Genomic DNA, 57,671 nt, shown 5'->3' on the forward strand with positions numbered 1-57,671 from the left:
GCAAGTACAGGGTAGGCGTGCAAGCAGCCATGGGGCTCTGGGTTATCGTCGGCGTAGTTTGCATTGCCACATACTTGCTTTATTGCGCTTTCGTGATACTTAGATTGGCCAACACTTCCGCCTTGGGCTTTTAGTTTATCCATTTCAAAGTGACGCATGTGAAATCCTCGTAATGGCAATGTTGTTATTATTTTTACTGCTTGGCTGTGCGCCGCAAAACTCAATACCAATACGCTGTAGCAAGTTTTTGCTTACCGTAGTGCGGTAATGCGCGCTGCTGCGTACATCGCTCATGGGAGCAAAGTCATCATTTATAGCACTAGCGGCATCTATAAATGTGCTTACTTGTAAGGGCTGAGCATTTAGCTTTTGCTCTATGTGCGCGGCGCGTTTGGGTATTGCAGCCATACCGCCCATGGCGCAGCGGGCATTGCTAATTACGCCTTGCGTTTGCTCTATAGCCAGCACTAAACACACAGTAGATATATCATCTTCAAAGCGTTTTGAAATTTTATGACACGCAAGCTTTAACGAGTCTGGGCGTTTAGGTACGGTAATTTTGCTAATGACTTCATCGCTTTTAATGACTGTTTTTTTGTAATCAACAAAGTAGTCGGCCACGTTTATTGTACGTGTGCCTGCTGCGCTTAATAAATCTAAAGTGGCATTAAGTGCAATGAGTAAAGGAGCTGGATCGCCAATAGGAGAGGCGTTTCCTATGCTGCCACCTAAGGTGCCACTGTTACGTACTTGGTTAGAGCCTAGGCGTTCAAACAGCTCTTTAGACTCAGGGTAGTAAGTGTAAAACGCTTCAACAAATTGGCTGTAAGGGAGTGCTGCACCAATATGTAGCTCGCCGCTGTTATCGCTTAAAGTGCACAGCTCACTGGTTTGGCTAAGCGATATAATAATATTGGGCAATAGCATGTTTTGGCTAAGCTCAATGGCAAAGTCGGTGCCACCAGCAACCAGGTGTGCCTGTGGGTAACGCGCTTTAAGCTCAACAAGTTGCGCTGCACTTTGCGGTAAATAAAACGTACGAGGGCCATTTTTTAAACAAGGAATGTCATCACCTATATTTAGTGATGCCTTAAATTGTGCCGCCATGGCAGAGTAAGGCTCATTTTTACGCTCGTAGCTATAAGCTTTTTCAACTGCAAGTAAAATAGGGCTGTAACCCGTACAACGACATAAATTACCCCCTAGCGCATGAATAGCGGCTTTTTTACCTGGGTAACTCGGGTTATTAATATAAAGCGCCAACATGCTCATTATTATGCCAGGGGTACAAAAACCACATTGCGAACCATGGCACTCAACCAATGCGCGTTGCACTGGGTGTAAATCGTTAAGTGTAGGGTAAAGCCCAGTTGTTACAGCCTCTACGGTTACTATGTGTTTTGCGTGTGCATTACCTAATAAAAGCAGGCAGCTATTCATGGTTTTATAGTGCCAAACTGGCTCACCGTTTGAATTTAGTTTTTCTTCGCCAACTAAAATTGTGCATGCGCCACAATCGCCTGTTGCACACCCTTCTTTGGTGCCCATTTTCCCTTTTTTGGTGCGAAGCCAGTCCAAAATGGTGAGATTCGGCGCGCATTCTTCTACTTCTATTGGCGTGTCATTTAATAAAAACGTAATCACACAGACCCCCTTAACTTTTATAAAGCCCTGATATGTAAAGGCTTGGCGTATATTTTTTCTTGTTGTTTTTAAGCAGGTAAGAAAAAAACTTTTTCATCTTGGTAAGTTAATTGCAGATACCATGCCATTGTTGACCGCTTGGTCAGCTAAGTTTCTAGGCTAGCTTATTTAACCAACAAGCACAAAGAAAGGTTTAAATAATGGACAATAAATACCGCCTTACTATGCAGGGAATGACAAAGCAGTACCCCGGATGTATAGCCAACGACGGCGTAACAATAAAAATAAAACATGGTGAGGTGCATGCCCTGCTTGGTGAAAACGGCGCGGGTAAAAGCACGTTAATGAAAATGCTTTACGGTGTAGTTAAACCTGACCAAGGGGACATGTTTTTTAATGGTCGTAAAATGGACATAAAAGAACCCGCCGATGCCCGCGAATTAGGCATAGGTATGGTGTTTCAGCATTTTTCGTTATTTGAAACCCTAACAGTTGCGCAAAATATCGCGTTAGCACTGGGCGATTTAGTAGGGCATAGCAGCACACTTGCTAGCAGAATTAGTAAAACATCGGCTAGGTACGGCATGCCGCTGGACCCGCATAGGTTAGTGTCTACGCTTTCAACAGGCGAGCGCCAACGAGTAGAAATAGTCAGGTGTTTATTATTAGATATTCAACTGCTTATTTTAGATGAACCCACCTCGGTACTCACTCCGCAAGAAGTAGACGCACTGTTTAAAACCCTGCATTCGCTTAAAAAAGAAGGCTGCTCGGTGCTGTTTATTAGCCATAAGTTGCATGAAGTTATTGCGCTGTGCGACAGCGCCACTATTTTGCGCGCCGGCAAGGTAAGTGGGCATTGCATTCCTAAAAACGAAACCAGCGAATCAATAGCTCGCTTAATGGTAGGCGACAGCACCCCGATAAGTAACCAAACACGCAGAGCGACTGGCACAGGTGATTTTTTAACAGTCGATAACTTATCAACCAGTGCGCAGGCGTTATTTGATATTGCGCTTAAAAACATTAACTTTGCCGTACAACAAGGCGAAATAGTCGGTATTGCAGGGGTTGCCGGTAATGGGCAAGAGGAGCTATTAAAAGCGCTTTCGGGAGAGGAGCCACAAAAAAATAGCAATGCAATAAAATTTAAAAATACCGCTGTTGATGCGTTATGCCCTCTAAAAAGGCGCAGGCTTGGGCTTGCATGCGTACCAGAGGACAGGCTAGGGCGCGGCGCAGTCCCTGATATGGACTTAGCGCACAATGCACTTCTTACCAGTTTTGATAGTGGTTTAGTTAAAAAAGGCTTTTTAGTAAGACAAAAAATTAGCCAACTCGCCGACAAAATCATTAAAAAATACAACGTAAAAACCCCCAGCAACCGTACTCACGCAGCAAGCCTTTCGGGCGGTAATTTGCAAAAGTTTATTATTGGCCGAGAGGTTGAGCAAAACCCACAATTGCTGGTTATGTCGCACCCTACTTGGGGTGTAGATATTGGCGCGCAAGTTGCCATTCACGAGGCAATTTTATCGCTGCGCGACGAAGGCTGTGCAGTACTGGTTATTTCAGAAGATTTAGACGAGCTCTATAAAATTTGTGACCGTATTGGTGCAATTTGTGATGGCAAACTCTCACCTATTTTAAATACCGACTGTGTACCACTTGTGCAATTAGGGCAGTGGATGGCGGGCGATTTTAATCACGACACTAAAAGCAACACAGCAAAAATAACACCGCAAGGAGCGCTGGCATGATAAAGCTTGAACCCCGCGTAGAGCGCTCAAACACATGGAGTTATCTTTCTCCTGTTTTAGCCATTTTACTCACTTTAATAACAGGTTATGTGGTGTTTGCCTTACTAGGGCACGATCCGCTTAATGCCTTATATACCTTACTCATAGCGCCTATTTCTGACTGGTACGGCGTTACCGAGCTATTAGTAATGACCATTCCAATTTTATTATGTGCCTATGGTTTAGCGCTGTGCTACAGAGCGTCGGTGTGGAATATAGGTGCTGAAGGGCAGCTACTGATTGGCGGCGTATGCGCCAGTGCCGTAGCTGTTAACTTTGTTGACTCTACAAGTTCCTTTGCATTAGGGCTTACATTACTTGCAGGTATTGCCGGTGGCATGATGTGGGCAGGCTTAGCCGCGTTTATGAAATTACGTTTAAACACCAACGAAATTTTAGTCACCATTATGCTCAATTACATTGCCGTTAATGTGTTGCTGTGGTCAGTACACGGGCCATTAAAAGACCCATACGGTTATAACTTTCCTGAAAGCGCCTTATTTGGCGATAGCACCTTACTACCAGTTTTATTTGAGGGTACTCGCCTTCATTTAGGGCTTGCATTTGCGTTATTAGCGCTGTGTGCCACATGGGTATTTATTAGTAAAACCTTTGTGGGTTTTCAAATTCAAGTACTTGGGCTTGATGCATCGGCCGCCAAAATGGCGGGCTATAAACGTGCGCTTTTAATTGCAGGGGTATTGGTAATAAGTGGCGGGTTAGCTGGGCTTGCAGGGGCTGGCGAAGTAGCTGGGCCTATTGGGCAATTAGTACCGCAAATATCACCCGGTTATGGTTACGCTGCAATTATTGTGGCTTTTTTAGGGCGCTTACATCCGCTTGGGATCACCTTAGCAGGGCTGTTAATGGGGCTTATTTATATGGGCGGCGAAATGGCGCAAATAGAAATTGGCCTACCCAATGCCATTACCGGCATTTTTCAGGGCTTAATGCTGTTTTATTTACTCTCGTGCGATGTGCTTATTGGTTATCGCATTAAATTGTTACTGCCATTTAAACAACAAAAAACGCAGCTAACACCCATCGCACTGGAATCTTAAACATGGATTTAGAGGTATTCACAAATATTTTATACGCCACTATTCGCACCGGCACGCCTTTATTGCTGGTGGCTCTAGGTGAAATGGTATGCGAGAAAAGCGGCACACTTAACCTTGGGCAAGAGGGCATGATGTTATTAGGCGCGGTGGCAGGGTTTATAACCATGTACCAATGCGACAACCTCTTTATAGGCTTTAGCGTGGCTGCGCTTGTGGGGGTGATGGCGTCGTTAGTATTTGCGTTTGTAGCACTTAATTTAAATGCTAGCCAAGTGGCTGCGGGGTTAGCGCTAACTATTTTTGGCACGGGCTTGTCGGCATTTTTAGGCGTTGATTACGAGGGTAAAACCATTAATGCCTTACCCACTTTAGCAATTGCAGGGTTTGAGCATATTCCGCTACTGGGCAAAGCATTGTTTTCGCAAGATGCCATTGTGTATTTAAGTTGGGCATTAATACTTGGCGCTTATTTATTTTTTAAATACCACAGGGCAGGGCTTGCGGTACGCGCTATTGGTGAAAACCCAGGCGTTGGTAATAACTTAGGCTTGCCTGTAATGCGTACTCGCTATTTAGCGGTGATGTTTGGCGGCGCAATGGCGGGTATTGCAGGGGCGTACCTATCGCTTGCTTACACGCCCCTTTGGACACAAAACATGACCTCGGGTCGTGGCTGGATAGCACTGGCTTTAGTGGTATTTGCAAGTTGGCGAATTGAGCGGGTAATGCTAGGCGCTTATTTATTTGGTTTTGCCAGCATTATGCACTTAGTGGCACAGGCGCTTGGCTTAGCGGTGGATTCTAATTTACTGGCCATGCTGCCTTATGGTGCAACGCTTATAGTACTGATTATGCTAAGTAAAAATAAACAAAAACTAAAAATGTACGAACCCATGTGGCTAGGTAAGCCTTGGCATAAGGGCCATTAAAAATTTTATACAAAGAGTAACAATAAGCCTTCAACAGGATATTAAAAATACAACACGGAGAATAACAATGAAAAAACTAATAACAGCGCTTGGCGTAGCACTTAGCTTAGGGTTAAGCGCGAGTGCAATGGCAAAAGACAGCGTAAAAGTAGGGTTTGTATATGTAAGCCCGATTGGCGAAGCTGGTTGGACTTACACCCACGATGTAAGCCGCCGCTACCTAGAGGATAAATTTGGCGAAAAAATAAAAACCACCTTTGTAGAGAGCGTGCCAGAGGGCGCCGATGCAGAGCGAGTTATTACACAACTAGCCAAAAGCGGGCACGATTTAATATTTACCACCTCGTTTGGCTACATGAACCCGACCATTAAAGTGGCTAAACGTTTTCCTAACGTAAAGTTTGAGCATGCAACAGGTTATAAACGCGCTAAAAATGTGGGCACTTATTTTGACCGTATTTACGAAGGGCGCTACCTAACCGGTGTTATTGCTGGGCACATGAGTAAATCTGACAGTATTGGCTATATTGCCGCGTTTCCTATTCCTGAGGTAATACGCGGTATTAACGCGTTTACTTTAGGCCTGCGCTCAGTAAAACCTAACGCAAAAGTAAAAGTAGTGTGGGTTAATAGCTGGTTTGACCCTGGTAAAGAGCGCGAAGCTGCCGACAGTTTAATCGACCAAGGTGTTGATATTATTACCCAGCACACCGACTCACCCGCCCCACTTCAAGCCGCAGAAGCCGCTGGAATATACGCCATTGGTTACCACTCAGATATGAGCGGCTATGGTAAAAAAGCGCACCTTACGGCACCTGTTCATCATTGGGATGAGTTTTACGCCGAGCGCGTGCAGCAAGTACTTGACGATAAATGGCAATCGCAAAATGTATGGAAAGGCATAGATGCCGGTATGACTCGCTTAGCGCCACTGAGTAAAGATATTCCTGCCAATGTTGTTGCCGAGGTAGAGGCGATTAAAACCAAAATTGCCAACGGTGAGTTTCATCCATTTAGTGGCCCAATTAACAATCAGCAAGGTGAGCTGGTAACTAAAGCGGGGCAAACAATTGATGATAAAACCTTACTTGGTATGGACTTTTATGTAGAGGGTGTTGAAGGGCAGCTTAAATAAGCGCCACTGTATTTAAATTAAAACCTGGGCAAGGCATTTATACCTTGCCCATATTAAAGCGCTAAAAGGATGTTGACTATGTCAAACCAAGAAGCAATCTCAGAAGACATAATTTACGCAGTAGATGATAAACCAGGGCTGACCGAATCTTTTTTTGCTGCCCTGCAACATGTACTGGCAAGTTTTGTAGGTATTATTACGCCCACGCTTATTATTGGTGGCGTGTTGGGGCTTGGTAGCGAAATACCGTATTTAATTAGTATGGCGTTGTTTGTATCGGGGGTTGGTACATTTATTCAGGCTCGCCGTGTGGGGCCAATTGGCTCAGGGCTTATATGCGTACAAGGCACCAGCTTTGCGTTTTTAGGCACTATTTTGGCAACCGGTTTTACCGTAAAAGCCACTGGAGGCGGAAACGATGAAATACTTGCCACCATTTTTGCTGTGTGTTTTTTAGCAGCCTTTGTAGAGATATTTATTAGCTTTTTTATAGAAAAGCTTGGCAAAGTAATTAAGCCTGTAGTGACCGGTGTGGTGATCACCACCATTGGGGTTTACCTTATTAAAGTAGGCATGACCGACATAGGCGGCGGGCAATGGTTATTAACTAATATGCCTGAAAAGTTTGCCTCGCCAAGCAACTTAATTGTGGGTTTTTCGGTGGTGGCGCTGGTGGTATTACTAAATGCTAGCAAAAATCAGTGGGTAAGGCTTACCGCTGTAGTAGTTGCCATGTTAGTAGGGTGGTTACTTGCACTTATTTTAGGTATAGCCAAATTTAAAATGGGCGAGTTTGATTTAATAGCCATGCCATTACCCTTTAAATATGGCTTTAACATTGATTTTGGCGCCATGTTTGCCTTTAGCTTTTTATACCTAATTACCGCCATTGAATCCACAGGCGATATAACCGCAAATTGTGCGGTGTCTAAATTACCGGTAAAAGGCGCAAGCTATTTAGCGCGTATACGCGGCGGTATTTTAGGCGATGGGGTTAACTCAATGATTGCTGCCGCATTTAATACGTTTCCTAATACTACTTTTAGCCAAAATAACGGCGTTATTCAGTTAACCGGTGTAGCAAGTAGATACATTGGCCTGTGGATTGGTGTAATTTTGATTATTTTAGGGTTATTTCCGGTGATTGGTGCCGTGCTACAAAATATTCCTAAACCAGTGCTAGGCGGTGCAACGCTCGTGATGTTTGGCACAGTGGCAGCCGCAGGGGTAAAAATTCTTGCAAGCGAAAAAATAAATCGTCGTAGCTTACTTATTATTGCGGTGAGCTTAGGTATGGGGCTAGGGGTTAGCTTTGTGCCCGAAATGTTTATAAATGCGCCTAAGCTGGTAACCGCTATTTTTGGCAGCGCTGTAACGGTATCGGGTTTAACCGCCATCGTTATGACGCTTGTTTTACCAGAAAATTATTCAGCAAGTACAGATCATCTTAACTAGACTAATAAAATTATAACAAAGGGATTAACAATGAAAATTACAACAATTAAAAAATTAGCCTTAGTCAGTGCTATCGCGGTGTGTTCAAGTAGTGTGTCGGCAAAAGAGCTGTGGTCAGATTTTAGTATAACCGCCATGACCGGCGCCGATTACCTCGAGCCGTTCTCGGGGGAGGAAGATGACAGAAGCGTAGTAACCATTGAGCATGCATCGGGGCATACATGGGGCGGTACCTTCTTTTTTATGGATAGATTAAGTAACCCCGATGAAGTATACGGAGAGCTAAACATAAACCCAACGCTTTACAAGCCACAAAACAGCTTTGTTAAAGAGGTGTTTTTAGGCCTACAAACAGAATATGGCTCGGGCGATACCGATCAAAATAACTACTTATTAGGTGGCGGCGTATCGTTAGATGTACCAGGGTTCCAATATTTTAATGTGGCTTATTACCGTCGTTTTCAGGACGATATTGGCATAGAGCGTGAAGATAACAACCAAATAACCGTAACGTGGGGCTATAACAAGGGTAACTTTAGATACGATGGCTTTTTAGATATTGTTGACAGTACCGACACTATGTTTGGTAAAAGCGAAGGCGGTTTTAACTTTACCTCACAACTTAAATACAACATTGCTCCTATGCTTGGCCTAGACACAGGTCGCCTTGATGTAGGCATAGAATACGTATATTGGAAAAATAAGTTTGGTGTAGACGGTCAAACAGAGCACAACCCAAACCTAATGGTTAAATGGCATTTTTAAAACTTTAAGCGTTACAGAATACAAAAAAGGCTGCTAGTTAATGCAGCCTTTTTTGTATTATTAAATGTACCTATAAAAGCACTTTTTATGATAGCTTTAGATGTGGTTTAAATATCTTTTAGTATTTATGGTATCACCTTAAAAGATAGCCATTTCCCAATTAACATAAAGGATTTTTAATGAATATTAGTGCTAATTTTATCTATATTATTTTAATTTTTTCATCTTTAATACCTGCCTTACTTTCTGTACGTTTAGCTGCTAAACAAAATCGTTCAAAGCTTGTTAGTGCATTTGTTACGTTTGCCTTAGGATTTACTTTTATTGGTGGTTGGATTTACCTTGCGGTAATGAATTTAGTAAACCCTAAAAACATAGAAGCACTAAAGTAGAGCAATATTTTTAATTTTAAATACCTCCCGCCACAAACCCAAAACGGACATTACAATGACAAAAGAAGAATTACTTAAAGTTGCGCAAGGCGATATTAATTTTACTTTTCAATCAATAGCTTATTCTCTAGCTTTAATTATACTATCGGCTTCGTTATTTGTTTTTGAACTAAGCAGCAAAGTACAAATGGGCATACTTTTATGCATTATCGCTTTATTTAGTTCGTTTATTTTTTATCAGTTAAATACGCGTTTAAATGCCGTATTAACGTTAATAGAGTTAGGTAATAAACAGAGCTAATGAGTCAAATTTACGAATAAGAATTTCTCGATTGCTTTGTTTATATCATTTATATTTACTTTTAACGCCAGATTAAAAGGAAGAATGATGAAACCCCTCATTTTAATTTTATGCTTGTTTATAAGCTGCTCAGTGTGGGCCGAAACCACTAAAAATATGCCCGTAGCAATAAACTGGTTACAGTTAATTGATGCGGGTGAATACACAAAAAGTTGGCAACAAGCCGATGCGCTATTTAAATCGCAATTAAGTAAAGCAAACTGGAAAAACGCCCTAAACACAGTGCGTGCGCCACTAGGTAAAGTGGCTACGCGAGAACAAATAAGTGCTAATGCTTACTCATCTTTACCTGGTGCCCCGCAAGGTAAATACCTTATTGTGCAATTTAAAACGCAATTTTCAGCAAGGCTTGCGGTTGAAACCCTTACATTAAGTAAAAGTAGTGGGCAATGGCGCGCGGTTGGCTATTTTATTAAATAACCAGCGTTCAATACCAATCCGTAATAATACATAATGATTTTCAGGGGCTAAACGTGTCGCTATCTGCGTTAAAAAATTCTCATTTAGAACAACTAAATAGCGAATTTTTTGCCTTGCTATCATCACGTTTACCTATCCTCAAAATAGATCACTTAATTATGCGGATTGGTATAAGTTAAAAAACTATTTTGCGTATTTATTAATATTAGAAAAAGCCATTAACACATCGCGGGCATAATTAAGCCGCGGGTGAGCAAGCGCCCCTTTACGCCACGCTAAGTACAAATTGTTTTCCGGCCCTTGCGGACCAAGTTTAATTAATCTACCCGATTGAATATCGTCATGACATATATAATCAGGCAGCACGGTATAGCCTACACCGGTTCTTACTATGCCGGCGAGCGCGCGTATGTCGGGGCAGCGGGCAATTATTTTTGACGTACAGCTTTGTTTAAATACAGTATCAAAATACTGGCGTATAAGCGGTAATTGACTGTCGTAACTTACCACCGGCAGCGTATTTAAAAGTGCTGGCGTAATGGTTTGCCCCCCTAAGCTTTGCGCTAATAAACGGTGCGCCACCAGTACTAACTCTTCGCTGTCGAGCACTTCAAAGTCGTAAATTTTGTTATCGGGCAGAGAGGCTGTAATGGCCATATCAGCAACGCCGGTGTCGAGCGCTGAATAAATTTGCTCACGATTACCAGGCAGCACGACCACATCAACATTGCCTGCTTGTAACAAATTTGCCAGCTGTGCAGAGGCAACATAACTAATATATTCGGCGGGTCCGGCTAGTGTAATCGTTCCGCTCACATCGTTTGAACGGGTGCGTACAGAGGCAACTTTTTGCTCTATAGCATCAAGGTGATTTGCCACTTGGCCTGCTAAATCGTGGGCGGCATTACTTGGTTCTACGCCTCGGTGACGCCGCTCAAATAACGATTTACCTACCACCGACTCCATTGTTTGTATATGCGCGGTTGCAGCTGGTTGCGACAGCCCCAAATTTTTAGCAGCCCGAGAGATGTTTTTACAACGATATACCTCAACAAAGGTGCGTAATTGTACAAAATAAGACATAAAACATTAGGTATCAGAAATCCGATGGGTAAAGCAAGATTAACTGAATTCTAGTTATTGTAAAGTGCGCGTACACTTGCGCTCGTTCAGTTAGACATTAAACATTCTCATATTTAATTTATAAAATAGGTAATTAATTACTTGAAAGTTAACTATTAATTCCCATTTTATAAAGCAATGAGCACCAGGGGCTGAGCCCCGTAACCAAGTAGAGTACAAATATGTTAAATTTTGCATTTAAAAACCGCACCGAGATTTTATTCGGCAAAGATCAAATTAATGAGATCGCAAGCCGCGTACCAAGCCAAGGCAAGGTCATGTTTTTATACGGTGGCGGTTCGATCAAAAAGAACGGCGTATATGACGATGTAGTAAATGCACTTGAAGGTGTGGACTTTGTGGAGTTTTCGGGAGTTGAGCCAAACCCAACTTACGAAACACTTTCAAAAGCTGTAGAAATTGTGAAAGAGCAAAACGTTAGCTTTATATTAGCTGTAGGCGGCGGTAGTGTTATCGACGGCGCTAAATACGTAGCGGCAGCAGCAAAATACGAAGGCGACGGCTGGGATATTTTAGTTAATGGCGCAGAAGTAAAAAGCGCACTACCTATTGGCGCGGTATTAACGCTTCCGGCTACTGGCTCAGAAAGCAACGGTAACTCGGTTGTTACCCGTAAAGAAACCCAGCAAAAACGTGCCTTTGGTACGCCAATTGTACAACCGCAATTTGCCGTACTTGATCCTACGTATACATTCTCACTGCCTACTCGCCAAATTTCTAACGGTGTAGTTGATGCGTTTGTACATGTTATTGAGCAATATTTAACGTACCCAGTTAATGCGCCACTGCAAGACCGTTTTGCAGAAGGTATTTTATCTACGCTAATTGAGCAAGGCCCTAAAGCCCTTGAAAACCCAGAAGATTACGATGTTCGTGCAAACGTAATGTGGTCGGCAACGATGGCACTAAATGGCTTAATTGGCCAAGGCGTACCGCAAGATTGGTCTACGCATATGATTGGTCACGAGCTAACAGCGCTTTATAGCCTAGATCACGCTGTAACACTTGCGATTGTATTACCGCCGCTTATGTTTGTTCAGCAAGAGCAAAAACGCGCTAAAATTATTCAGTTAGGTGAGCGTGTATTTGGCCTTGATATGCAAGACAAAAACGAGCTGATTGATGCAACCATTAAACATACTCAAGACTTTTTTGAGCAAATGGGCATTAAAACAAAACTTGGCGATTACGACCTAGGTGAAGACGCGGTTGAAGCCGTTGCCAACAACCTTGAGCGTAACGGCATGACAGCCCTTGGCGAACATGGCGATATTGACATAGCTAAAGCGAAGAAAATTTTAAGCCTAGCGCTTTAATTTAATTGTTTTTTGAATGGCGCTTTTTAGCGCCATTTTTTATGCTCAAAAAGCTAAAAGCTAAAAGCTAAATGGTGCAATTAACTAAGCTAGTTTATTATTTAACTCTACAACACAGCTAACAGGGACTTACCATGCGCGGCTTGTTATTATTTATTGGTTACTCATCTTATATTGGCAGTGTGGGCGATGGCCTGCTTGGCTTGTATGCACTATGGGTTTTAATAAGTAATAATTTAGTACTTTTGAGCTTATCACTTAATGATTTTTTAGCGCAGTATGTAGAGTTTATACCAATCCCCTTAATTAAGTGATCTATTTTGAGGATAGATAAACGTGTTGATAGCTAGGCAAAAAATTCGTTATTTAGTTATTCTAAATGAGAATTTTTTAACGCAGATAGCGACACGTTTAGCCCCTAAAAATGATTAAGTATTATTGCGGGTTGGTATTAGATATTGGGTGAAGCAGGTTGCTTTTTATGTCATGTCGCAAAGCTTTGCCAATTGGTTGTTTGGGCTAAGTAAAAACCGAGCAACAAAGAGTAAATTGCCCCTAGGCAGAACCCGAAGGGCAGCGCCTGTTTGGCATTGATGCTGCGTTATCGCCTACCTATGGGGAATAACCACATCACATAGGCTCTGCCTTGCCTAAATACCAAACAGGCAGCTGCAAATTTAACCTTGAAAGGTCAACAGACCCTAGTGCTGGTGGGCACTAAAAAAGGCGACTCAGCTAAAAATAAATAATGTGTAAAAACTACTCACTTTTAAAATAATTACCTTTTTAAATATCGCATATCACAATAACCCATCATTAATTTTATCAAAAATTTATTAACCCATTGTTTTAAAATGTACTTTTAATCCTCGCTTTTGGCTTTTGCTAATTACATCTGGCATATAAATTGATACACCAATGTATAAAATTTAAAAGGGAATGCACATGACTGCTGAATACTTTATGGTGCTGGGGCTGCTCGGAGTGGCTTTTTTTGCGGTTGCAGGAGCACTGCTAGGCTACGAAAAAAACATAAGTGGTTTTGGGGTAGTGGTGGTCGCAACTGTTACAGCTTTAGGTGGCGGCACGCTAAGAGACATACTTTTAGATAAACCTATATTTTGGATAGCTACGCCTGAGTATTTATACTCAACTTACGCCGCTATTATTGCCACCATATTTTTTGTGCGTTACTTACCTCATGTAAATAACTATTACTTTTTATTAGTCGATGCTATAGGTATGGCATTATTTAATATTATGGGGATAGAAAAAGCCTTAATAAGCGGTACAGGTATGGTAATAGCGATAACAATGGGGATCACCACAGGGATTTTTGGCGGCCTAATACGAGATGTAATTTGCCGCGAAGTACCCTCAGTTATGCGAAACGAGCCCTATGCTTCAGCCTGTTTAGTAGGCGGCCTAGTTTATGCTGCGCTGTTTACCATAGAAGTCGATTATATTTGGTGTATTTTAGGCTCACTTTTTACCACTGTATTTTTAAGATTAGGCTCGCTTAAATGGGGCTGGCACCTAACCATTTTCAGAAAAAAAGATTTTAAAGATCAAAGAGAGTAGCTCTTAGTTATTTATAGGCTGGGTTTGCATATGGTACTCATAGTTATCTTCCCCAGTGACCTTAAAGCCTAGTCGAGTATAAAGTGCTTTAGCAGGGTTGTTTTTAAGTACTGTTAGTTTGATAGGCTTTAACTTTGCAGTTTTAATTACTTGCTCAATAACGCCTCTGCCGTAGCCTTTATTTTGATGGTTGGGGTGTATTTGCAATTGCATTATTTCAATGTGGCTACCCCATATCTTGTACTTTAGCGTACCTATAGCTTCACCATTAAACTGTATAAGATGAGAGCAATCGTATTGCTCGTCAACCCTTTCATTATGCTGTTGCTCAGTTAAAAATAAGCCGGCCACCTCAAGGTGCTCTACCATAGTAAGTTTTCTAAGATTTAATTAATAACCTGAGCCTTGGCTAATAAATCTATCTCAAGCAGCTATTTTTAGCGCTAACTGCGTTGAATTTACTTGCAATAGGCTAGCTATTGACGCGCAAATACGCCTTGTTTTCATTTAAAATTTCTAGCTAGAGAAAACAGACCCAGTAACATTACTAACCAACTATATCTAAATCTCTTAACCAAAGCTCAGGTTAAACCTCTTTTCACGCGTGGCTTTTGTAAACGTAAAAACCAAAATGTCCTTCCTTGTATTAAAAAATTTAACTTTAGTTGAATCACTTTTTGTAAAAATTGGGTCTTTATTAGCCATTACAGATTTAATGGGCACACAATGAACATAACACACACAAATAACGCACTCACCTTTTTACTTACACTCAGCTTTGCATTACTTGGTGTATCGTTTGCTTTAGGTGCAAACCCAAACACACTCTCAGCTACCTTTAGTTTTTATGAACTTGATACCTTACTCAGTAACAATACATTAGGTTTGCTCACAGGCACCGCGATGATTGCGTTGGCAGCAGCAACCTTAGCTGCGCATTTAAAATTAATAAAGCCGATGCCTGCACTTATACTCGCGTTAGTTGTTAGCATAGTGCCTTTACTTACCTTATTTGCCAGTAACCGCTGGATGGCACAGTTAGGCGGCTTTCCAGTTATTGGCAGTGGGCAAGGCATAATTAAATACTTTGCTATCATCCCTTTGTATTTATTTTTGTTTTATAAAAATAAACTAACAGACAAACAACACGTACTTTTAAACTTTATTCCGGTTGCTATGGTTTTACTGTGGATTGGCGGCATGAAATTTTATGAGTTTGAAGCCAAAGCTATTGTAGGCCTAGTAGAAACCTCACCGTTTATGTCGTGGTTATACACGGTATTTAGCGTACAAGGCGCATCAAATATCATTGGTGGGTTTGATGTATTATTTGCAGTACTACTTGGTGCAGGCATTTTACTTAAAAATAAAAAGCTCATTATCGTTAGTGGCTTAGCGTGTTTAAGTGTATTTTTAATGACCCAAACATTTTTAATTACCGCAAACGGCGCGTTTAGCTCAAGCACGTTATTAGAGCGTTTAGGGCAATTTGTAATTAAAGATTTATGGTATGTAGGTAACTTAATTGTTATTGCCACTTTAATGCTATTTAAATCTGCTAAATAATATATAAAGAGGACGTTATGATCAGTTGCAACCATTACGATTACATCGAAATTGCCTGTATGCACCATTTAAGCGTTGAGCTTATTTTAAAAAATGGTGATAGTGTATGTGGTGTAGCAACTGATACAAAACGCAATGCGCTCAAACAAGAGTGCATTGCCATTAACGTAAATGGCGAGCTAAAGCTTATTGTGCTCACTACAATTAGTCTACTTAAAGCGCGTGAGAGTAATCCTTACTTTGATCATGTGAACTTTGATGTAAAGTAATTCACTAACCCATTCGTTTTATTATAAACACTCCAGCGGGCCTGTTTCATCATTATGTTAAGGCTCGCTTATCTCGCCAATGCTCTAACTCATACGGCTAAATGCACAAAGGCAAAATTTACCTTTAGAGTAAACTGTGCATATAAACAGCTATCTTGACTTTGTCCAATAACATTATTAAAAGTCGTTTTGGGGCAACATAACAAAGGCTTTTTCACTACTGTCTAATTGCTTGTTTACATTACAGTTATTTAGTGGAATTATTGAGCAATGTAATATGCGCCGCTTTGGGGCGTTATAAACCCCCAAAGTGGTGTTCAATAAACTGTTAGGGTTACAAGGAGAGTTCGTGAAAGTATCATTTTTATTCGCAATTGGAGTTTTACTTTTGAGTGGATGCTCAACTACAAAAAAAAATTCTTCTAACGAGCATTTAGATTTAATTGGTAATAAAGAAGCTGTACTTGTTTACTGGGTAGTTAAAAAAAAGATTGCTCCCAAATACCCCCAACAGGCTAACACCAAAAGAATATCGGGTTGCGTTGAATTCTCGCTAATTATTGATTCAAGTGGTAATGCAATTAACCCTAAAATAATAAAAGCGTTTCCTGAAGATGTATTTGATATTCAGGCTACAAGGGCTATTGAAAAATGGAAATGGGTTCCAACATCAACAAATTCAAATAGACAACCTGTTGCAACTACTATCCAACTTGACTTTGTGGTTAGAAACTCATCTAACTACAAAGATGCATATAAAAACTGTAAGATTTAAGTAACCCTAACAAGCTGTTAAACAAGGACAAAAAACAGTTGGTTTGTGCTTCTTCGTCGCTTATTCTAGCCAACTAAATTTTGCCCGTTAACAGGACGTTAGCTTTTTCAGTGGTCACTCAATCAAAGTGAAATCTATTATGAATGTTTTTATTGATACGAATGCTTTTTTTAATAATTGGTTTGTAGGTAATGTTAATTTTAAGCTCTTGTTTCACTACTTAAATAATGAAAACTTAGACTTGCTCTTATCTGAATTGGTAGTGCAAGAGGTCAATAACCTCAGAAACAGGGAGGTTGTTGCATCTAAGTCGGAAATTAAAAAGCACTTTAAACGCTTACATAAGTTAAATAGTGGAAGTATTGGGGTGGCAATAGAAGATATTTCCACATCCGAGTACGATATTAAGACGATCTTAGAAGGCAAAGTACATTCAATAGAAAATATTGACTATGAGGGAATATCGCAGAAAGAAGTCGTCCAGCGAGCTCTAAATGTAACGAAACCATTTACAGATGGTGAAAAAGGTTATAGAGATACTTTGATTTGGTTGTCTTTTCTAAAATACCTAAAAGACAATTCAATAACAGGCGATGTGGCGTTTATTACGGATAATAAAAGTGACTTTTTGAAAAAAAAGGTTCTGATTTAGTTTTGAATGGAGATCTTCAGAAGGATATTATAGCTTTGGAAATTGGGGCAAACATTAAGCCTTATCTTAAAGTTTTTGATTTTAATAAAGAAAATGTAGATCAAATAGCGAATGCAGTAAATAAATATGAAACCCTAGATGATGAAGAGTATTTCCTAATCGAAGAAACTGAAAGTTACTTAAACTCTATGTCTAATTCTGTACTTAGTAATCTATTGGGCTCTAGAGTTTTTGGAGAAAAGCTTACTGAAGTTATTGATATTAAGTCAGATATTTTTGAAGGGCTAGAAGATCCTGAAGTAAATTACGTTAGTGAATTATCAGACTCAAGCGTTTATATAAGTTGTTCTTATGAGATGAGAACGGTTGATCTAGTAGTAACTATCGACTTAGTTGAATTTAAGCAGCACGTAGATGATATTGAGAATATAAAGGCACTTTATAATATTGAAATTGATGAGGGTACAGTAAACCTTTCTTTTACCTTTAGGTTATATATAGATGCAAGCTTTGAATATGATACAACGTCAGAAATATGTTCAAACTTAAGTATTGAGCAACTATCAGGTCGAAGCTAGAAAAGTTGTAAACTCGGGCAATAAACAGTTGGCTTTGTTCGTGACTCACAAAATTTTTGCCAACTATTTTTAGTAGGTTAGAGCGGCGTTAGCCACTCAATTAGCTATGGAGTTGAAATGAAGTTAGAAGAAATGGATGCAGAAAAATTTACTGACTTACATAAAGTGATCGATTTAGCCTCTACCTGTTCAAACTCTAAACAAATAAAAGTTTATCTAAGTTATTTTGAGTTGTTTGCTAAAGCCAGACATAAAAATGGTGGAAATTTACCACCTCACGTAAAGAATTTGGTTCAACAGCTCCAACAGAAATGCGACGAGCGGCCTTGGCCTTGGCATGACAGTCTTTCTTTTAAAGTTGTATCAACAATTTTACTAGGTTTGTTTGTTGCGTATTTAGCTTGGAAGCTAGGTTTTTCGGGCTAACAAGTGCCTAAACCAAGTGACGTAATACAGCAGGCTTGCGCTCCTTTGACGCTAATTTTAGCCTGCTATTTCGCGTCGGTTAGGCAAGCGCTATAAGCCTTAAGGAGTTAGGGTGACACCCATTCTAACCTTTACGTAAATTATTATTTATAACATTAAGTTAGGTTAAATTCATGAAAATGAATCATTTAAAAAGCTGAACTACACTGACAAGATAAAAGTAATAAGGGATAGTCCGATAGGCGACAAGAAACTTTATAAAAAAGTAAACGGCTCGGGTTTATTAAGTCTGTTTTCATCTAAATAAAAAGCGGAATAATACGGTCAGAGAGACATGAAAAAGTTGGCCTTACAGGATAAAACGAATATGAACGCCTTTATTTTCTGCTGAAACAACTGTATTGCCTTGTTCATAAATGAGAAAGCTGCAAAACATGAAGCATTAAAAAAAGGAGAGCCCATTTATACCAAAATACGCCAATCAAGCAACTATAACTTCCTCTAAAACGTCCATTAAAACAGCCGCAAATTCTCTTCTTATATTTTATGTGAAATATCTATAACGGATTGAACCAAAATAGGAACTCGGCTATGGTTGATTCATTAATAAAAATAAATTTAAAACGAGTTAATTTACAAGCTCGTTAGTTGCTCTGGAGACTTATGAGTAAAGCTGGAATTATTATTTTTGTGTTTCTCTTTATCACGTTTCTTTTCACTATAAGATATTTTTTCATTTTTGTAACAGCGTTTTGGCGTGGAAGGTTTAAATTAAAAGAGCTTAATTTCTGGTTGTTAGGTTTTATTATTTTTGTACTGACTTTTAATGTCGCAATGAATTTTCACGAAGAGTTAGGGATAAAGAAAACTTGTGCACAAAATGCAGCTTCTTGCTAAGTATAGCTAATTTATGCCAACTACTTACTGTTTAGCAAAGCATTTTATATTCCTCCATCATCATTATTTAAGGATGACTTATGAATAACACAAAAGTGGTTTTAATAACGGGCGGAGGTCGAGGTATTGGTGCTGCTACATCTAAATTATTTGCATCAAAAGGGTATGCCGTTTGTATCAATTACAAGTCTAATCTAGCTTCGGCCGAAGCTGTCGCAAGCGATATTAGGGCTGCAGGTAATCGTTGTATTACAGTCCAAGCAGATGTTTCGGTTGAGAATGATGTGCTAAGGCTGTTTAAAAAAATTGATGCCGAGCTAGGTCCTTTATCAGTACTTGTTAATAACGCTGGTATTTTACGTAAGCAGTCGCGTTTGGAGGATTTAACAGCTGAAAGAATTAATACTATTTTAGCAAACAACGTGACTAGTTACTTCTTGTGCTGTCGAGAGGCCATAAAGCGTATGTCTACACGCCATGGCGGAAACGGTGGTGTTATTGTAAACGTTTCATCGGGGGCATCTCGTTCAGGTTCACCGAACGAATATATTGATTATGCTGCCTCAAAAGGGGCTATAGATACACTCACTATAGGTTTATCACTAGAGGTTGCCTGTGAAGGAATTAGAGTTAATTGTGTGCGTCCTGGGCTAATTAATACGCAAATGCACGCTGATGGTGGTGAACCTGAAAGAGTAGAAAGGTTAAAGGAGCTTATTCCTCTTAAGCGTGGAGGTGAGCCTGGGGAGGTGGCCGAAGCTATTTATTGGCTTTCATCAGCAAAGTCATCGTTTTCGACAGGGAATTTTTTAGACTTATGTGGTGGCCTTTAATACATAGCAAACCAATGTAATGGCAATTCCTCACGCTTAACACTTTTAAGTGGGTGTTATAAGCTAAAAAAGGATTGAATATGCTACTCGACTTCTCAGTTTTTGTTGAGAAGCCTCCATTAATCAGGTATTTATACTAAGCGTAGCAGTGACGCATTGTTCAGCATTTCGATTTTAAAGCACTATCTGGCTTTAACTAAGTAAAAGCTATATCAGCCGCATTTATTTAATACAGCTATTCAAACGCAACTATTCAAATACAATCTCCCCTAAACACAGCTAAGCATAAAAGCTTCGCCAAATAACGTTATTTTAGTAAACGCGAGTTCATATTGCGGTGTGTAATATCTTTACACGCATTTTAAGTTAGGCGTTCGTACTGGGCGCTTATTTTTAGACTCCCTTTATTAGAGATACTTTTTATGAAGTTAAAGTTATTTATTGCCGCTATTATTGCCTCCTCAGTGTCGTTACACACGGCGCAAGCACAAGCAAGTGCTAAGTTTACTTTTGAAGATTTAAAAGCAATGGCAAAAGCCTCTGCCAAAAAGCCTTATACGCCTGTCGAAGTGCCAGCACCTGAGCTTATTGATAAAATTACCTATGACGAACACTGGGAAATACGCTTTAAAGAAGATGAAACCCTCTACCCAAATGGCGAAAAGGCACCGGTGCAATTATTTTACCCTGGGCGATATTTTCCTGAGCCGGTAAGTATTTTCATCAGAGATGATAAAAACAACGTTAAAGAACTGCCTTTTAATAATGCGCTTTTTGATATGCCTGACGATAGCCCTGCCCACGACCTGCCAGAAGGGTTTGGGTTTGCAGGCTTTAGAATTATGCGCCCCGATATAAAACCAGATTGGATATCGTTTTTGGGGGCGTCTTATTTTAGAACTGATGGCCCTCAGGGGCAATATGGGTTGTCGGCTCGTGGTATTGCAATTAATACCGGTATGAGTGAGCCAGAAGAATTTCCACGCTTTTCGGCATTTTGGTTAGGCCCTGCAGAAAATAAAGGTGAGAGCATGTCTGTGTGGGCATTGCTTGAGGGGCCCTCTGTTACAGGTGCTTATCGGTTTGGTTTAAGTAAAGATAACAAAGAGGCCAAAGGGCATGTTACTTCTGTAAGTGCTAATTTGTATATGCGCGCCGATGTAGGGCGCTTAGGTATAGCGCCGCTAACCAGCATGTATTGGTACTCAGAAAAAGATAAAACGGTAGCGAAAGACTGGCGCCCAGAAATTCACGACAGCGATGGCTTAGCTATTCATACTGGGTCGGGCCAGTATATTTGGCGACCGTTAAATAATCCGCAGTCGGTGTCGACCAATAGCTTTATTGATGAAAACCCTAAAGGCTTTGGCTTAATCCAAAGAGACCGTGACTTTAATAACTACCAAGACGACGGCGTGTTTTACAATAAGCGTTCATCAGCGTGGATAAAGCCTACGGGCGATTGGGGGAGAGGCGCTGTGCAGCTAATCGAAATCCCAACTAAAGATGAAACGTTTGATAACATTGTTGCCTATTGGGTGCCTGAAAAAGAGGTACGTAAAGGCGATGAGTTTACCTTTTCTTATGATATTGAGTGGCGTCCACTCGATCCAAAATCAAAAAACCTAGCAAGTGTTGTTAATACTCGCCAAGGACAGGGCGGAATTCCTGGCCAGCCTATTCCTGAGGGCGTAAACAAAATGGTGATTGATTTTGAAGGCCCAGTATTTAAAGGCCTAGATAGAAAAAGTGGCATAAAGCCTATTGTTGAAGCCAGTAACGGCGAAATACTTGAGCCAATTGGTGCTTACCCAATAGTGGGGACCAACCAATGGCGATTAGCATTTGACTACAAACAGAGCAATAACGACCCCGTAAGCATACGCGCGTATTTGGTTGATAAAAACGAAGAGGCGATAACCGAAACATGGGTAAGTGATGCAAAGGTAACGGTTGAGTAACTATAAAAATTAAAACGGGTGGCCCTATAATTAGTTTTATGTAGCCACCCGAATAACTGCAAAATAAATGTTTTTAGCGAAGGTTAGCTAAAGCAATTCTCTTATTTCAATATACATCTAATGCTTAGTTATAAATTTAACATGCTTGGCTAACTACTTGGTGAATTTAGCTAATTTAAGTTGCTCCTACTTGTTTTTATGTTTGCTTGTGTGAATAATAAACATTCGCTCAGAAAAATAATAAAAGTAATTAAATTAAGGATATATATGAAACTTTACCCATACTCAACAATTAAAACAGAAAACCTTAAGGGCCTGCTTATCGCTTCTAGAGTGCTTGGGTTTTTGAGTTATATACTGTTTTTTATAGCTATTTGCATTGGTTTATTTGGTGTTTTTTCTAACCTTGGCGCACCTAAAGATTTAGGGAATGGAATAGTTATGTCTGCACCAAATGCCGGTTTACCTGTGATGATAATGTCAATTTGGGGTGCCGTTTCTGCAGTTTGTATTTTAGCTTTTAGTGGCTTATGTGCAGCTGTTGTATCATGCGAATACAAATATACAAAGTCGGTTTAGCTATATACCAGAGTATTTAGATAGTAAAAACGGGGCTTCTACTATCTAAATATTTATTTGTAAGACTAGGTTAACTACCGCGAACAAATCTAAATTTTTTGTTCTTCTTCCTTATCTCAATAGCCTGATATTCGTTTTAATAATAATACAAAAGCAAATCTACCTTAGCTTCTAATACATCCAAACTGTAGCTAATTTACCTTGATAAACCCTAATTTATAGTTAAAATGGCCGGCTTATTTAACGAATGTACCTACTTTATTACTGACATAGTAATAAAAGCTGCATTAATAGATGTAAATACTAAGCGTGCAATTTTAAGGCGTGTTATTTACCTCGTTTTATACCAATCCTCAAAATAGGTTACTTAATTAAGCGAATTGATATTTGTAAATTTACGTTAGGACGAAAATTGGTTTGATCTCATTGAACGACGATTTAATTGTAGGTAAAGGGGCGCATAGAACGTGTTACAGGCACCCTGAGGCACATAATTTATGTATAAAAGTAAGCCATGAAGGGTTTTCGCAGGAGCAAGACCATGAGCTGGCTTATTATAAGCGACTTAGTAACCGAAACATTCAGTGGCAGTTGTTAGCGCGATACCATGGTACGGTACACACCAATATTGGCAAAGGGTACGTGTTTGACCTAGTGATTGATGCAAATAATCAGCCGGCTAAAACGCTAGAATATTATTTAAATCAGCCAAATAGTGAAGCATTAGCCGAGCCACTATTAAATTTAAAAGATTATTTATTACACAATTTAGTGATCACCAAAGAAATAAAACCACGCAGCATAGCGTGTGTTAATAATAACGGCACCATTGAGCGGTGTGTTGTTGTTGATGATATTGGTAATACTGAGTTTTTTCCTATTAGTAATTACGTGAGCTCATCGGCTAAGCGTAAAATAAATAGAAAATGGCAGCGCTTTGAAGCGAGTTTAAATGAGCTTGGCTTAAGCCTTAATTAAGTTTTAAACACTGACTTTAAATACTGACTTTAATTAATAACCACAGCCCCGTTTAATACGCAGGGCTAAGCTAACAGCACATAGCCTACTCTGCGGATGCACAACCGATAGTTACTTTTCTAACTCTTTTACATACAGCATGAGTGCGCTGTACATTACGCTAAGGGCTTTTGTTACATCCTCATCAATAACAGCTTCTGCGGGGTGATGGCTTATCCCGCCAGGGCTGCGTATAAATAGCATGCCCACAGGGCAAATAGGGGCAATAGCCATGGCATCGTGCCCAGCGCCAGAGGCAAGTGAAGGCGATGCTTGGTTATTCAATTTACAGGCACTGCTAAACAATTGCTGAATTTGAGTGTCGCACGCTACGGCGTCGGCCGCATGTGTCCATTGCCAATCAAGCGTTAAATTACGCGATGTTGCAATTTGATCGGCGCGGGTATGTATTGCATTAAGTAATACTGCTAGGTCGGCATCATTTTGAGCGCGTGCATCTAGGCTTATAGTCGTTTTACCGGCAATAACATTTGTAGCGCCTGGGCGAGCATGAATTTGCCCTACGGTAGCGACTTCACCATTACTCGCGTTTTTTGCTAGCTGCTCTATGGCAAGGGTAAGCTCGGCGCAGCCAACTAACGAATCTTGGCGTAAGTTCATTGGCGTAGTGCCTGCATGGCCGCTTTGGCCTGTTAGGGTGATCATAGCGCGTTTGGCGCCAGCAATAGCGGTTACTACGCCTAGCGCCTGATTTACCGATTCAAGCACTGGGCCTTGCTCTATGTGGGTTTCCCAATAACCGAGTAATTCGTTTTTGTTAAGGGCGGCTTTAGCGTAATCATCAGGGTTTAGGCCAAAATCAAGCATGGCTTGGCGCATGCTAATGCCGTTTGTATCTTGTATATTTAACCACTGGGGGTCAAACTCGTTCGCCAGTGCTTTTGAGCCAATTAGAGTGGTGGCAAAGCGGGTGCCTTCTTCATCACAAAAGCCCACTACATCTAAATGAAATGGTAAATCAAACTTAAGCGTGTGTGCAATGGCGGCTATTTCAATACCGAGTAACACCCCTAAAATACCATCAAATGCACCGGCGTTTGGTACGGTGTCTAGGTGTGAGCCAATAATTAAACGTTTTGCATTTGGGTTAGATGATGCTAAGCGTCCCCATAAATTGCCGACTTCGTCTTGCCACGATTGCATGCCCGCCTCAGCCATCCACGCAGCAGTTACACGGTTACACTCTTTGTGCTCTTTAGATAAATACACACGGTGAATGCCACCTTGCATTTGCGATAGGCCACTGAGCGTTTTACAGCGCAATAACGCGCGCGCGGCAAATTTATTAGCCAGCTCGCTGTTTAATAATGGCTCATGGAGGGGGCTTGCAATCGTCATGCTAAATCCTTTTTTTATTTATAATGGGCAAGGGCGGCAATAGCGGCTTCGCCTTTAGGGCCTTTATAGCCGTTGGCGTGTAAGCAGGCATCTAGGCTTGCCAATGTTTGTAATACGGCATCTTTACGGGCGTTGTAACCCATGGTGCCAATACGCCAAATTTTGCCATGCAGCGGCCCAAACGAGGTGCCAATTTCAATACCAAAGTCGGTTAGCATTTGTCCGCGTACGTGGTCAGCATTAATGCCCTCGGGTATATAAACACCCACTACGTTGTTCATTTTATGGTTTAAGTCGCCAAATACGTTTAAGCCCAGCGCTTGAATACCCGTTAGCATGGCATCGCCGTGTAACTTGTGGCGGGCAACGCAGTTATCAACGCCTTCTTCAATAACAATGCGAGCACATTCTGATGCGCAATACAGCATGCTGGTGGCTTCGGTGTGGTGGTTAAGGCGCTCTTCGCCCCAGTAATTCATGATCATGCCTAAATCAAAATAGTTTGAGCGTACAAATGGCTCGGTGCCGTCGGTATGCTGCGCGGTACGAATACCCGCTTCTACTTTTTTGCGTTTTTGGATCCAATCGGCGCATTTATCGCTCAGTGTTAAAGGGGCAGAGCCAGACGGGCCACCTAAACATTTTTGCAAACCAACCGAAAGCGCATCGAGTTTCCACTCATCGGCGGGTAAATCGTTACCTACAATCGAAGCGGTGGCATCGCAGTAAAATAATACGTCGTGCTTTTGGCAAATATCGCCAATGTGTTCAAGGGGTTGGTTCATGGTTGTAGAGGTATCGCCCTGTACCATAGCAAGTACATGGGGTTTTACATCAACAATGGCTTTTTCTATTTGTTCGGGGGTAAATACCTCGCCCCACGGGACTTCTATGGTGTGTACTTTTGCGCCTACGCGCTCGGCTATTTCAGCAAGCAAGTGGCCAAAGCGGCCCATAATGGGCACCAGTACTTTATCGCCTGGGCGTAAAATAGAGCATAAAACGGCTTCTATGCCTGCGCGTGATGTGCCATCAACTAACATGGTCCATTCGTTTTTGGTTTTAAAAATTTCGCGATAGCGGGCCATGGTTTCGTTCATAAAACCGGTCATTACTGGGTCGTATTGGCCAATTAGCTGCGCCGACATAGCACGTAGCACGCGTGGATCTGCGTTTATTGGGCCTGGGCCCATGAGTAATCGCTGTGGCGGATTTAAAGTTTGAATTTGCGTGTCGCTAAACATGTTTTAGGCTCCCAGAGTCTGAATAAGCATACGAATGCCCGTTATCATTAATACAACGGCAAAGGCGCGTTTTAATTGTTTTTGATCTAGTTTGCTACCAATTTTTACGCCAATAGGGGCAAACAAAATAGTAAGCGGAATAATAAGTATAAAAGCAGGTAGGTTTACAAGGCCCCACGTGCCAAGCGGCGCATCGGTGGGTGTAGTACCAATACTTAATAAAGTAATAACGCCCGGTAACGCGATTAATAAGCCAAATACAGCAGCGGTGCCAACGGCAACATGAGCACGTACGTTAAACGCGTTTAGCATAGGTACGCCAATAGTGCCGCCACCTATGCCAATCATTACCGATAAACCACCGACAATACTTGCCATAATGCCTTGGCCAAATTTACCTGGTAATTTACTAACAAGGGCAGGCGCGCCGGCTCTAAATAACATGTTTAAACTTACTAAAATAGCAATACAGGCAAACATAAGTACCAGCGCATTACCGCGTATAGAATGAGCTAAGTAGCTACATATAACGGCCATTACCAAAATAAACGGGGCCCAGTATTTAATTAAAGCAAGGTCGATATTGCCCTTGGCATGGTGCGAGCGAATCGACGAAATAGAAGTAGGCACTATGGTGGCAAGCGATGTCGCTGTGGCTATCATCATGGCCGACTCAGGGCTTACGCCAAAGCCTTGCAGTAAAAAGTACAGCACAGGCACAATTACTATGCCGCCGCCTACACCAAATAGGCCTGCTAAAATACCTGCAAAAATACCGGTTGCTATTAAGGCCGCAATAATCGGCCATTGATTTATTATTTCTGTCATTGTGTTCCTGCTGTAGTTACTGTTGCGCGACCATCTGAACGAGGATCGGTGGCTGCTTCAAGGCTGGTAGGCGTATCTAAAATGGCACCTGCATGACCCATCATTTCATTGTTATTATCAACGCTTACCCAGTCGTGGTCACGTTGATTTAATTCATGTTTAACTTGAATTACTAAGCTTTGCTCTACCTTTAAATTTGTGCTTGTATCGCCCCAGGTGCGCCCTAATAACCAACGCGGATCGCTGACTGCTTGGGTAATTGATTTATTACGCCATGCGTACCCACTAAATACTGCAGCTTGTGTTTGTGGCTGGCCTTCGCCGCCCATGGTGCCGTATGCAAGGCGCCTACCATCGTCAAATTTTGCTAAAGCAGGGTTGAGTGTATGAGCCGGTTTTTTATGCGCTTTTAAGGCATTGGCATCGTTGCTATTTAAACTAAAACTTAAACCGCGGTTATTCCACACAAAGCCGCCTTCGCTCATCAAAATGCCGCTACCAAATTCCCAGTAAACACTTTGAATAAAGCTCACTAGTTGGCCTTTTTTATCACGTGCTGCCATCCAAACGGTATCGCCTGGCTCTGCATTAAATGGCCATTGCTTGGCTTGGCTCATATCTATATTGCTGGCAAGCGCATTTAAGCGCTCATCAGTTAATGCGTTTTTATAATCATCGCCTAGCGCGTCTGGGTCGGCCCACAGTGTAGGGCGGTGAGTAAAGCTTTGTTTGGTTGCCTCAACAATTAAGTGCATCCAATCAGCCTCTGTTTTAGCTAAATGTTTTAGTTTATTAACAGCGCCAATTATTTGCAGAGAGTGCACGCCTTGCGTGGGGGCGGGTAAGTTATAACACTGTATTCCCGATAAATTAGCACTGAGCGGCGTTACTAAATCGGCCTGCGTATTAGCAATATCAGCGCGTGTAATTGCACTGCCTGCGGCAGCTAAATCGTTTGCAAACGACTCTGCTAAAGGGCCTTGGTAAAAGGCGTTTAAGCCATGCTCGGCTAAGTGTTCAAAGGTACTGGCAAGTTTTGGGTTTTTAAAATGTTGGCCCGCTTGCAACGGTTTACCATTAGGTATGTAAAGTTCTTTAAAGGCAGCGTTAGTGTTTGAAGCGGTGGCAAGCTTTTCGCAGCCTGCTTGCAAGCTTTTAGACACTGTAAAGCCTTCGCGCGCGAGCTTTATGGCTGGGGCTAAAATAGTACTTAGCGAAAGAGCAGCGTGCTCATCTACCGCAAGGGCTTTTTGCCAGCCGCGAAGTGTTGCAGCTTGGGTCAATGCGCTTAAACCGCCGCGCTCTGGTATGTGTGGCTCATTGCTGTAGGCGCTTATATCGTTTGGTGCGCGCCCGCAGGCATCAATGGCAGTGGGTATACTTTGGTTTGGATTATCAATAAGCCAAAAACTGTCGCCGCCAATTGAGTTCATATGCGGATATACCACGCTAATAGCAGCCGCTGCCGCTACCATGGCTTCGGTGGCTGTACCGCCTTGTTTTAGTATTAAGGTGCCTGCCTCGGTTGCTGCAAAATGCGGGGCAGTAAAGGCAATGTTGTGTGTGCTCATGCAAGTGTGTCCTGTTTAAAGTGGGCAGCTAATTGTTGTACGCAGGCAAGTAGGCTTTTATCGTTGCCGCGGTTCATCATTAATGAAAACCCATACGGGTGGCCATTTTCTAAATTAGCCAATGGTAAGTGTACTTGCGCCGAGCGGCTCAAGCCCGCAATGGCCGATAAGGTGATTATTTGCATGCGTAAGGCGCTTGTGTCGGCGCCCAATTTAGGTGCAGTTGTGGGTGTGGTTGGCAAAAATAAACAACTGTTTGTGTTTAGGTTTTTAGCGATTAGTGTTTGCCATTGGGTTTGTACATTTAGTGCTTCTTGCTCTTCTTGAGCGGTTAGGGCAAGCGCCATGTTAAAACGTGCCGCAATTGCCGGAGCAAACTGGGGAAGTTGCCCTGGCAATTGAAGCCAATCTTTATGCGTTTTTGCGATTGCTCGCCCTTGCAGTATTCTAAAGCTGTCAGCCAGTTCGTTTAATAAGCTGCTGTTAGGCAGTTCAAATTCTTTATGGTGTTTAAAATAAGGTTTGGTTTTTTCAAGTAATTGTTTAAGTGGGACTTGTAAAACAGGGTCAACCAGCTCAAATAATGGCTCGCAAATAACTAAAGTATCAACGTTATTAATAGCTTGATTTGGTAACAGTACATTGCCTACATCGCTTAGCAGCTCTGCATTTTGCGTAAGCCAGCCAATGGTATCAAATGGGGGCGCTAGCGGTATTAGGCCATCTTTTTCAATTACGTTATGGCTTGGCCTTATGCCAAATAAGCCACAATAACTTGCCGGTATTCTAATAGAGCCACCAGTATCAGTGCCTAAGCCAATATCGGCTAAGTTAGCCGCTACAGCTGCAGCCGAACCCATACTTGAGCCGCCACTTGCATGGCCTTTAAGTTTTGGGTTTTGTGTTGCACCATAGTGAATGTTATTGCCCTCTAAGCTGTAGGCCAGCTCATCGGTATGGGTAAAGCCTGTAAAGCGACAACCCTCATTCATTAGTTTGTTTACGGCACTTGCTGTTTGCTGTGCAGGTTTTGCTGCTTTAAACCAGCTTGGGTTACCAGCGCTGTTGCGCTCGCCTTTAACAGCAAATACATCTTTTACCGCAAGGCGCTTATTTACAAGTTTGCCGTGGGTTTGTGTTTGCCATGCGTTAGGGCCATGGTCACAAAAAATACCGGTAAAATTATTATGTGTTTTGGTACTCATATCACCACTCGTTATAAAGTAAATCTGACCAACTGGTTATAATCAGATTTAGAGTGATTAAAAAGACGAATTAGTTATTATTATTTTTCAGCCCACTGCGTAACATCTTATTTTTATTTTACAGAGCCTGATCCGCTTTTTAATCGGTTAGCTATTATATTGCCTAAAAGCTAAGCAAAAGCAATGCCAAATGCAATAAAGTTGTCCGTTCGGTCAGGTTTTGTTTGGTTTACATGGGGTTTAGCAGATATTTATAAAAATATAAGTATTAAAGAAGGCGTAATTTAGAGGTGAAAACACACCAAGTTGGTGCGTGATTGCACCAACTTGGTTGCAAATATGGCGTTTATAGTAATGCGTTAGGGCTAATAATTAAGCCATTTACATCGGCGTATAGCCAATCGTTAGGGTTAATTGTGCTACTAAGCATGGTCACTGTTTGATTTTTATCTCCAAAGCCACGCTTTAATGTACTGCGCGGGGTTGAGCCTAGCGCCATAACCGGCAAATCCATAGTGGCAAGTATTTCAATGTCACGGCAACAGCCGTTAATAATCACGCCTTCCCAGCGGTTTTTTAACGCGCGCTCCGCCATAATATCGCCTATAAAAGCAAAGCGTTTGCTAGCAAAGCCGTCAATAACCAGTACTTTACCCTTGCCGTTTTCATGCAGTATGTCGGCGGCAAACGAGTTATCGTCTGGGCAGGTAACGGTAACTGCTTGGCCACTAAATGTGGTTTTTTTACCAAAGTGGCGCAGGCCGCTGTCGGCTACTTGTACGCTATTGCGGTGATCGTCAAATAAGTCTGGGGTGGTAAAGTTATCCATGGGTTAAGCCTCACTGTGCTCAGGTATTTTTAAACCAATACCTTTTAAAATTATGTGGGCAGTTGATTGCGTTATTTGTGCCACATCGGTTTCGTCGTATTCTAACTTGTTCATTACCAGTAGCACTTCGGCCTGAAAATCGGCGTAGTACTGCGTAGTTGACCAAATGGTAAATAATAAATGGTAAGGGTCAACATTATCCATTTTGTTTGCATCTATCCAGGCCTGAAACACGTCTACCTTTTGTTTTACCCACGGGCGTGTGTTGGTTCTAAAGTAGTTTTGCAAATAAGGTGCGCCGCGCAGTATTTCACTGGCAAATAAACGTGATTGCAGCGGCTGGTTTACGGCAAGTATGACTTTGCTTTTAATATAGTGATAAAGCACACGTGCAGGGTCGTCCTCAGGGGTTACGTTATCTAAGCCTAAGTTCCAGTGTGCAATAATGCGGTCTATTACGTTTTCGTATAGGCCGTCTTTGCTTTTAAAATAATATAAAATATTGGCCTTAGGAACGCCTGCTTCTTTAGCAACCATACTCATACTGGTGCCATCGTAACCAAGCTGAGAAAACAATTGCTCGGCGGCATCGAGTATTAATGTTTGGTTTTTTACTCGGGTGAGTTCTTTTTTATTTGGCTTTGTTTGTGTGCTCATTATGGCGATGCTGTTTTTAACGTGTTGAATGATTGTAACTTTACTGACCAAAAGGTCAAACACTTAAGTGCAGGCCAAAAACATCTTTATAACAATAAGTGATGAGCAACAATTGTTTAACCCACTAATTACTGTTAGCGTAACGTCAAACGTAAGTAGTACTTTTAGGTAGTTAATGGACTTTTTTTCTAATCATAAATACACGCTTTATGGCATTGCCGCTATTTTATTATGGAGTTGTTTAGTGGCTCTGCTCAGGGATGTTTCGGAGTTATTTGGCCCCATAGGAGGGGCGGCACTTATGTACAGTGTAAGCGCGCTGTTTTTAATTTTGGTAATGGGGCGGCCTAAGTTTGCTGGGTTTAATAAGCGCTATATTATTTGGGGTACTGCTTTATTTGCACTTTACGAGGTGTGTTTAGCGCTGTTTGTAGGGCTTGCTAATAATCGCCACCAAGCGGTAGAAATGGCGGTTATAAATTATTTATGGCCCACACTTACCATTGTGCTCAGTATTATAGTTAACCGTAGTAAAGTAAGTGTTTGGATTTACCCCGGTATGCTACTCGCTTTTTTTGGTGTGGCTTGGTACGTTGGTGGCGATAGTGGGTTATCACTTAATAGTATTATGGGCAATTTTGCCAGTAACCCAACGGCCTACTTGTTGGCGTTTGTAGCACCTTTTATTTGGTCTGTTTACTGTGTAATTACTCAAAAAAATAGCAATGGGCAAAATGCCATTGTGCTGTTTTTTATCGCCACGGCACTAAGCTTATGGGTGTTGTATGGATTAAGTGACGAGCCAAAAATGACCTTTACACTGCACGCGACCGTAACGCTTGTGCTAGCTGGTGTGGTTGTTGGCAGCGGGTATGCTCTTTGGAACCAAGCTATTATTGGCGGTAACTTAATGTTGCTTGGTACGCTTTCGTATTTTACGCCGGTTTTTTCAGCGATTATTTCGGCGCTTTATTTATCAATTACCCTTAGTGCCTCGTTTTGGCAAGGAGTAATAATGGTAACTGGCGGCTCACTCGTGTGCTATTTCGTAACGCGTGAAAAACCAGTTAAAAAGCAAATTAACGCCGTAAATTAACGGTGCAAATTTACGGAGTAAACGCATCCTTTTTTAACTGTGTTTGTTTAGCCAGTTCAGCGCAAGTGGCCATAATCCGTCAGATTTTTTGCTAAAAAATTTCATATGGCCAATTTCCTTCAAACCATAGTCGTGTGGGTTTAAGGTTAGGGTTTGTGCTTTTAACTTAGGAAAAACCGAGAGCATATCGGCAACATTTGCATTGTTAGCAATATCGTCATCGGTAGCATTAACCCATATTGAGGGCATAGAAAGCGTGTTGTAACAGTGTTGGAATACGGTATCACCAAATGCTGATTGCACATACCCTTGAGCGTTACACCATTTGCGCCATTGTTTAGCTACGCCTTTAGGTAGTGGCTCGCCCATGCCAAACCACTGCGATTTAGTATGACCAAACAAGGCATTACTAAGAGGAATAACCCCATTCATAAAAAAGTGCGCTTTAACCTGATACGCTAAGCTCATATTAGTTAATTTACCCGACGAGCAAGCAAAATTAAACGCGGAGCTTAGCTCGTTGGCGTTATGCATTAGCCCCACTAATTGCCCGCCGGCGCTATGACCCACTAAATGATACTGCGTATTAGGAAATAGCCTTTGCAAATGCTCAAGCACCGCAGGCATGTCTTGCTCACCCCAACTTTGTAAACTGGCTTTGCTTTTTTTAATGCTGCGTTTAAGCGATTGGCCAATGCCACTGTTATCAAAAGTAATAACGCCAAAGCCATGTTGCTGTAAGTAAGTAGCAAAGTTTGCATAAAACTGCTGCTTTATACCGGTTGCAGGGGCAATCATCACCGCACCTTTAATAGCGCTGGTGGGTGTAAATACACGGGCGCTTAGGGTTTGCCTGTTATTACAGGTAATAGTGGTGTGCTCAAAGTGTGGTGCGGTCATTAGAATTATTATTTCCCATATAAAGTACACAGGTAAAAATAATATCTGGTTAGACCAGTTTCGGCAAGAGGGGAGTGCGTTGTTTATATCAACCCCATTAAGTATGTGTTTTAAATTTTATTCCGAATAAACAATTCTGTTTAGGCGTAAATTGCTGTAAATGGTTGCTCCCTTAACGAAAATTACAACAAAGAAACGGGTTGTTTTAGCAAGTAAAATAGATCAGCTATTTATTGGCGTTGGTATTAAACCACGCCCCAGATGAAATGGGGCGAGAGGAAGGTTTAAATAACTAAAGGGTACTACTTATTTTGCTAAAGCCTGGTTATTGGCTGCTAATGTAGCCTTATTGTCACTAACAATAACGGGCAAATGGGTATATTAAAAGTTGATTAATTAGATTTACTGTTTACCTGTGCTAATAAATCGAGCACTTTTTGTTGGCCAAATTTTTGTGCAAATTGCTCGGCTGTTTGACCGGCTTTGTTTTGATGTGCGTTGTCGCAATCAAGGCCTACAAGTGTTTTAGCTATACTAAATTCGCCTCTAAATATGGCGGCCATTAGGGCTGTGTTACCGCGGTTGTCTTCAAGGCAGGCATTAGCGCCTAATTGCAATAAGGTGTTTACCGTATTTTTATTGCCGTGGTAGGTGGCAATCATTAGCGCGGTGTAACCTTTGTTGTTGTAACTGTTAATAGGAATGCCAGCATCTACAAATTGCGTTATTACGGCGGTGTCGTCGGTGCGTGCGGCTGCAAAGTAATAAGCAAGTAAGCTGTCGTATTGCGACTGGGCGGTGCTTTGTTCCGTTACAGGGCTTTGTGGCTCATTGGCAAAGCCTGAAAAGCTCATCACTAAAGTAAATATAATAAGTAATTTACGCATACTGTTTACCTTTTTAAAAAAGAGGAAAGCTAGGCTTTCCTCAATAACTTACAGGTTGGGTAAAACATTAAAGCTTAGCGGCTAGTTGCTTAACTTGTTTCATGTCGCCGTTTACAGCGTTAGTTAAGCGTGTACCGTATTCGCTATCTGCTTTGTAGAAGTGGCTAAGCATTTTGTGCATAACTTTGCTGTCTTTCACTTTGCCTAAATCGCCGGCTAAGTTGTTAACTAAGTTAGTGCGCTCTTGCTTGCTAAAGCTGCGGTAAAGTACACCCGCTTGAGCAAAGTTTTGCTGCTTTTTAATTGCTGCTTGTTGTACGTAGCCTTTTAGCTCTGTGTTACTTCTGCGTGCAATTGGGTTTTCTGCAACGTTTTCGTGACTTGGTTGGTAGTTCACGTTACTTGTTGTATTACCGTAGTTCATTGCGCCGTCTTGGTTGTAGTTAACCACTTCAACTTTTGCACGGTTAATTGGCAATTGTTGGTGGTTAGCACCTAAGCGGTACATTTGCGTATCGGCGTAAGAGAAAACACGCCCTTGTAAAAGTCTGTCTTCAGATGGCTCAATACCCGGAATTACATTTGCCGGTGCCATTGCAACTTGTTCTGTAGATTGGAAGAAGTTAGTTGGCATACGGTTTAGGGTCATGGTGCCTACTTTAGTTTCTTTAACGTCTAACCACATTTTTGTTGCATCTAATGGGTTGTAGTCAAAGTCATCTAACTGCGACGGATCAAGGGTTTTAATGTATAGATCCCACTTAGGGAAGTTGCCTTTACCAATCTCGCTGTATAGGTCGCGTGTTAAGTGTTGGAAGTCTTTACCTTGCACTTCGTTTACTTCTTTAGCATCAAGGTTGTCTATACCTTGTTGGCTTACCCAATGAAACTTAACGTATTTAACATCGCCAGACTTATTAATCATTTTGTAAGCATGTACGCCCCAGCCGTCCATTTTACGTAGGCTTGCTGGTGTACCGTAGTCGCTGTATACCCACGTTAACATGTGAGTAGAACCTGGCTCGTATGAGAAAAAGTCAAAAAAGCGGTTAGGATCTTGAATGTTATCTACCGGTGACGGCTTTAACGAGTGAACCATGTCTGGAAATTTAATCGCATCACGAATAAAGAATACCGGTAAGTTGTTACCTACTAAATCCCAGTTACCTTGGTCGGTGTAAAACTTAGTAGCAAAACCACGTGGGTCACGTAGTGTTTCTGGGCTACCTTTTGAGTGAATTACTGATGAAAAACGTACAAATACGTCAGTTTCTTTACCCGCTTCTGCAAACGGTGCAGCAATTGTTAAGTCATCTAATTCTTTAGACGCTACAAACACACCGTGTGCACCTGTACCACGCGCATGCACTACACGCTCAGGAATACGCTCACGTGCAAAACGTTGTAGCTTTTGAATTAGGTGTACGTCTTCAAGTAATACACTTCCGCGCTCACCTGCGGTAATAGAGTTTTGGTTGTCGCCAACAGCTGCGCCGTTGTCTTTAGTAAGGGTAGTTGCGGCACTTGCAGGTAATGCCATTGCTAAAGCTAATGCGCTTAGCGTTAACGTAGATTTATTATTAATCGTATTTTTTTGAGTATTCATTGTCGACCTCATCTTAATAAAGCGCCGGCATTGTTGCTGGCTGTTTAACTGTTAACGAGTGTATTAACAAAAATTAGTTCGGTAAAATTGATTGTTTAGATTGGAGTAATCACAAATTTTGATTGCTGTTTGCGTGCTGCCTTCTATTTTCTAAATAGCGGTTTTGCAATGTTCGACCTTAGTCGTAATTGCAATTTTGAAATCAATGAAAATACAGACAATTTCATATTTAATGAATAAATATTCACGACCGTGGTGCGTTTTTCACTAACAAGATGTTGACTTATTATAACAATAAAGAGAATATGCTCACTTGCTGGGCTTATGCTCAAGGTGAGATTGCACCAAACTAGGTGCGTAAAAAGGGGCAATATGAATACTAAAATTGAATTAGTTATTTTTGATTGTGATGGCGTTGTTATAGATAGCGAAATATTAAGCGCGCAAGTGTTAATAAATATGCTTGCAGAAATTGGCGTTAATATTGACCGAGCCTATGTACAACAATATTTTTTGGGCTGTAACTTTAAAACAGTGACCCAAAACTTATTTGATACCTTTAATGTGACCTTAGCTGAGCGCTTTGAAGCCGATTACCGAGAAGCATTATTAAACGAGTTCGAAACTGCATTAATGCCAACTAACGGCATTAAACACGTGCTAGAGCAATTATCTGTACCTTGTTGTATTGCAACAAGCAGTAGCCCTAAACGCACCGCTAAAGCGCTTAATGTGGTTAATTTATCGCAGCACTTTAATAACGTATTTACCTCAAGTGAGGTAAAAAATGGTAAGCCCGCACCCGATTTATTTTTACATGCCGCTGAGAAAATGGGCGTGAAGCCACAAAATTGTTTAGTGATTGAAGACTCTAAAGCCGGCGTATGCGCTGCACTTGCCGCTGATATGCAAGTGCTGCACTACAGTGGCGGCGGACATATGCAAGACGCTGTGAACTTTGTTCACCAAGCATACCCCGATGTAGCGCATTTAACGCACTGGGACGACTTTTATAAGCAGTACTCAGCATTACAGACACAGTAATAGAATATCAACGTTGAGCTTTATGACACTGACAAAGCTTAACGTAAAAATGCATTAATTATTAATTAGTTATAGTAGTAGCATTATAAAAAGGCACGGTGATTTACTCACTATTAATTTAAATAAAAAACACTTATTTAAATTAATAGTTAACCTGAACTTTGGTTAAGAGATTTACTAACATATTAAATCAAAAGTGATATCTATGTTTATTTTCTCTAGCCAGAGATTTACAGTGAAAACAAGGCGAAATTACGCGTCAATAGCTAGCCTATTGCAAGTAAATTTAACGTAGTTAGCGCTGGAAATAGCTGCTTGAGATAGATTTATTATCCAGAGTTCAGGTTAGTTAGGGCTGTGCTTAAAACAATAGGAAAATACCATGGCATCAAGTCCACACACACAAACATTTAACGATGTTAACGAAGAGCAATTGCCCGTTGCTAATCATAAGCTTCATGGTTGGAAGCACTTTGCCGGTTTATACGCTGGTGAACACGTTGCTGCAACCGAGTTTGTTATTGGTGCAACCTTTGTTGCATTAGGCGCATCGACCATCGACATTTTATTAGGTTTATTAATTGGTAACCTATTAGCTATGTGTTCGTGGTGGTTAATTACCTCTCCAATTGCGGTAGAAACACGCTTAAGTTTATACAACTACCTAAATAAAATTGCGGGTAACTCAATGACCAAGCTCTATAACTGGGCAAACGTGGTCATATTTAGTGTGATATCCGCCGCCATGATCACGGTATCGGCAACCGCAGTGCGGTTTTTGTTTGATATACCCGCGCAACTCGATTGGTACCCTAACAGCTTAGCATTTGTGGCCATTGTATTATCGGTTGGCTCTATTGTTGTATTTGTGGCTATGTATGGTTTTTCAACCGTTGCTGATTTTTCTAAAATTTGTGCGCCATGGTTATTTGTTATTTTTATAGCGGGCTCGTTTGCCTTGTTCCCTGAGCTTTCTAATCATGTATTAGGAGTGACCACGCTAACAGGGTTTGATGACTTTATGGCGATAGGGGATTCTTCTATTTGGACCGGTACCACCGCTGATGGCGAAAAAGGTATTGGCTTATTAGAGGTTATTGGTTTTGCATGGGCTGCAAACTCTATTACCCACTTTGGCTTAATTGATATGGCAATTTTTAGATTTGCTAAACGCAAAAGCTACGGTTTGTTTTCAGGCGTAGGTATGTTTTTTGGCCATTACTTAGCATGGATCTCGGCTGGTATTATGGGCGCAGGTGTTGCGGTATTACTTAAAACAACTATTTCTTCACTTGACCCAGGTGACGTTGCTTACCACGCATTAGGCTGGACAGGCTTTGTTATTGTAATTATTGCGGGCTGGACTACAGCTAACGCTAACCTTTACCGCGCAGGCCTTGCAGCACAATCTATTTTTGTTGACCAATCGCGCGAGCGCACTACCGCAATTGTCGGTGTTGTAACCGTTATAATTGCGTGTTTCCCGTTTGTATTTTCGCAAATGTTACCGCTTTTAACTTACGCAGGCTTATTAGTAGTACCTGTAGGCGGCATTGTATTTGCCGAGCATGTTTTATTTCCTAAAATTGGTTTAACCCGCTACTGGGCTAAATACAAAAACATTACACGTAGCGTACCAGCCATTGCCTCTTGGGCATTAGCACTTGTGTTTGGCTTTGGTTTAAATGCAATTGATGTAATGTCGTTTTACTACCTATTTATTCCTACTTGGATTTTCACCATTGTTATTTACACGCTACTGGCTAAAAAGTACGGCGCAGGTGAAGACTACAGCAAAGAAATTGAAGCAGAAGAGCAAGAGCAGCAAGACATTAAAGAGTACCAAGCAGGACTGACAGAAAACGTTCAAGCTCCAGTTGTTGATAACTCAATGCTAACCAAAGTGTTAAATGGCGTGTCGACTGTTTCGTTACTTATTATTTTTGGCTTTGCCAGCCAAGTAATGTTTTTTAGTGACAGCATGAGCATTTACGCAGGAAATAAATCTCAGTTTGAAATTGCATGTTTTATTTGCACCATTATTTATTTTGCAACCGCTTACTGGTCGCTATTGCGCCATAAAGCACTCAATACTGCATCTTAATTTAAATTTTTAATATTGTTTTAGTAAGGCCGCACCATGACGCAACACCAGCACACTGACGCTCTTGTTAAAGGGCTAAACCAACAAAGCTTGACAGATATGCCAAGCCATGTAGATACACCAAACTACGACCGTAGTAAGCTAAAAGCGGGTATAGTTCATATTGGTGTGGGCGGCTTTCACCGTGCTCACCAAGCGGTGTACATTAACGAGCTATTAAAAACGCCAGGTGCTGAACAGTGGGGTATTTGTGGTGTTGGCTTATTAGAGGGTAACCGTGGTCTGCGCGATATTTTAAAGCAGCAAGACTACCTTTACACGCTAACGGTAAGACACCCAAACGGGCAAATAGATAACAAAGTTATTGGCTCTATGATTGACTTTTTGTTTGCTCCAGAGGACAAGCAAGCGGTTATTAATAAGCTTGCGCACAGCGATACGCATATTGTGTCGTTAACCATTACCGAAGGCGGCTATAACTTTAACCCAGTAACGGGTGAGTTTGATTACTCAAACCCAGACATTATTAACGACATTAATAACCCGAACGACCCAATTACGGCGTTTGGCTACATTACTGCTGCGTTAAAGCTACGTAAAGAACAAGGCCTTGATGCGTTTACAGTACAGTCGTGCGATAACATTCAGCACAACGGTAATGTAACGCGTAAAATGCTACTTGCCTTTGCGGCCGAGCAAGACAAAGAACTAAGCGAGTGGATTGCCACTAACGTAACCTTCCCAAATGCAATGGTTGACCGTATTACGCCGGTATCTAAAAAGAGCGATATTGATTACGTTGTTGATGCGTACGGTGTTAGCGATGAATGGCCAATTACCTGTGAGTCGTTTACTCAATGGGTAATTGAAGACTCATTTTGCTGCGGACGCCCAAATTGGGATAGCGTTGGTGCACAATTTGTAAGTGACGTAACACCTTTTGAGACCATGAAAATACGCTTATTAAATGCAGGCCATTCGGTACTGGGTTTATTAGGCTCTGTACATGGCTACGGCACAATTGACGAAACAGTATCAGATCCTTTATTTGCAAAGTACTTACGTGCGTTTATGGATAGAGAAGTAACGCCTAACCTAGAGAAATTAGAAGGCATTGACCTTGAAATTTACAAAGACACGCTAATTGAGCGCTTTGCTAATCCAAACATTAAAGACAGCTTATCGCGCATTTGTTCAGAAAGCGCAGCAAAGCTACCTAAGTTTTTAATTGCCACTATTAACGAAAATCTAGCCCATGGCCGTGATGTATCACTTGCGACCCTGGTTATTGCTGCATGGTGTTTTTACAGCGATAAAGGCGAAGATGAGCAAGGCAATAAGCTTGAAATAATCGATGCAATGCAAAGCGAGTTACATGAAGCCGCGGCTAAAACGGCGACTGATGACCTTGCATTTTTATCGCTAACAAGCTTATTTGGCGATTTAAATACGCAAAGTGCCTTTACGTCTCACTACAAAAACAATGTAGAAGCGTTATACGCACCGGCTAGCAAAATTAAAGCAATTATGAATAACGTGCTTGAGCCTAAAGGTAACTAATAATGAGCATTTTAATTGATTCTAAACAAGGTAAAGACGTAAGCGTAAGTTGCTTTGGCGAAGTACTATGGGATTGTTTTGCAAACGATAAACGCCTAGGCGGCGCGCCGCTTAACATGTGTGTGCGTATTAACTCACTGGGCATTAAAGCCGACATGATAAGCGCTGTAGGTAACGATGAACTGGGTATTGAGCTACTAGGCGAAATTAAAAGCAAAGGCGTAAGCTGCGAATACATTGGCGTTAATAACGACAAAAAAACCAGCACAGTACAAGTTACTCTAGATAAAAGCGGCTCAGCCGGCTACGAAATAGTTGCCGATACAGCGTGGGATAACATTGAACTTACAGACTCACTTATTGAAAAAGTAAAAGCCAGTGATGTATTTGTATTTGGCAGCCTTATTGGCCGAAGCGAAGCCTCACTTGCCACATTAAACCAATTAGTTGATGTAGCTAACTTTAAAGTGTTTGACGTAAATTTACGTGCGCCACACTACACGTTAGACACATTAGTAGATTTAATGAATAAAGCCGACTTCATCAAATTAAACGATGAAGAGCTTTATGAAATTGCCAAAGCAATGGGCTGTAAGTTCCATTCACTTGAGCAAAACTTAGCGTTTATTGCACAGCAAACTAACACCGAATACTTATGTGTAACTAAAGGCAGCCACGGTGCACTACTAACCATTAAAGGCGAAAATTACTATAACTCAGGTTATTTAATTAGCGTTGTGGATACAGTAGGCGCGGGGGATTCGTTTTTAGGGTCGTTAATTTATCAGCTTTGTAGTAGCGATTGTGCACAACATGCTGTTGATTTTGCGTGTGCAGTAGGTGCTATGGTGGCCGAAAGTGCCGGTGCTACACCTACACTTACTCATGAACAAATTAACGAGTTTATGAGCCCAGCGTAACGTAAAAAATCACAGTTACACCCAATCATTGTGTGTGTAAGCGGCTTTACTTTAATAGTAAAGCCGCTTTTTTTTGCTTTAATTTTTATTAATAAAGCCGTTTAGATTAAGTGTTGAGCAAGGTGCATAAAAAGTGGCTTAAATAGGGTCTGTTGACCTTTGCAGTTTGAAATTTGTTCAAACTAGGGGCGGTTTAATCGCGGCGCGAGGTTTGTAACCTAGTGGGCTCGGTAACTGCTCCTGCGTTACCCTACTGGCTTACATCTATGTAAGAATAAGTCAAAACCGAGCAAAGCTTCCGCGTCCTGCTCACACCCCTTACCTACATTCATGTAGGCAACAAAGAGTAAATCGCCCCTAGGCAGAACCCGAAGGGCAGCGCCAGTTTGGCATTAATGCTGCATTATCGCCTACTTATGGGGAATAACCACACCACATAGGCTCTGCCTTGGCTAAATACCAAACAGGCTGCTGCAAATTTAACCTTGAAAGGTCTACAGACCCTTGTGTATTAGCTATTCGTCTTATAGCGGGGGGATTAATACTTTGTTAATGTTCGTCGATTATTCATGGATTGAAAGGCGGGGCGGCAATTAGGCGCTCTATACTCCAAATACAAAAAGAGAAACGTGCTTTATGATCATCTTTTTTATCTGCATAACAATCTTAATACTGGGATATAAGTTTTATAGCCCGTTTGTTGAAAAACAAGCAGGTATGGATACAACAGTTGATACACCACAAAAACGCTTTAGCGAAGGTGTTGACTATGTAGCCATTCACCCTGTGCGTGCATTTTTAATTCAGTTTTTAAATATTGCGGGTGTAGGCCCTATATTTGGCCCAATTTTAGGTGCACTTTACGGACCGGTAGCACTTGTGTGGATTGTGCTTGGTAACGTATTAGGTGGTGCAGTACACGACTTCTTCTCAGGTGTGATGAGCATTAAAGAAGATGGCAAAAGCTTACCAGAAATAGCAGGACACTATTACAACGTTGTGTTTAAAGGCTTTATGCTGATATTTACAGCCATGCTGCTGTTTTTTGTGGGTGTTGTATTTATTATGAGCCCAGCAGGCTTATTAAGTAATTTAGATGTATTTGAAGGCACTTTTTTTGCTAATAATACTTTTTGGGTTTTGGCTATTTTAGCGTACTACTTTTTAGCAACCCTGCTACCTATTGATAAAATTATTACTAAGTTTTACCCGCTATTTGGCTTATTAATGATTGTAATGACTACATTAATAGCCGGTGCGTTATTACTAGATGCGCCACACTTACCAGTTGCAGGCGACTTTTTAGCCTACTTTGAAGCCGACCATGCGCATGACTTTTTAGAGCCAAACCCTGATGGCCTTCCAACCTGGCCGTTACTGTTTATTACCATTACCTGTGGTGCTATTAGTGGCTTTCACTCTACCCAAGCGCCTATTATTGCCCGCTGTTTAACAAACGAAAAATACGTACGCCCAGTATATTACGGCGCAATGATGTGTGAAGGCATTGTAGGTTGTGTATGGGCACTTGCGGGTATTGCTGCGTTCCCAGAAGGTTACGCTGGCTTAAAAGCATTGCTTGATCAAGGTGGCCCAGGTTTAGTGGTTAACCATGTAGCAAATAGTTACTTAGGCGTAATGGGCGGTATTATGGCCATTATTGCTGTTGCGGTGTTCCCTATTACCTCTGGCGATACGGCGTTCCGTTCACTGCGTTTAACCGTGGTTGATGCGTTTAATATTCCGCAAAGCTTACGTAATCGCTTATTACTGGCAGTGCCAATTTTAACGATAGCCTTTTTTATGACTAAATTAGATTTCTCAGTTATTTGGCGCTACTTTGCATTTTCAAACATGCTGCTTTCAACCAGTGTGCTATGGCTTGCAACTAAGTACTTATTTGATAGACGTGCATTCCACTGGATCACCAGCATACCTGCCGTTATCGCTACAGGCGTAACACTTTCGTACATTATGACTGCTGCTATTGGCTTTAATTTATCGGCCGACTTAGGTAAACCAATTGGTGCCGCTGTGGTTGTTATTGGCTTAGTAGGTTTAGTGTTTGTACACTCTAAGCATAAAAAGCTAGATGTAGCGTAAAGCGTTAAAAATTAAATAAGCGAGCTTAATAAGCTCGCTTTTTTTATGCATAAAATTTACTCTCACACTATGCAATTTTAAAGGTAATAAAATGAAAATAGCCGCCGATTTTACCCAGAGAGTCGTTGTTCATAGTGAGCAACTTAATTGGAACCCTTCGCCAATGGCGGGCGTTGATAGGCGCCCACTTGATAGAGTAGGCGCAGAAGTAGCCCGTGCTACAAGCATTGTACGTTATGCACCAGGGAGCGAGTTTTCGCCTCATGTGCATACAGGCGGCGAAGAGTTTTTTGTACTAGAAGGGGTATTTCAAGATGAGCATGGCGATTTTCCACAAGGCTCTTATATTCGTAACCCACCGCAATCAAAGCACAAACCAGGCTCCGATGAAGGCTGCATAATATTTGTGAAGCTTTGGCAATTTCAGCCACAAGATAGAACCCACGTACGCTTACAAACACAGCATATGGGCAGCGTGCAACACGCCACATTTAAAGGCCTTGCCATAACCCCACTTTATAAAGATGACTTTGAAGATGTGAGCTTATTGCATTTTGAGGCAGACTCCAACATGCAAATTAGTGCGAATGGCGGTGCTGAGTTACTCGTGCTTGAAGGCGATATAAGTGAGCAAACAGATGTATTAGTAAAACACAGTTGGTTAAGGCTGCCTATTAATAGTGAGCTTAATATAACCGCAGGTAAGCAAGGTGCAAAAGTGTGGCTTAAATTAGGGCACTTAACAGATGTAGATAAGCAAATAGAGCGCGTACAAAACGCTTAGCAAATAGCATTATTTAGCAGTATTGTTTGATTTAGTTCAGTACTAATTAACTTAATACGGTGTAGTTTTATAGTTTAACTCAGTAAGTGATGGGGATTTTTGGGGTTTTTATTTTTTAAAGGGAATAATTTCACTTTATAGGCTTTAATTAACTCCAGCTTTCGTTATTAAACCCACTCACACAGGCTGTAAATAACACAAGCGCACCCGGTTAAGGAGAGCAGCATGGTACACACAACACATGGTTTATCTATTGGTATTGAACGCGCAGGCCGAGAATTTTTTTTAAAACTAAAAGCTGTAGGAACGCTAACCCACGACGACTATAAAGTCATTACCCCCATGATCGACTCAGCGCTTGGCGAGGTTAAACACCCTATAGCAAACGTGCTTATTGATGCCAGCGAGCTAGAAGGTTGGGAGCTTCGCGCCGCGTGGGATGATTTAAAGCTTGGCGTAAGGCACTCAAAAGAATTTAATAAAATTGCTATTTATGGCAATCAAGAATGGCAAGCCCGCATGGCTAAAATAGGCAATTGGTTTATCTCAGGCGAGGTGCAATACTACGAAAACGCCACCGCCGCCATCGATTGGCTAGATGAATAGCTTGATTGATAAAGTTTAAGTTAAAGCATTCTTACAGAGTGCTTTTTTATATAGGAGCGTTAATAAGTTTTTGAATTTGCTTTATTTTAATTGTTAATACTGCTTAATTAAAATACACTCCTTAGTATTAATAAAACTACACATTATAATAACAATGAAACATGTACTTGCCCTTTTGGTATTACTCATATTTTCTACATCAATACATGCAAAAGACAACAACATATTTACGCCCGTGAGCGATTTATTTTTAGCTGTTTCTAACTTTGATCACGCAAAAATGCGCGCGGCGGTTGACGATTCATTCTTGCTTTTAGAGCACGGTGAAGTGTGGACTATTGATGACTTTGTAAATGTTGTTAAGCCCGCTGATTACATAAGAACTAATTATTTTAGTGTTATAAATTCGCGTGTAGAAGGAAACGTTGCGTTTATTAATTACTGGAATAAAGCCAACTTTAAAAACGCCGATAAAAGTGCTGATATTTATTGGTTAGAAAGCGTGGTTGTATCAAAAGTGGGTGACAAATGGCTATTATCGCAAATGCACTCAACCCGTTTACCACAAGGTGAAACACCTAAAGGCGTTACTTTTATTAAGCAATAATTATAAATTAGGTTAAGCCCCGCTATTTGGGGCTTTAACTGTTTATATTACATCAGCCAGCACAGGTAATGCCGGAAATGCCCCTTTAGCTAAACAGGCTTTAGAGCCACATTGAAGGGCAAAGTGGAGGGCGTTTTTTATGCTAGTTTCATCATTTAACTTATCTGCTAGTGATAAATCACTCCCTAAGTTATTTAAATAGTATAAAGCCCCCGCTATAAAAGCATCGCCCGCGCTTGTTGTATCTACTGCGTTTATTTTTGGTGCCGATTCGTTAAGTATAAATGCGCGGTGGTAAACCGTAGCAGGCTCAGGCCCGTCGGTTAAAAACACCAGTTTTACTCCGGTATTTAATAGCATTTGAATGTAATCTTCGCCCGTTGTTTCGCTATGATTTGCTAAAAAATTAAGTTCATCACGCGAAAGCTTAACTATGTCGCAATAAGCGAAGCAGGCTTGTACATTGCTGGCTATATCATGGGTGTTTTCCCACAAGCTGTAGCGTAAATTTACGTCAAAACTAACGAGCTTATTATGTGTTTTAGCAAGTTCTAGCGCTTTAACCGTTGTGCTAGCTATGGCTGGATCGGTTAGGGTGTTTGAGCAAAAGTGCAGGGTGCTTATGCTTTGCCAATTTATTTGCGCTAAATGCGCTTGGGTTAAAAGTACATCGGCTGTGTTATGGCGATAAAAGCCAAAACTGCGCTCGCCTGTTTCATCAAGGCTTACTATTACCATGGCGGTTTGTGAGCCAGCAATGGTAAATAAATAGTCTGTATTTACATTGTATTGCGCCAGTGCATTACTTAATTGATTGGCAAAATGATCGTCACCTTTACCACCACAAAATGCAGCCTCACCGCCAAGTTTGGCATAGCCAACAGCAACATTAGCAGGTGCACCACCAGGGATGGGTAAGTACGCTGAGTTATGAGCATCTTGTGGCAGCATATCAATTAAAAGCTCGCCTAAGCACAGGAGTTTGGTCATTTGGAATATCCTAAAAAACCCAGCAAAGCTGGGCTAAAACATGAAGGGTGTTATTTATTCATACTTTAAAAGGCGCTACAGCGATGACTCACTGCAGCGCAATACACATTTAGTTAAAAGCGTATTTTAAAGTAACCGACGTAGTGCGGCCGTTAATAGTACGGGCACGAATAATGTCGTTTTCTGGTACTGAGCCTTCTTCGGCTTCTGTAATACCTACTGTATCGAATAGGTTGTTTACATTAAGCGCAAGGTTTAAGTTTTCTGATAAGTCGTAGCTTACAAACGCATTTACTTGCGTGTAGCCGTCAAACTTAAGGTCGTTGTTATCTTGTGCATAAGCATCGGTTGTACCAATAAAGCTTACACCTGCCGCGCCGTTATCGTAGCTGTAACGCGCCATTAGTGAGTAAATTAAATCCGCTTGGCGACGTGGTGTGTTACCTACAACTTCAGGAGTTAGCGCATCTTTTGCAATTTCAGCATCGGTCCAAGTAAAGTTACCTCTAAAGTCCCATGCATCCATAAAGTAAGTTGATTCAACCTCAATCCCTTTTGCTTCGTATTCACGGTCGAAAAAGGTTTGCGATGTTGCTTCAAAGTTTTGCTCTTCTGTTTCTGCGTAAAAGGCTGTTGCAAATACCGAGAACGAATCAAAGCGTTTTTTCACACCAATCTCAAATTGGTTTACTTCATCTACTGCATCTTCATCGGCTACGCTTCCGTCACTGCGTACTTTACCAAATAATAAACGGTCTGCATTTGCGCGCCCACCTTTACTAATACGTGCAAACGTCGCTAGGCTTGGGTCAATTTGGTAGTTAGCACCTACAGAGTAAGACGAGTAGCTCCAGTCGTAATTTACTGGGCTTGCATTAGCTATATCAATACCTGCTACGTTTTGCTCAGGAATAGAAATAGTACCGTCGCGGTTCATATCTACTGTTGAGGTTACGGCACCTGCGTAGTTACCGCGTGCTTCACCGCTGTCGTAGCGGGCACTTGCATCAATGCTTACATCACCAAGTTTTGTTGAAAACGCAACATACGGTGCGCGAGTGTCGTACTCGGTGTCGTAATCGCGCTGACAACAGTTACCCCAATAAGGCGTGCCGTATGCGTATAAACCGTTTTCTGAATACTCAGTGCCATCGGCTGCGGTTACATTTAAAAGTGCCGCATTGTCGCCTTTAAGCTCCATTACGTAAGAGTTCCATAACCACGACATAGCAATATTTTGCGTAGAGGCAAAGTAACCAAAGGTTAGGCTAGTGTCATCACTAAACGATTTAGTCAGTTTAAAATCGTTAACAATAGAGCCAAAGTCGTTAAGCGTTACATCAAAAGTGTGAATACGCATGGCAAGTTCATCATTAAATGCTTCGCCTGTGTTTGCGTTACTCAGTGTTGCGCCTACACCGCCAATACTTTGTGCAATAGACGATGCGCTACCAACCTCAGCAGGAATAAGCGAGTTAAAGTTACCGCTAATTGATGACTTACGAAAACGGTTTTCGATACGCCAATCGTTATCTAAATCAAATACAGCTTCAAAACCAACAGAGTCAACCTTTGGATTCATACCATCACGGATATCACCACTGCTAATTTGGTTTTCACCATTTAAGCGTACTGTTTTAGTAAATAACGCTGAGTGAGGTGTATCTGATTGCGCATCAAAGCCAGCAATAGAGTCACCATTTGAGTACATTGGCATAGGAAGATAGCCAACACTCTTATCGTCTAAGTGTTTGTAATAAAGGCGAACGTAACCGTTTTCAAAATCTTTAGTAAGGTTAGCTTTAATTTGGCCACCTTTATTTGATGTGTAGCCTGTTTCGCGCGGGCCTTCGCCTTGGCGTACAAAACCACCTACATGAAAACGCACGCTGTCGGTTAAATAGGTGCCGTATTCAAAGTCGGTGCGTACACTGTCGTAATCTAGGCCAACAGTAGTAGATACGCTACCCGATTCGTTTTCGCCATTTTTAGAAATAAAGTTAATTATGCCGCCAGGTGCATTACTGGCTGATGTAGAGGCTGAGCCACCACGAATAGATTCGATTGTTTGCACTGTGTTATCAAGGCGCATAAAAATATCTGCGTTACCAAAGGCAACATCACCAAACTGCATTACAGGCAGACCATCTTCTTGCAGTTGTAAAAACTTGGCGCCACCCGATGCTACAGGTAAGCCACGCACTGCAATATTTGCATTACCTTCACCGCCTGTTGATTCAGCGCGAACACCCGGGATAATTCTAAATGCTTCAGCCGTTGAGCGTGGCGTTGATACCTCAACTTGCTCAAGCGATAAACTGCTTACTGATGAACTCGATGCCATAATAGTTGTGCGGCGAGGTACACCGGTTACAACAATTGTTTCAAGCCCTTGCTTAGCTTGCACTTTGGTTTCTTGCTCGTCTTGTGCATGAACGCCTTGACTTACTGCAAGTGCTAAGGCACTGATTAAATATAAAGGTGTGTGGTGTGTTGTCATGTTAACGCCTCATTGTGTTGTGTGAGTTTGTTATTTTTACTTAATCGATTAAGTAAAAATAACAAAGTTTTTACAATATGCAAATTATTTTTGTGTGTAATTTGCACTTTTTTTGTTTTTATATTGATTTTAAAGGTATTTTTATTCTGGCTTGAGCAGCCATTTATGCATTTTTAGTTAATGCTTTTGCCGCAGGGTCGCGGTAAAAGTTATAAAGCATGGCTAAAAATAAGATCACAGCAAAGCCGGTAGCTAAGTAAAAACCGTAGCGTACGTGGCCAAAGTAATCACTTATCATGCCCATAAATAAAGGCGCAAGTGCGGCCGAAAGCGCGGTAAAAAATAAAATAACACCCGCTACTGCACCATGTTGTGCAACAGGAAAGCACGATATACCTTTAGAGTTTAAAGTAGGGTAAACCATCGACATAAATAAACCCGAAAGCGGAAGCAAGCCTACCGCCCAATCAACACCGCCTACCAAAGTGCCTACATAACACAGTGCGATGCCTAAGCTTAAATAAGCCATAACCCCTTGCCAGCTAAAGTGATTTAAAAGCCATACAGCAATAAAGCGTCCAGCAGCACGTAATACAAAAAATAGTGTAAGTGCGTAGGTCGCAAGCAAAGGCCACGAGCCTGTGTAATCTTTTAAAAGTGTTGGCATCCACACGTAAATAGCAACCTCGGTAGCCACATATAATGCAATAGCCAACGAAAAACCAAGTGCATACGGGTTTTTAATCATTTTCATGGTGGTGGCAAGTGAAGCTGGCTTTTCTGTGCTTTTAACAACACTTGGGTAGTCGGCGCGCCATGCCATTAACGCTAAAATTAAACACATAACGCCGGCAATAATGTACAGATAAGTCCAGCTCACGTTTTGAGTAAGCAGTACGCCTACCAGCGCAGGGCCAACGATGGCACCAATACCAAAAAAGCCTTCTACTTTGTTCATGGTTTTAGTGTGCTCTGCGTTACTTGCAGATATATCGCCAAGTAGCGCTAGTGCGCCGGTTTTAAATAAACCAATGGCAAGCCCTATACAGCACAGCAAAATTAAAAACACCGAAAAGCTATTGCTAAAGGCAAACAAAAAGCAGCTGAGCGAAAAAATAAGTAAGCCCAGCATTATGGTTTGTTTACGGCCTAGGCTGTCGGCTAAGAAGCCTAAAAACAAGCCACTAAAGGCAATGAGTGCCATAGGTGCATAATGAAAAGCACTGGCTTGGGTCATACTTAAACCAAACTCTGTGATTAGTTCAGGGATGATCATACCTACTGCATCTGAGGTCATCGCAAACATAAAAAACATCATGTAAGTGAGTATTCGTATGCGCTGCATTGGGTCGCTTTGCGAGTGTGTGTGTAAATTCGTCATGTGATTTTTCCTCGTTGTGGCTCAAGTTATAGTAATAACTCAATCACTTACTCTAGTTAGTATTACCTTTGCCACAACTTTTGTATGTAAAATATTTAAAAATTACTTGTAAAATTGTACGTGCTAGTTAAAGATATATCTTAATCGATTAAGTTTCAACTTGGTAATCACACATGATGAAGAATAAAGTTCAATTGATCACATATGCTGATCGAATCACAGGTCAAGATATAAACGCACTTACAACATTGTTAAAAGGTCCTCTGAAGGGCGTATTTGGTGGTGTGCACCTTTTACCTTTTTATAATCCTATTGATGGAAGCGATGCGGGCTTTGACCCGATTGATCACAGCGAAGTAGATTCTCGCATTGGTACATGGGCTGATATTCAAGCACTGGGTGAAAACCATGATCTAATGGCTGATTTAATCGTTAACCATGTATCGGCGCAGTCTTATCAGTTTCAAGATGTGCTAGCTAAAGGCAAGCAATCAGAATTTTGGGATTTGTTTTTAACAAAAGAAGACGTTTTTCCAAACGGTATGAGCGAGCAAGAGCAACAAGCAATTTATCGCCCGCGCCCCGGTAGCTGTTTTACGCCAATGCAGTGTGGCGATGGTCAAACGTATGACTTTTGGACCACGTTTACCGATAACCAAATTGATATAAACGTAAAAGTTGAAGCGGGTATTGCGTATTTAAATAACGTATTAACTAAGTTTTCTGAAAATAACGTAAATATTATTCGTTTAGATGCAGCGGGTTACGCAATTAAACAAGCCGGTACAAACTGTTTTATGCTAGACGAAACCTTTGGCTACCTAGATAACTTGTCAAAGCAAGCAAACGAGCTTGGCATGGAAACCATTGCTGAAATTCATAGCCACTTCCAAACACAAGTAGAAGTAGCAAAGCGTGTAAACATGGTTTACGACTTTGCATTACCGCCGCTTATTTTACATAGCTTATTTAATAACGATGTAGATGCACTGCTTAAATGGTTACAAATTTCACCACGCAACTGTTTAACGGTACTTGATACGCACGACGGCATAGGCATTATTGATGCAGGCCCAATGGGCGACAAGCCAGGGCTATTAAATGCACAGCAAATAGATACCCTTGTAGAAACCATGCATGCCAACAGTAACAACCAAAGCCGCCAAGCTACAGGTGCTGCTGCCAGTAACGTTGATTTATACCAAGTAAATTGCACGTATTACAATGCATTAGGCGCTAACGATTTAGATTATTTGATTTCGCGTGCCATACAGTTTTTTGCCCCCGGTGTGCCGCAAGTGTACTACGGTGGTTTATTTGCCTGCGAAAACGATATGGATTTACTTGCGCGTACTAATGTGGGCCGTGATATTAACCGTCCGTATTTAAATAGTGAAACAATTGAGCACGCACTCAATAAACCTGTAGTAAAAGGTTTAATAGAGCTCATTAAATTACGTAATGAACACCCCGCTTTTGCAGGAGAGTTTAGTGCTCACGGCACCCAGGGAATATGTTGTTTAACGTGGCAACTTGAAGATAAGTCTATTGCATTAAGTGTTAATTTTAAAACGCGAGATGCACTTATTACTCAAGTAAATGGTGATGAAGAAACAACGATAAGTTTAAACGCATTGTTAGCCTAACAGGCTATTAAAACATAAAAGCCAAGCTCTTGAGCTTGGCTTTTGTTTACCCAGTCCTTTTTAACATAACCTATTAACCACTTGCGCCAATATCTAGCTCGTAACTTACATCACATATTTTTTCTTCTTTAGATATAAATAGTTCGGCGGCCATTACGCCTTTTTCTTGGCTGTTTTGATGAATAGTGGTTAGGCGCGGCACAAAACGAGCGGCTTCGTCTATTCCATCAAAGCCGACAATACGCAGTTCTTCACCTATTTTTATGCCTTGTTTTATAGCTTCTCGCATGGTGGCAAGGGCAATTAAATCACTCATACAAATTATAACGTTAGGGCGAGGGGAGGCACTTAACACCTCTTTAGCGGCAATGTTAGCAAAACGCTCGCTGCTTTCGGGTATATTCCAAATGCGGTCATCAGCTACGGTTATATTTGCCTCACTTAAAGCACGTTGATAACCCCGTAAACGTTGGTGCGAAATAGATTGCCCTGTTTCAAATTCGTGGTGCTCATATACGCGGCACAATACGTTTTCATCAAGTAATCTTAAGCCTAAAATAGCGACTTTATCGCTTTGATTTTTTAAAACATGCTTGGCTATTTCGTAACTTGCTTGCTCGTTATTAATATTTACTGAGGCATTGCGGGCTATATCAAAATCAATAGTTACCACATGTTTAGAGACCGTTTTTAACTGCTCTACTAATGCGTGATTTCGAGGGCGGCCATAACAAATAAAGCCATCAACAAAGTCGACCACGCTGTTAAGGTTATCGCTATTTCCTGAAAACAATAAAACATTAATGCCGTTTTTTTCAAGCACCGAGGTTACACCCCGCATAAAGCTACTGGCCACAGGGTCCGACACCATATATTCCACACTATCGGGCAGCACTAACGCTACAATATTAAACGTACCACTGCGAAGCGATTGCGCGGCTTTATTGGGCCCGTAATAGCCCAAGGTTTTGCACGCTGCAAGAATATCGTCTCGGCGTTTAGCCGATAGCTGATCAGGGCGATTAAACGCATTAGAGACTGTTGCATTAGATACACCTAACTCTTTGGCAATACTTTTTAGTGTCCAGCGGGTTTGCTTACTCATACCAATTCTTTACTCAATACTCATGTTAATAAACTAACATATTCAGGGCGTTAGCAAAGTAAAAAATAAGGTTTTAGCCTTAATGCCGGCACTCTTTAGGCGCAATGCCAAAGGTTTGTTTAAATACACGACTAAAGTGGCTCGCGCTATTAAACCCAACATCAAAGCACACTTGGCTAATTGCATGGCCTTGCAGTAATTGATTGCGGGCTTTTTTAAGTCTTAATTGTTGCTGCCAAAGGGCTGGGGTAGTGCCAAATGCCAGTTTAAACTGCTGATAAAACTTACTGCGGCTCATGCAGGCTATTTTGCACAAGGTATTTATGTCGAGCGTTTCGTTTAAGTGCTCTTCAATATAAAGCAGTGCATCGCTTATTTTTGTTTTAAGGCGTGGTTTATCGCTATTAGCGAGTAATAAGTCGCGACTTTGTTGTTGTAACAACCGGGTGATCAATTCGTTTAATGACAAGTCAATTAAGTAATGTCGCTGTGCGCCTTGTTCGCTAAATAAATGCACCATGCGCTCTAATAATTGCTGTGTTTGGCTATTATGTTGGCTGTGTACCAATTGTGGAACATACTCGAATAAGCCGCCATCGTGTGCAAAGCTTTGTTGCATGTTAAGCGCACTCGCCACAGCGTTTATTTTATCTTTGCTTATTTCAATTGCTAAACATGTGGTTGGGGCGTGCATTGATGCCTGTGGAAAATCAATTAATACACCTTGCTCTGGCGCTAATACAAACGACTCGTGGGGTAAAAATGCTTTATGGTATTGGCTACTTTCTACGTGCATTACTTTTTTACCGCTGAGCATGGCACAAAACAGTAACTCCTTTGAATGCAGTGCCACCTTTTGTGCGCGTTGGTACGTGTCGTAAATGCTCAACTCGCTGTTATCTGCTGCAAATGTCACTTTATTTTCTATTAAAACATCAAGTTGTTGGCGTTTTTTGTTTAACTGAGATGTGTGCATATCAATCCTTTAAATTTTTATTAGTGTGGACTCACAGACAATTTTTGTGGACAGCTAATCAAGTTTTTAGGTGCTCGTTAGGCTAATGTCAAACAACACTGATTAAATATAAAGCATTTTGTTTTATATAAATGTTCGACCTTTAGCTAACAACAATAAAGAGAGCACACACATGATATACGCAAACCCAGGCAGCGATGGCGCACTCGTAAACTTTAAACAACAATACGGTAATTACATTGGCGGAGAGTGGGTAAAACCTGTAAACGGCCAATACTTTGATAATATAAGCCCAGTAAATGGTAAGGTATTTTGCCAAATACCTCGCTCCGACAAAGACGATATAAACCTAGCACTCGACAAAGCGCATGCAGTGCGAGAGCAGTGGGGCACAACCTCGGTGACCGAGCGCAGTAATATACTGCTAAAAATAGCCGACCGAATTGAGCAAAACCTAGAGTTACTGGCTGTTGCCGAAACATGGGATAACGGTAAAGCCATTCGCGAAACACTCGCGGCTGATATTCCGCTCGCGGCCGATCATTTTCGCTACTTTGCAGGGTGCCTGCGCTCGCAAGATGGCAGTATTGGCGAAATTGACGAAACCACGGTGGCGTATCATTTTCATGAGCCGTTAGGTGTGGTGGGGCAGATTATCCCGTGGAACTTCCCTATTTTAATGGCCGCATGGAAACTTGCCCCAGCTCTTGCTGCAGGTAACTGTGTGGTACTTAAACCTGCCGAACAAACTCCAGCATCTATTTTAGTTTTAATGGAAATTATTGGTGATTTACTGCCTGCAGGCGTGCTCAATATTGTAAATGGGTTTGGTAAGGAAGCAGGCGAAGCACTGGCCACAAGTAAACGTATCGCTAAAATTGCATTTACAGGCTCTACACCTGTTGGCTCACATATTTTAAAATGTGCTGCTGAAAACATTATCCCCTCAACGGTAGAGCTTGGCGGTAAATCGCCCAATATATTTTTTAATGATGTAATGGAAAAAGACGACGCGTTTTTATCAAAAGCCATAGAAGGCGCCGTGCTTGCTTACTTTAACCAGGGCGAAGTATGTACCTGTCCATCAAGATTGTTTATTCAAGAAGATATATACGAGCAGTTTATTGAGCGCATACTCGAACGTACCCAACAAATTAAACGCGGTAACCCACTCGACAGCGAAACCATGGTGGGCGCTCAAGCTTCAAAAGCACAGTTTGATAAAATACTTAGTTACATAGACATAGGTAAAAAAGAAGGCGCTGAAGTACTCACCGGCGGAAACGTAGAGCAGCTAAATGACGATTTAAATGGTGGTTATTACATACAACCTACACTGCTTAAAGGTACAAACGACATGCGTGTGTTCCAAGAAGAAATTTTTGGCCCTGTTATTTCTATGTCGACCTTTAAAGATGAAGCTGAAGCACTCGAACTTGCCAACAGCTCAGAATTTGGATTAGGCGCAGGGGTTTGGAGCCGAAACATGAACCGTGCTTATACCATGGGGCGCAAAATTGAAGCTGGCCGAGTGTGGACCAACTGTTACCACATGTACCCAGCACATGCTGCATTTGGTGGTTATAAAAAATCAGGAATAGGGCGCGAAACACACAAACTAGCACTCGATCACTATCAACAAACTAAAAATTTATTAGTGAGCTACAGTGAAGATCCGCTCGGCTTTTTTTAATAAAACAGTTCAAACTTAAACACAACAACCATTAAGTAATGAGAGCGCTACATATTTGTAGCGCTTTTTTATTCACAGTGCTCACAACACTATTTTAAGCGTGTTGTAATATATAAGTACAATACCAGCCGCGTTTAAAGCGTTAAAACCTAAGCGCGTTAAATAGGCCATTACCTGCGTCAAAAAACGATTTTACAATATTAATTTTTTATAAAAGTTGCTCTAAAAATGTGCAGTGATTTATGCATTGTCGGATGTGACTGATCTCCCCCATTTAGGTGTATTACAGCATTAATGGAAATTCCTTTATAGTTAACTAATTGTTTACAGGTGGTTATTTGCTGGCTAAGATAAAAGCATCGTAATATAGGGACATTTGTCGGTTTGTAAAACGACAAATGTCGTAGACAAAGTTGTTAGGTATACAAGGAAGGTTCAGTGCCAATTTATGTCAAAGTAGATGGTTCAGGTGAAAAATTAGCTCACCTTGCAGAAGGTGATTGGGAATTACCATCTCAGATAGAAGCACTAGAATTCTGGCTTCTCACAAATCCTCTCAATCTCGCACCAGCAAAGTACATAGCAGATCTTGGTTTTACTGTAAGAGAGAATGCATGTGGTGGCGGGGCAATATTGTCACCAGAAGCAATGTCTATAATGGGGCGTCTAGGTATCAAGCTGTACTTATCAGAGTACGGTGAGTAATGTATACCTAACAAACGCATTAACACTCGCTGCGCTCGCTAGGGACAAAAACACGTAGGCTCCCTGCGCTTCGCTTGGTATTGTAGCCTACGTATTTTTGCTCGTTATGCGGGCCGTTAGCCGTCAATACAAAACATCACCTATGGGGTATCAAATGGGGATTATGGATAGAAGAGATAATTTTAAAGTTCAGGACGAAAACATAACTTTTGAAGAGTTACTGGAAAAAGCCCCTGATGAAATTGCAAAACTGGTAGAAAAAGCAAATGTAATAATATTGCCCTCTCATGGAACAAATGATGAGTTTTATTCAGGCACATTAGATACACTTGATTTTTTTAACAATAGCGAGATAGCTACTGAAATATACTCTACTGATGACAATTATAAAGAATTAGGATTACACGGTGCTCACATTTGGCTTGGTACTTTTATAGTTAAAAATTTCCTAATTCCAATATTTTGTGGGGTTGCAGCTACATACATATATGAGAAATTGAAAGCAAAAAATGATGACAACATTTCTTTGAAGTTCATAGTTGAAAAGAAGGATGGAAAAACAACATCAGTTTCATATGATGGAAAGGTCGAAAACCTTAATAAGGCATTGGATGCTGTCAAGGAACTGAGTGATGAATCTTAAACTCATAAGTTATGAAGAAACGCAGCTCCCTGAAGTTAAAGAATATATAGGAAAGGTGTGTAAAGCTAAAGAAATAGCGATTGAGCAAAATAATGAAAAAGTTGCAAATGATCTCTGGAGAGAGCATGAAGCGCTTGAAGCCAACTTCCTATTTATTGGTGCATTCAATGAGTTAAAAAAGGGGAATTATAGACAAGCATGGGTGGATTTTGAAAAGTGCGAGATCAAGTGTAAATTTCTCGAAGAAAACTCAGATGATGATTTTTTATCAAGGAAAAGAATAAAATTCATTTCAAGTCAAATCCCTAAGTGGCAGGCTTTATATCCTTATTGTGTTTTTGTTAGTCCTGGATTCACAGTTGGTTATTACACGTGCAGTATTTGTAATCATAAAATAAGACCTAGATCCAGATGCGGGCATGAGAAAGGAAAACTTTACAATGGTAAACTTTGCCTGCATGTAGCTCATGATATGAATTTCAAAGAAATCTCTATTGTTAGCAGCCCTGTCCAAAAATATTCAGTCGTACACGATGATAGCACCTTGGATTTTTCAGTTCTCGAGCAT

General features: G+C 41.2%; 56 protein-coding genes (2 of these 56 only partly in view). 37 read left to right on the plus strand and 19 right to left on the minus strand.

Annotation, left to right across the window (positions count from 1 at the left end):
- Nucleotides 1–158 carry the start of a xanthine dehydrogenase molybdopterin binding subunit gene (gene xdhB, locus VOI46_RS20020; RefSeq protein WP_004587057.1) on the minus strand. Its footprint begins 2,182 nt before the window's first position, so the window shows 158 of its 2,340 coding nt (coding positions 1–158); its start codon is at nt 156–158; its stop codon lies off the left edge, out of view.
- Nucleotides 145–1,644: a xanthine dehydrogenase small subunit gene (xdhA, locus tag VOI46_RS20025; protein WP_004587058.1), complete on the minus strand. Its 1,500-nt coding sequence runs from the start codon at nt 1,642–1,644 to the stop codon at nt 145–147. Before xdhA ends, xdhB begins: the two co-directional genes overlap by 14 nt.
- Nucleotides 1,645–1,844: 200 nt before the next feature.
- Here xdhA and VOI46_RS20030 point away from each other — a divergent pair, with 200 nt between their 5' ends.
- From VOI46_RS20030 to VOI46_RS20070, 9 genes are all read left to right on the plus strand, one after another.
- Nucleotides 1,845–3,404 (plus strand): ABC transporter ATP-binding protein, encoded by a 1,560-nt coding sequence (locus VOI46_RS20030; protein ID WP_004587059.1) that lies wholly within the window; start codon nt 1,845–1,847, stop codon nt 3,402–3,404.
- Nucleotides 3,401–4,504 carry an ABC transporter permease gene (locus VOI46_RS20035; RefSeq protein ID WP_004587060.1) on the plus strand — a complete coding sequence of 368 codons (1,104 nt, stop codon included), beginning with the start codon at nt 3,401–3,403 and terminating at the stop codon, nt 4,502–4,504. Before VOI46_RS20030 ends, VOI46_RS20035 begins: the two co-directional genes overlap by 4 nt.
- Before the next feature lie 2 nt (nt 4,505–4,506).
- Nucleotides 4,507–5,433, plus strand: coding sequence for an ABC transporter permease (locus VOI46_RS20040; protein WP_004587061.1), 927 nt, complete (start codon nt 4,507–4,509; stop codon nt 5,431–5,433).
- Between the two features lie 67 nt (nt 5,434–5,500).
- Nucleotides 5,501–6,568: a BMP family ABC transporter substrate-binding protein gene (locus VOI46_RS20045; RefSeq protein ID WP_248532348.1), complete on the plus strand. Its 1,068-nt coding sequence runs from the start codon at nt 5,501–5,503 to the stop codon at nt 6,566–6,568.
- A 78-nt stretch (nt 6,569–6,646) separates the two neighbouring features.
- Nucleotides 6,647–8,023 (plus strand): nucleobase:cation symporter-2 family protein, encoded by a 1,377-nt coding sequence (locus VOI46_RS20050; protein ID WP_004587063.1) that lies wholly within the window; start codon nt 6,647–6,649, stop codon nt 8,021–8,023.
- Nucleotides 8,024–8,053: 30 nt separating this feature from the next.
- On the plus strand, nt 8,054–8,788 hold the full coding sequence (locus VOI46_RS20055; protein ID WP_004587064.1) for a DUF5020 family protein: 735 nt from the start codon (nt 8,054–8,056) through the stop codon (nt 8,786–8,788).
- A 179-nt stretch (nt 8,789–8,967) separates the two neighbouring features.
- Complete coding sequence (locus tag VOI46_RS20060; RefSeq protein WP_004587065.1) at nt 8,968–9,180, plus strand: hypothetical protein; 213 nt, start codon at nt 8,968–8,970, stop codon at nt 9,178–9,180.
- A gap of 55 nt (nt 9,181–9,235) precedes the next feature.
- The gene (locus tag VOI46_RS20065; RefSeq protein WP_004587066.1) at nt 9,236–9,481 is read left to right on the plus strand and encodes a hypothetical protein; all 246 of its coding nucleotides are present in this window, start codon (nt 9,236–9,238) and stop codon (nt 9,479–9,481) included.
- Nucleotides 9,482–9,565: 84 nt separating this feature from the next.
- Nucleotides 9,566–9,961: a DUF4019 domain-containing protein gene (locus VOI46_RS20070; RefSeq protein WP_232423984.1), complete on the plus strand. Its 396-nt coding sequence runs from the start codon at nt 9,566–9,568 to the stop codon at nt 9,959–9,961.
- A 183-nt stretch (nt 9,962–10,144) separates the two neighbouring features.
- Here the strand turns inward: VOI46_RS20070 and VOI46_RS20075 are convergent, their stop codons facing one another.
- Nucleotides 10,145–11,044 (minus strand): LysR family transcriptional regulator, encoded by a 900-nt coding sequence (locus VOI46_RS20075; RefSeq protein WP_004587068.1) that lies wholly within the window; start codon nt 11,042–11,044, stop codon nt 10,145–10,147.
- A gap of 221 nt (nt 11,045–11,265) precedes the next feature.
- On the opposite strand from VOI46_RS20075, the gene VOI46_RS20080 reads away from it, so the two are divergent.
- The 3 genes from VOI46_RS20080 to VOI46_RS20090 all read left to right on the plus strand — a co-directional run bounded on the left by VOI46_RS20080 (nt 11,266) and on the right by VOI46_RS20090 (nt 14,001).
- Entirely contained in the window at nt 11,266–12,420 is a 1,155-nt protein-coding gene (locus VOI46_RS20080) for an iron-containing alcohol dehydrogenase (RefSeq protein ID WP_004587069.1), read from the plus strand.
- 134 nt (nt 12,421–12,554) lie between these two features.
- Entirely contained in the window at nt 12,555–12,734 is a 180-nt protein-coding gene (locus VOI46_RS20085; protein ID WP_039972193.1) for a hypothetical protein, read from the plus strand.
- Between the two features lie 631 nt (nt 12,735–13,365).
- On the plus strand, nt 13,366–14,001 hold the full coding sequence (locus tag VOI46_RS20090; protein WP_004587070.1) for a trimeric intracellular cation channel family protein: 636 nt from the start codon (nt 13,366–13,368) through the stop codon (nt 13,999–14,001).
- Between the two features lie 3 nt (nt 14,002–14,004).
- On the opposite strand, the gene VOI46_RS20095 is transcribed toward VOI46_RS20090, so the two are convergent.
- Nucleotides 14,005–14,370, minus strand: coding sequence for a GNAT family N-acetyltransferase (locus VOI46_RS20095; protein ID WP_004587071.1), 366 nt, complete (start codon nt 14,368–14,370; stop codon nt 14,005–14,007).
- Between the two features lie 357 nt (nt 14,371–14,727).
- Between VOI46_RS20095 and VOI46_RS20100 the strand changes: the two genes are divergently transcribed.
- From VOI46_RS20100 to VOI46_RS20150, 11 genes are all read left to right on the plus strand, one after another.
- Complete coding sequence (locus tag VOI46_RS20100) at nt 14,728–15,567, plus strand: DUF417 family protein (RefSeq protein WP_004587072.1); 840 nt, start codon at nt 14,728–14,730, stop codon at nt 15,565–15,567.
- Between the two features lie 17 nt (nt 15,568–15,584).
- Nucleotides 15,585–15,836, plus strand: a complete 252-nt coding sequence (locus tag VOI46_RS20105; RefSeq protein WP_004587073.1) for a Rho-binding antiterminator — start codon at nt 15,585–15,587, stop codon at nt 15,834–15,836.
- Nucleotides 15,837–16,185: 349 nt separating this feature from the next.
- Entirely contained in the window at nt 16,186–16,611 is a 426-nt protein-coding gene (locus tag VOI46_RS20110; RefSeq protein WP_004587074.1) for an energy transducer TonB, read from the plus strand.
- Between the two features lie 139 nt (nt 16,612–16,750).
- The gene (locus VOI46_RS20115; protein WP_004587075.1) at nt 16,751–17,263 is read left to right on the plus strand and encodes a PIN domain-containing protein; all 513 of its coding nucleotides are present in this window, start codon (nt 16,751–16,753) and stop codon (nt 17,261–17,263) included.
- 2 nt (nt 17,264–17,265) lie between these two features.
- Nucleotides 17,266–17,841: a hypothetical protein gene (locus tag VOI46_RS20120; protein ID WP_232423985.1), complete on the plus strand. Its 576-nt coding sequence runs from the start codon at nt 17,266–17,268 to the stop codon at nt 17,839–17,841.
- 117 nt (nt 17,842–17,958) lie between these two features.
- Nucleotides 17,959–18,267, plus strand: coding sequence for a hypothetical protein (locus VOI46_RS20125; RefSeq protein WP_004587077.1), 309 nt, complete (start codon nt 17,959–17,961; stop codon nt 18,265–18,267).
- 663 nt (nt 18,268–18,930) lie between these two features.
- Nucleotides 18,931–19,164, plus strand: a complete 234-nt coding sequence (locus VOI46_RS20130) for a hypothetical protein (RefSeq protein ID WP_004587078.1) — start codon at nt 18,931–18,933, stop codon at nt 19,162–19,164.
- Between the two features lie 80 nt (nt 19,165–19,244).
- A complete protein-coding gene (locus tag VOI46_RS20135) occupies nt 19,245–19,997 on the plus strand; it encodes an SDR family oxidoreductase (RefSeq protein WP_004587079.1) in 753 nt (250 codons plus the stop codon).
- Nucleotides 19,998–20,419: 422 nt separating this feature from the next.
- Nucleotides 20,420–21,958 (plus strand): glucan biosynthesis protein, encoded by a 1,539-nt coding sequence (locus VOI46_RS20140; protein WP_004587080.1) that lies wholly within the window; start codon nt 20,420–20,422, stop codon nt 21,956–21,958.
- Nucleotides 21,959–22,225: 267 nt separating this feature from the next.
- A complete protein-coding gene (locus VOI46_RS20145) occupies nt 22,226–22,537 on the plus strand; it encodes a hypothetical protein (protein WP_004587081.1) in 312 nt (103 codons plus the stop codon).
- Nucleotides 22,538–22,954: 417 nt separating this feature from the next.
- A complete protein-coding gene (locus tag VOI46_RS20150) occupies nt 22,955–23,515 on the plus strand; it encodes a YrbL family protein (protein ID WP_157211880.1) in 561 nt (186 codons plus the stop codon).
- Between the two features lie 111 nt (nt 23,516–23,626).
- On the opposite strand, the gene VOI46_RS20155 is transcribed toward VOI46_RS20150, so the two are convergent.
- The 7 genes from VOI46_RS20155 to VOI46_RS20185 form a co-directional block, all read right to left on the minus strand.
- Nucleotides 23,627–24,913, minus strand: coding sequence for an allantoate amidohydrolase (locus tag VOI46_RS20155; RefSeq protein WP_004587083.1), 1,287 nt, complete (start codon nt 24,911–24,913; stop codon nt 23,627–23,629).
- 14 nt (nt 24,914–24,927) lie between these two features.
- Complete coding sequence (locus VOI46_RS20160; protein ID WP_004587084.1) at nt 24,928–26,157, minus strand: alanine--glyoxylate aminotransferase family protein; 1,230 nt, start codon at nt 26,155–26,157, stop codon at nt 24,928–24,930.
- Nucleotides 26,158–26,160: 3 nt separating this feature from the next.
- The gene (locus tag VOI46_RS20165; RefSeq protein WP_004587085.1) at nt 26,161–26,985 is read right to left on the minus strand and encodes a sulfite exporter TauE/SafE family protein; all 825 of its coding nucleotides are present in this window, start codon (nt 26,983–26,985) and stop codon (nt 26,161–26,163) included.
- Entirely contained in the window at nt 26,982–28,556 is a 1,575-nt protein-coding gene (locus VOI46_RS20170; protein WP_004587086.1) for a gamma-glutamyltransferase, read from the minus strand. Before VOI46_RS20170 ends, VOI46_RS20165 begins: the two co-directional genes overlap by 4 nt.
- Entirely contained in the window at nt 28,553–29,761 is a 1,209-nt protein-coding gene (locus VOI46_RS20175; protein WP_004587087.1) for an amidase family protein, read from the minus strand. The genes VOI46_RS20170 and VOI46_RS20175 overlap by 4 nt, the downstream gene beginning before the upstream one ends.
- A gap of 346 nt (nt 29,762–30,107) precedes the next feature.
- A complete protein-coding gene (locus VOI46_RS20180; protein WP_004587088.1) occupies nt 30,108–30,590 on the minus strand; it encodes a putative 4-hydroxy-4-methyl-2-oxoglutarate aldolase in 483 nt (160 codons plus the stop codon).
- A 3-nt stretch (nt 30,591–30,593) separates the two neighbouring features.
- Entirely contained in the window at nt 30,594–31,247 is a 654-nt protein-coding gene (locus VOI46_RS20185) for a TetR/AcrR family transcriptional regulator (RefSeq protein WP_004587089.1), read from the minus strand.
- 175 nt (nt 31,248–31,422) lie between these two features.
- Here VOI46_RS20185 and yddG point away from each other — a divergent pair, with 175 nt between their 5' ends.
- On the plus strand, nt 31,423–32,343 hold the full coding sequence (gene yddG, locus VOI46_RS20190) for an aromatic amino acid DMT transporter YddG (RefSeq protein ID WP_004587090.1): 921 nt from the start codon (nt 31,423–31,425) through the stop codon (nt 32,341–32,343).
- 33 nt (nt 32,344–32,376) lie between these two features.
- Here the strand turns inward: yddG and VOI46_RS20195 are convergent, their stop codons facing one another.
- The 3 genes from VOI46_RS20195 to VOI46_RS20205 all read right to left on the minus strand — a co-directional run bounded on the left by VOI46_RS20195 (nt 32,377) and on the right by VOI46_RS20205 (nt 35,736).
- On the minus strand, nt 32,377–33,243 hold the full coding sequence (locus VOI46_RS20195; protein ID WP_004587091.1) for an alpha/beta fold hydrolase: 867 nt from the start codon (nt 33,241–33,243) through the stop codon (nt 32,377–32,379).
- A 392-nt stretch (nt 33,244–33,635) separates the two neighbouring features.
- Nucleotides 33,636–34,130 (minus strand): ankyrin repeat domain-containing protein, encoded by a 495-nt coding sequence (locus tag VOI46_RS20200; protein ID WP_004587092.1) that lies wholly within the window; start codon nt 34,128–34,130, stop codon nt 33,636–33,638.
- A 67-nt stretch (nt 34,131–34,197) separates the two neighbouring features.
- Nucleotides 34,198–35,736 carry a catalase gene (locus VOI46_RS20205; protein WP_004587093.1) on the minus strand — a complete coding sequence of 513 codons (1,539 nt, stop codon included), beginning with the start codon at nt 35,734–35,736 and terminating at the stop codon, nt 34,198–34,200.
- Between the two features lie 372 nt (nt 35,737–36,108).
- Here VOI46_RS20205 and VOI46_RS20210 point away from each other — a divergent pair, with 372 nt between their 5' ends.
- From VOI46_RS20210 to VOI46_RS20245, 8 genes are all read left to right on the plus strand, one after another.
- A complete protein-coding gene (locus tag VOI46_RS20210; RefSeq protein WP_004587094.1) occupies nt 36,109–36,780 on the plus strand; it encodes an HAD family hydrolase in 672 nt (223 codons plus the stop codon).
- A gap of 382 nt (nt 36,781–37,162) precedes the next feature.
- Entirely contained in the window at nt 37,163–38,884 is a 1,722-nt protein-coding gene (locus VOI46_RS20215) for a hypothetical protein (protein ID WP_004587095.1), read from the plus strand.
- A 36-nt stretch (nt 38,885–38,920) separates the two neighbouring features.
- The gene (locus tag VOI46_RS20220; protein ID WP_004587096.1) at nt 38,921–40,444 is read left to right on the plus strand and encodes a mannitol dehydrogenase family protein; all 1,524 of its coding nucleotides are present in this window, start codon (nt 38,921–38,923) and stop codon (nt 40,442–40,444) included.
- 2 nt (nt 40,445–40,446) lie between these two features.
- Nucleotides 40,447–41,364 (plus strand): carbohydrate kinase, encoded by a 918-nt coding sequence (locus tag VOI46_RS20225; RefSeq protein WP_004587097.1) that lies wholly within the window; start codon nt 40,447–40,449, stop codon nt 41,362–41,364.
- Nucleotides 41,365–42,000: 636 nt separating this feature from the next.
- A complete protein-coding gene (locus VOI46_RS20230; protein ID WP_004589533.1) occupies nt 42,001–43,467 on the plus strand; it encodes a carbon starvation CstA family protein in 1,467 nt (488 codons plus the stop codon).
- A 91-nt stretch (nt 43,468–43,558) separates the two neighbouring features.
- Nucleotides 43,559–44,251, plus strand: coding sequence for a cupin domain-containing protein (locus VOI46_RS20235; protein ID WP_004589534.1), 693 nt, complete (start codon nt 43,559–43,561; stop codon nt 44,249–44,251).
- A 225-nt stretch (nt 44,252–44,476) separates the two neighbouring features.
- Nucleotides 44,477–44,857 carry an STAS/SEC14 domain-containing protein gene (locus VOI46_RS20240; RefSeq protein WP_004589535.1) on the plus strand — a complete coding sequence of 127 codons (381 nt, stop codon included), beginning with the start codon at nt 44,477–44,479 and terminating at the stop codon, nt 44,855–44,857.
- A gap of 154 nt (nt 44,858–45,011) precedes the next feature.
- Entirely contained in the window at nt 45,012–45,464 is a 453-nt protein-coding gene (locus VOI46_RS20245; protein ID WP_004589536.1) for a nuclear transport factor 2 family protein, read from the plus strand.
- A gap of 42 nt (nt 45,465–45,506) precedes the next feature.
- Here VOI46_RS20245 and VOI46_RS20250 read toward each other — a convergent pair whose 3' ends face one another.
- The 3 genes from VOI46_RS20250 to VOI46_RS20260 all read right to left on the minus strand — a co-directional run bounded on the left by VOI46_RS20250 (nt 45,507) and on the right by VOI46_RS20260 (nt 50,335).
- Nucleotides 45,507–46,454: a carbohydrate kinase gene (locus tag VOI46_RS20250; RefSeq protein ID WP_004589537.1), complete on the minus strand. Its 948-nt coding sequence runs from the start codon at nt 46,452–46,454 to the stop codon at nt 45,507–45,509.
- A 109-nt stretch (nt 46,455–46,563) separates the two neighbouring features.
- The gene (locus tag VOI46_RS20255) at nt 46,564–48,954 is read right to left on the minus strand and encodes a TonB-dependent receptor (protein ID WP_324738296.1); all 2,391 of its coding nucleotides are present in this window, start codon (nt 48,952–48,954) and stop codon (nt 46,564–46,566) included.
- A 163-nt stretch (nt 48,955–49,117) separates the two neighbouring features.
- The gene (locus VOI46_RS20260) at nt 49,118–50,335 is read right to left on the minus strand and encodes an MFS transporter (protein WP_024032780.1); all 1,218 of its coding nucleotides are present in this window, start codon (nt 50,333–50,335) and stop codon (nt 49,118–49,120) included.
- Nucleotides 50,336–50,508: 173 nt separating this feature from the next.
- Between VOI46_RS20260 and gtfA the strand changes: the two genes are divergently transcribed.
- Nucleotides 50,509–51,981 (plus strand): sucrose phosphorylase, encoded by a 1,473-nt coding sequence (gene gtfA, locus VOI46_RS20265; RefSeq protein WP_324738297.1) that lies wholly within the window; start codon nt 50,509–50,511, stop codon nt 51,979–51,981.
- A 73-nt stretch (nt 51,982–52,054) separates the two neighbouring features.
- Here the strand turns inward: gtfA and VOI46_RS20270 are convergent, their stop codons facing one another.
- Together VOI46_RS20270 and VOI46_RS20275 are read right to left on the minus strand one after the other, a co-directional pair.
- Complete coding sequence (locus VOI46_RS20270; RefSeq protein ID WP_121638349.1) at nt 52,055–53,086, minus strand: LacI family DNA-binding transcriptional regulator; 1,032 nt, start codon at nt 53,084–53,086, stop codon at nt 52,055–52,057.
- A gap of 79 nt (nt 53,087–53,165) precedes the next feature.
- Nucleotides 53,166–54,062 carry an AraC family transcriptional regulator gene (locus tag VOI46_RS20275; protein WP_004589542.1) on the minus strand — a complete coding sequence of 299 codons (897 nt, stop codon included), beginning with the start codon at nt 54,060–54,062 and terminating at the stop codon, nt 53,166–53,168.
- A gap of 172 nt (nt 54,063–54,234) precedes the next feature.
- Between VOI46_RS20275 and VOI46_RS20280 the strand changes: the two genes are divergently transcribed.
- The 4 genes from VOI46_RS20280 to VOI46_RS20295 all read left to right on the plus strand — a co-directional run.
- A complete protein-coding gene (locus tag VOI46_RS20280; protein WP_004589543.1) occupies nt 54,235–55,755 on the plus strand; it encodes an aldehyde dehydrogenase family protein in 1,521 nt (506 codons plus the stop codon).
- 438 nt (nt 55,756–56,193) lie between these two features.
- The gene (locus VOI46_RS20285) at nt 56,194–56,460 is read left to right on the plus strand and encodes a hypothetical protein (RefSeq protein WP_007991272.1); all 267 of its coding nucleotides are present in this window, start codon (nt 56,194–56,196) and stop codon (nt 56,458–56,460) included.
- A gap of 163 nt (nt 56,461–56,623) precedes the next feature.
- Nucleotides 56,624–57,103, plus strand: coding sequence for a hypothetical protein (locus tag VOI46_RS20290; protein ID WP_282337883.1), 480 nt, complete (start codon nt 56,624–56,626; stop codon nt 57,101–57,103).
- Nucleotides 57,090–57,671 carry the 5' portion of a zinc chelation protein SecC gene (locus tag VOI46_RS20295; RefSeq protein ID WP_162986023.1) on the plus strand. 234 nt of this gene lie beyond the right edge of the window, so 582 of the gene's 816 nt are visible here — the first part of the coding sequence; its start codon is at nt 57,090–57,092; the stop codon falls past the right edge of the window. Before VOI46_RS20290 ends, VOI46_RS20295 begins: the two co-directional genes overlap by 14 nt.

It is taken from the genome of Pseudoalteromonas sp. CuT4-3 (genome assembly GCF_035666335.1).
In the GTDB taxonomy this organism is placed as follows: Bacteria; Pseudomonadota; Gammaproteobacteria; order Enterobacterales; family Alteromonadaceae; genus Pseudoalteromonas; species Pseudoalteromonas atlantica.

Coding starts and splice junctions, on each gene's coding strand:
- VOI46_RS20030 (WP_004587059.1), top strand. CDS start 1,845: ATGGACAATAAATACCGCCTTACTATGCAGGGAATGACAAAGCAGTAC.
- VOI46_RS20035 (WP_004587060.1), top strand. CDS start 3,401: ATGATAAAGCTTGAACCCCGCGTAGAGCGCTCAAACACATGGAGTTAT.
- VOI46_RS20040 (WP_004587061.1), top strand. CDS start 4,507: ATGGATTTAGAGGTATTCACAAATATTTTATACGCCACTATTCGCACC.
- VOI46_RS20045 (WP_248532348.1), top strand. CDS start 5,501: ATGAAAAAACTAATAACAGCGCTTGGCGTAGCACTTAGCTTAGGGTTA.
- VOI46_RS20050 (WP_004587063.1), top strand. CDS start 6,647: ATGTCAAACCAAGAAGCAATCTCAGAAGACATAATTTACGCAGTAGAT.
- VOI46_RS20055 (WP_004587064.1), top strand. CDS start 8,054: ATGAAAATTACAACAATTAAAAAATTAGCCTTAGTCAGTGCTATCGCG.
- VOI46_RS20060 (WP_004587065.1), top strand. CDS start 8,968: ATGAATATTAGTGCTAATTTTATCTATATTATTTTAATTTTTTCATCT.
- VOI46_RS20065 (WP_004587066.1), top strand. CDS start 9,236: ATGACAAAAGAAGAATTACTTAAAGTTGCGCAAGGCGATATTAATTTT.
- VOI46_RS20070 (WP_232423984.1), top strand. CDS start 9,566: ATGATGAAACCCCTCATTTTAATTTTATGCTTGTTTATAAGCTGCTCA.
- VOI46_RS20075 (WP_004587068.1), bottom strand. CDS start 11,044: ATGTCTTATTTTGTACAATTACGCACCTTTGTTGAGGTATATCGTTGT.
- VOI46_RS20080 (WP_004587069.1), top strand. CDS start 11,266: ATGTTAAATTTTGCATTTAAAAACCGCACCGAGATTTTATTCGGCAAA.
- VOI46_RS20085 (WP_039972193.1), top strand. CDS start 12,555: ATGCGCGGCTTGTTATTATTTATTGGTTACTCATCTTATATTGGCAGT.
- VOI46_RS20090 (WP_004587070.1), top strand. CDS start 13,366: ATGACTGCTGAATACTTTATGGTGCTGGGGCTGCTCGGAGTGGCTTTT.
- VOI46_RS20095 (WP_004587071.1), bottom strand. CDS start 14,370: ATGGTAGAGCACCTTGAGGTGGCCGGCTTATTTTTAACTGAGCAACAG.
- VOI46_RS20100 (WP_004587072.1), top strand. CDS start 14,728: ATGAACATAACACACACAAATAACGCACTCACCTTTTTACTTACACTC.
- VOI46_RS20105 (WP_004587073.1), top strand. CDS start 15,585: ATGATCAGTTGCAACCATTACGATTACATCGAAATTGCCTGTATGCAC.
- VOI46_RS20115 (WP_004587075.1), top strand. CDS start 16,751: ATGAATGTTTTTATTGATACGAATGCTTTTTTTAATAATTGGTTTGTA.
- VOI46_RS20125 (WP_004587077.1), top strand. CDS start 17,959: ATGAAGTTAGAAGAAATGGATGCAGAAAAATTTACTGACTTACATAAA.
- VOI46_RS20130 (WP_004587078.1), top strand. CDS start 18,931: ATGAGTAAAGCTGGAATTATTATTTTTGTGTTTCTCTTTATCACGTTT.
- VOI46_RS20135 (WP_004587079.1), top strand. CDS start 19,245: ATGAATAACACAAAAGTGGTTTTAATAACGGGCGGAGGTCGAGGTATT.
- VOI46_RS20140 (WP_004587080.1), top strand. CDS start 20,420: ATGAAGTTAAAGTTATTTATTGCCGCTATTATTGCCTCCTCAGTGTCG.
- VOI46_RS20145 (WP_004587081.1), top strand. CDS start 22,226: ATGAAACTTTACCCATACTCAACAATTAAAACAGAAAACCTTAAGGGC.
- VOI46_RS20155 (WP_004587083.1), bottom strand. CDS start 24,913: ATGACGATTGCAAGCCCCCTCCATGAGCCATTATTAAACAGCGAGCTG.
- VOI46_RS20160 (WP_004587084.1), bottom strand. CDS start 26,157: ATGTTTAGCGACACGCAAATTCAAACTTTAAATCCGCCACAGCGATTA.
- VOI46_RS20165 (WP_004587085.1), bottom strand. CDS start 26,985: ATGACAGAAATAATAAATCAATGGCCGATTATTGCGGCCTTAATAGCA.
- VOI46_RS20170 (WP_004587086.1), bottom strand. CDS start 28,556: ATGAGCACACACAACATTGCCTTTACTGCCCCGCATTTTGCAGCAACC.
- VOI46_RS20175 (WP_004587087.1), bottom strand. CDS start 29,761: ATGAGTACCAAAACACATAATAATTTTACCGGTATTTTTTGTGACCAT.
- VOI46_RS20180 (WP_004587088.1), bottom strand. CDS start 30,590: ATGGATAACTTTACCACCCCAGACTTATTTGACGATCACCGCAATAGC.
- VOI46_RS20185 (WP_004587089.1), bottom strand. CDS start 31,247: ATGAGCACACAAACAAAGCCAAATAAAAAAGAACTCACCCGAGTAAAA.
- yddG (WP_004587090.1), top strand. CDS start 31,423: ATGGACTTTTTTTCTAATCATAAATACACGCTTTATGGCATTGCCGCT.
- VOI46_RS20195 (WP_004587091.1), bottom strand. CDS start 33,243: ATGACCGCACCACACTTTGAGCACACCACTATTACCTGTAATAACAGG.
- VOI46_RS20200 (WP_004587092.1), bottom strand. CDS start 34,130: ATGCGTAAATTACTTATTATATTTACTTTAGTGATGAGCTTTTCAGGC.
- VOI46_RS20205 (WP_004587093.1), bottom strand. CDS start 35,736: ATGAATACTCAAAAAAATACGATTAATAATAAATCTACGTTAACGCTA.
- VOI46_RS20210 (WP_004587094.1), top strand. CDS start 36,109: ATGAATACTAAAATTGAATTAGTTATTTTTGATTGTGATGGCGTTGTT.
- VOI46_RS20215 (WP_004587095.1), top strand. CDS start 37,163: ATGGCATCAAGTCCACACACACAAACATTTAACGATGTTAACGAAGAG.
- VOI46_RS20220 (WP_004587096.1), top strand. CDS start 38,921: ATGACGCAACACCAGCACACTGACGCTCTTGTTAAAGGGCTAAACCAA.
- VOI46_RS20225 (WP_004587097.1), top strand. CDS start 40,447: ATGAGCATTTTAATTGATTCTAAACAAGGTAAAGACGTAAGCGTAAGT.
- VOI46_RS20230 (WP_004589533.1), top strand. CDS start 42,001: ATGATCATCTTTTTTATCTGCATAACAATCTTAATACTGGGATATAAG.
- VOI46_RS20235 (WP_004589534.1), top strand. CDS start 43,559: ATGAAAATAGCCGCCGATTTTACCCAGAGAGTCGTTGTTCATAGTGAG.
- VOI46_RS20240 (WP_004589535.1), top strand. CDS start 44,477: ATGGTACACACAACACATGGTTTATCTATTGGTATTGAACGCGCAGGC.
- VOI46_RS20245 (WP_004589536.1), top strand. CDS start 45,012: ATGAAACATGTACTTGCCCTTTTGGTATTACTCATATTTTCTACATCA.
- VOI46_RS20250 (WP_004589537.1), bottom strand. CDS start 46,454: ATGACCAAACTCCTGTGCTTAGGCGAGCTTTTAATTGATATGCTGCCA.
- VOI46_RS20255 (WP_324738296.1), bottom strand. CDS start 48,954: ATGACAACACACCACACACCTTTATATTTAATCAGTGCCTTAGCACTT.
- VOI46_RS20260 (WP_024032780.1), bottom strand. CDS start 50,335: ATGACGAATTTACACACACACTCGCAAAGCGACCCAATGCAGCGCATA.
- gtfA (WP_324738297.1), top strand. CDS start 50,509: ATGATGAAGAATAAAGTTCAATTGATCACATATGCTGATCGAATCACA.
- VOI46_RS20270 (WP_121638349.1), bottom strand. CDS start 53,086: ATGAGTAAGCAAACCCGCTGGACACTAAAAAGTATTGCCAAAGAGTTA.
- VOI46_RS20275 (WP_004589542.1), bottom strand. CDS start 54,062: ATGCACACATCTCAGTTAAACAAAAAACGCCAACAACTTGATGTTTTA.
- VOI46_RS20280 (WP_004589543.1), top strand. CDS start 54,235: ATGATATACGCAAACCCAGGCAGCGATGGCGCACTCGTAAACTTTAAA.
- VOI46_RS20290 (WP_282337883.1), top strand. CDS start 56,624: ATGGATAGAAGAGATAATTTTAAAGTTCAGGACGAAAACATAACTTTT.